Source organism: Ramlibacter sp. (assembly GCF_036383835.1).
GTDB lineage: Bacteria > Pseudomonadota > Gammaproteobacteria > Burkholderiales > Burkholderiaceae_C > Ramlibacter.
Genome location: NZ_DASVNN010000084.1, coordinates 1 through 45,986 on the forward strand (window position 1 = coordinate 1; position 45,986 = coordinate 45,986).

The 45,986-nt window shown below is 70.0% G+C and carries 38 protein-coding genes; 13 read left to right on the forward strand and 25 right to left on the reverse strand.

Annotation, left to right across the window (positions count from 1 at the left end; all coding sequences use genetic code 11):
- Positions 1 to 323 precede the first annotated feature (323 nt).
- From VF522_RS13745 to VF522_RS13760, 4 genes are all read right to left on the reverse strand, one after another.
- Positions 324 to 1,301: a nitronate monooxygenase family protein gene (locus tag VF522_RS13745; protein ID WP_330908843.1), complete on the reverse strand. Its 978-nt coding sequence runs from the start codon at positions 1,299 to 1,301 to the stop codon at positions 324 to 326.
- A gap of 105 nt (positions 1,302 to 1,406) precedes the next feature.
- Positions 1,407 to 3,197 carry an acyl-CoA dehydrogenase gene (locus VF522_RS13750; RefSeq protein WP_330908844.1) on the reverse strand — a complete coding sequence of 597 codons (1,791 nt, stop codon included), beginning with the start codon at positions 3,195 to 3,197 and terminating at the stop codon, positions 1,407 to 1,409.
- A gap of 89 nt (positions 3,198 to 3,286) precedes the next feature.
- Complete coding sequence (locus VF522_RS13755; RefSeq protein WP_330908845.1) at positions 3,287 to 4,222, reverse strand: electron transfer flavoprotein subunit alpha/FixB family protein; 936 nt, start codon at positions 4,220 to 4,222, stop codon at positions 3,287 to 3,289.
- Complete coding sequence (locus VF522_RS13760; protein WP_330908846.1) at positions 4,222 to 4,971, reverse strand: electron transfer flavoprotein subunit beta/FixA family protein; 750 nt, start codon at positions 4,969 to 4,971, stop codon at positions 4,222 to 4,224. The genes VF522_RS13755 and VF522_RS13760 overlap by 1 nt, the downstream gene beginning before the upstream one ends.
- 280 nt (positions 4,972 to 5,251) lie before the next feature.
- Here VF522_RS13760 and VF522_RS13765 point away from each other — a divergent pair, with 280 nt between their 5' ends.
- From VF522_RS13765 to VF522_RS13775, 3 genes are all read left to right on the forward strand, one after another.
- Positions 5,252 to 6,262 carry a TRAP transporter substrate-binding protein gene (locus VF522_RS13765; protein ID WP_330908847.1) on the forward strand — a complete coding sequence of 337 codons (1,011 nt, stop codon included), beginning with the start codon at positions 5,252 to 5,254 and terminating at the stop codon, positions 6,260 to 6,262.
- An 86-nt stretch (positions 6,263 to 6,348) separates the two neighbouring features.
- Positions 6,349 to 6,834 (forward strand): TRAP transporter small permease, encoded by a 486-nt coding sequence (locus VF522_RS13770; protein ID WP_330908848.1) that lies wholly within the window; start codon positions 6,349 to 6,351, stop codon positions 6,832 to 6,834.
- Complete coding sequence (locus tag VF522_RS13775) at positions 6,831 to 8,123, forward strand: TRAP transporter large permease (RefSeq protein ID WP_330908849.1); 1,293 nt, start codon at positions 6,831 to 6,833, stop codon at positions 8,121 to 8,123. The genes VF522_RS13770 and VF522_RS13775 overlap by 4 nt, the downstream gene beginning before the upstream one ends.
- Here VF522_RS13775 and VF522_RS13780 read toward each other — a convergent pair.
- Genes VF522_RS13780 through VF522_RS13790 form a run of 3 tightly spaced genes read right to left on the reverse strand, consistent with a single transcriptional unit; the run spans position 8,092 to position 11,140 of the window.
- The gene (locus tag VF522_RS13780; protein ID WP_330908850.1) at positions 8,092 to 9,405 is read right to left on the reverse strand and encodes a mechanosensitive ion channel family protein; all 1,314 of its coding nucleotides are present in this window, start codon (positions 9,403 to 9,405) and stop codon (positions 8,092 to 8,094) included. The two genes, VF522_RS13775 and VF522_RS13780, sit on opposite strands and share 32 nt — an antisense overlap.
- Positions 9,402 to 10,193 (reverse strand): enoyl-CoA hydratase, encoded by a 792-nt coding sequence (locus VF522_RS13785; protein ID WP_330908851.1) that lies wholly within the window; start codon positions 10,191 to 10,193, stop codon positions 9,402 to 9,404. Before VF522_RS13785 ends, VF522_RS13780 begins: the two co-directional genes overlap by 4 nt.
- A gap of 2 nt (positions 10,194 to 10,195) precedes the next feature.
- The gene (locus VF522_RS13790) at positions 10,196 to 11,140 is read right to left on the reverse strand and encodes a histone deacetylase family protein (protein ID WP_330908852.1); all 945 of its coding nucleotides are present in this window, start codon (positions 11,138 to 11,140) and stop codon (positions 10,196 to 10,198) included.
- 43 nt (positions 11,141 to 11,183) lie between these two features.
- Here VF522_RS13790 and VF522_RS13795 point away from each other — a divergent pair, with 43 nt between their 5' ends.
- The 6 genes from VF522_RS13795 (at position 11,184) to VF522_RS13820 (ending at position 17,342) form a co-directional block, all read left to right on the forward strand.
- Entirely contained in the window at positions 11,184 to 12,104 is a 921-nt protein-coding gene (locus VF522_RS13795; RefSeq protein ID WP_330908853.1) for a MoxR family ATPase, read from the forward strand.
- Positions 12,101 to 13,138, forward strand: coding sequence for a DUF58 domain-containing protein (locus VF522_RS13800; RefSeq protein WP_414709527.1), 1,038 nt, complete (start codon positions 12,101 to 12,103; stop codon positions 13,136 to 13,138). The genes VF522_RS13795 and VF522_RS13800 overlap by 4 nt, the downstream gene beginning before the upstream one ends.
- The gene (locus tag VF522_RS13805) at positions 13,135 to 15,141 is read left to right on the forward strand and encodes a DUF3488 and transglutaminase-like domain-containing protein (RefSeq protein WP_330908879.1); all 2,007 of its coding nucleotides are present in this window, start codon (positions 13,135 to 13,137) and stop codon (positions 15,139 to 15,141) included. Before VF522_RS13800 ends, VF522_RS13805 begins: the two co-directional genes overlap by 4 nt.
- Positions 15,141 to 16,277 carry a lytic murein transglycosylase B gene (mltB, locus tag VF522_RS13810; protein ID WP_414709528.1) on the forward strand — a complete coding sequence of 379 codons (1,137 nt, stop codon included), beginning with the start codon at positions 15,141 to 15,143 and terminating at the stop codon, positions 16,275 to 16,277. Before VF522_RS13805 ends, mltB begins: the two co-directional genes overlap by 1 nt.
- Positions 16,274 to 16,906, forward strand: a complete 633-nt coding sequence (locus VF522_RS13815; protein ID WP_330908855.1) for an N-methyl-D-aspartate receptor NMDAR2C subunit — start codon at positions 16,274 to 16,276, stop codon at positions 16,904 to 16,906. The genes mltB and VF522_RS13815 overlap by 4 nt, the downstream gene beginning before the upstream one ends.
- Positions 16,907 to 16,982: 76 nt before the next feature.
- Positions 16,983 to 17,342 carry an STAS/SEC14 domain-containing protein gene (locus VF522_RS13820; RefSeq protein WP_330908856.1) on the forward strand — a complete coding sequence of 120 codons (360 nt, stop codon included), beginning with the start codon at positions 16,983 to 16,985 and terminating at the stop codon, positions 17,340 to 17,342.
- Between the two features lie 6 nt (positions 17,343 to 17,348).
- Here VF522_RS13820 and VF522_RS13825 read toward each other — a convergent pair whose 3' ends face one another.
- The 16 genes from VF522_RS13825 to VF522_RS13900 all read right to left on the reverse strand — a co-directional run bounded on the left by VF522_RS13825 (position 17,349) and on the right by VF522_RS13900 (position 36,696).
- On the reverse strand, positions 17,349 to 18,302 hold the full coding sequence (locus VF522_RS13825; protein WP_330908857.1) for an alpha-E domain-containing protein: 954 nt from the start codon (positions 18,300 to 18,302) through the stop codon (positions 17,349 to 17,351).
- 6 nt (positions 18,303 to 18,308) lie between these two features.
- Positions 18,309 to 19,805 carry a circularly permuted type 2 ATP-grasp protein gene (locus VF522_RS13830; RefSeq protein WP_330908858.1) on the reverse strand — a complete coding sequence of 499 codons (1,497 nt, stop codon included), beginning with the start codon at positions 19,803 to 19,805 and terminating at the stop codon, positions 18,309 to 18,311.
- Positions 19,806 to 19,870: 65 nt separating this feature from the next.
- Positions 19,871 to 22,318: a DNA internalization-related competence protein ComEC/Rec2 gene (locus VF522_RS13835; RefSeq protein WP_330908859.1), complete on the reverse strand. Its 2,448-nt coding sequence runs from the start codon at positions 22,316 to 22,318 to the stop codon at positions 19,871 to 19,873.
- 46 nt (positions 22,319 to 22,364) lie between these two features.
- A complete protein-coding gene (locus VF522_RS13840; RefSeq protein ID WP_330908860.1) occupies positions 22,365 to 23,423 on the reverse strand; it encodes a chemotaxis response regulator protein-glutamate methylesterase in 1,059 nt (352 codons plus the stop codon).
- On the reverse strand, positions 23,420 to 24,025 hold the full coding sequence (gene cheD, locus VF522_RS13845; RefSeq protein WP_330908861.1) for a chemoreceptor glutamine deamidase CheD: 606 nt from the start codon (positions 24,023 to 24,025) through the stop codon (positions 23,420 to 23,422). The genes VF522_RS13840 and cheD overlap by 4 nt, the downstream gene beginning before the upstream one ends.
- A gap of 10 nt (positions 24,026 to 24,035) precedes the next feature.
- Positions 24,036 to 24,872 carry a protein-glutamate O-methyltransferase CheR gene (locus VF522_RS13850; protein ID WP_330908862.1) on the reverse strand — a complete coding sequence of 279 codons (837 nt, stop codon included), beginning with the start codon at positions 24,870 to 24,872 and terminating at the stop codon, positions 24,036 to 24,038.
- A complete protein-coding gene (locus VF522_RS13855; protein WP_330908863.1) occupies positions 24,869 to 26,191 on the reverse strand; it encodes a methyl-accepting chemotaxis protein in 1,323 nt (440 codons plus the stop codon). The genes VF522_RS13850 and VF522_RS13855 overlap by 4 nt, the downstream gene beginning before the upstream one ends.
- Positions 26,192 to 26,207: 16 nt before the next feature.
- Positions 26,208 to 27,920: a methyl-accepting chemotaxis protein gene (locus VF522_RS13860; protein ID WP_330908864.1), complete on the reverse strand. Its 1,713-nt coding sequence runs from the start codon at positions 27,918 to 27,920 to the stop codon at positions 26,208 to 26,210.
- A gap of 67 nt (positions 27,921 to 27,987) precedes the next feature.
- Positions 27,988 to 28,455, reverse strand: coding sequence for a cache domain-containing protein (locus VF522_RS13865; RefSeq protein WP_330908865.1), 468 nt, complete (start codon positions 28,453 to 28,455; stop codon positions 27,988 to 27,990).
- A 270-nt stretch (positions 28,456 to 28,725) separates the two neighbouring features.
- Positions 28,726 to 30,033: a methyl-accepting chemotaxis protein gene (locus tag VF522_RS13870; protein ID WP_330908866.1), complete on the reverse strand. Its 1,308-nt coding sequence runs from the start codon at positions 30,031 to 30,033 to the stop codon at positions 28,726 to 28,728.
- 16 nt (positions 30,034 to 30,049) lie between these two features.
- Positions 30,050 to 30,559 carry a chemotaxis protein CheW gene (locus VF522_RS13875; RefSeq protein WP_330908867.1) on the reverse strand — a complete coding sequence of 170 codons (510 nt, stop codon included), beginning with the start codon at positions 30,557 to 30,559 and terminating at the stop codon, positions 30,050 to 30,052.
- A 183-nt stretch (positions 30,560 to 30,742) separates the two neighbouring features.
- Positions 30,743 to 32,971, reverse strand: coding sequence for a chemotaxis protein CheA (locus VF522_RS13880; RefSeq protein WP_330908868.1), 2,229 nt, complete (start codon positions 32,969 to 32,971; stop codon positions 30,743 to 30,745).
- A gap of 19 nt (positions 32,972 to 32,990) precedes the next feature.
- Complete coding sequence (locus VF522_RS13885; protein ID WP_330908869.1) at positions 32,991 to 33,353, reverse strand: response regulator; 363 nt, start codon at positions 33,351 to 33,353, stop codon at positions 32,991 to 32,993.
- The gene (locus VF522_RS13890; RefSeq protein WP_330908870.1) at positions 33,354 to 34,229 is read right to left on the reverse strand and encodes a response regulator; all 876 of its coding nucleotides are present in this window, start codon (positions 34,227 to 34,229) and stop codon (positions 33,354 to 33,356) included. It lies immediately after the preceding gene.
- Positions 34,226 to 35,065: a serine/threonine-protein kinase gene (locus VF522_RS13895; RefSeq protein ID WP_330908871.1), complete on the reverse strand. Its 840-nt coding sequence runs from the start codon at positions 35,063 to 35,065 to the stop codon at positions 34,226 to 34,228. The genes VF522_RS13890 and VF522_RS13895 overlap by 4 nt, the downstream gene beginning before the upstream one ends.
- Before the next feature lie 17 nt (positions 35,066 to 35,082).
- On the reverse strand, positions 35,083 to 36,696 hold the full coding sequence (locus tag VF522_RS13900; protein ID WP_330908872.1) for a protein kinase domain-containing protein: 1,614 nt from the start codon (positions 36,694 to 36,696) through the stop codon (positions 35,083 to 35,085).
- Between the two features lie 209 nt (positions 36,697 to 36,905).
- Between VF522_RS13900 and VF522_RS13905 the strand changes: the two genes are divergently transcribed.
- From VF522_RS13905 to VF522_RS13920, 4 genes are all read left to right on the forward strand, one after another.
- Positions 36,906 to 40,310: a transglutaminase family protein gene (locus VF522_RS13905; RefSeq protein WP_330908873.1), complete on the forward strand. Its 3,405-nt coding sequence runs from the start codon at positions 36,906 to 36,908 to the stop codon at positions 40,308 to 40,310.
- 71 nt (positions 40,311 to 40,381) lie between these two features.
- Entirely contained in the window at positions 40,382 to 43,000 is a 2,619-nt protein-coding gene (locus VF522_RS13910; protein WP_330908874.1) for a circularly permuted type 2 ATP-grasp protein, read from the forward strand.
- A 7-nt stretch (positions 43,001 to 43,007) separates the two neighbouring features.
- A complete protein-coding gene (locus VF522_RS13915; protein WP_330908875.1) occupies positions 43,008 to 43,907 on the forward strand; it encodes a transglutaminase family protein in 900 nt (299 codons plus the stop codon).
- A 35-nt stretch (positions 43,908 to 43,942) separates the two neighbouring features.
- Entirely contained in the window at positions 43,943 to 44,395 is a 453-nt protein-coding gene (locus VF522_RS13920; RefSeq protein WP_330908876.1) for a RidA family protein, read from the forward strand.
- Here the strand turns inward: VF522_RS13920 and VF522_RS13925 are convergent.
- Positions 44,344 to 45,249, reverse strand: a complete 906-nt coding sequence (locus VF522_RS13925; RefSeq protein WP_330908877.1) for a universal stress protein — start codon at positions 45,247 to 45,249, stop codon at positions 44,344 to 44,346. The genes VF522_RS13920 and VF522_RS13925 overlap by 52 nt on opposite strands.
- Positions 45,246 to 45,653, reverse strand: coding sequence for a GreA/GreB family elongation factor (locus VF522_RS13930; RefSeq protein ID WP_330908878.1), 408 nt, complete (start codon positions 45,651 to 45,653; stop codon positions 45,246 to 45,248). The genes VF522_RS13925 and VF522_RS13930 overlap by 4 nt, the downstream gene beginning before the upstream one ends.
- Positions 45,654 to 45,986: the final 333 nt, after the last annotated feature.

Genomic DNA, 45,986 nt, shown 5'->3' on the forward strand with positions numbered 1-45,986 from the left:
GAGAGCGAAGCGTATCGAGCCGCGCGTACGTTTCTGGCTCGCGACACCGGTGTCTGAGCGGAGTGTTTGACCGCGCGCGGGCAAACACGCAGCGAGTTCGGTCGCGGGGGCCGCCTGCCCGGTCCTCGCAGGTTTGCCGAAGCGCCGAAAGGCGCGAAGGACGCCATGCCAGCGCGACCCCGGCCCCGCCCGCGCGGGGGCTGGCAGCCGGCGCGATGCAAAAAAGCGGAAAAAAAGCGGCGCAGCCGCTTCAATACAGGAAGCCCTGGATCCCCGCCTGCGCGGGGATGACGAAGAGGCCGCCTGCGCGGGGATGACGGAAGTCAGGCGGCTGCCAGCACCGGCATCCCCAGCCGGGCGCGCGCCTGCGCGTACTCCTGCTGCAGCCGCGCGACGAAGTCGGCGACGTGCGTCACCTCCTTCACCGCGGAGATGCCCTGGCCCGAGCCCCAGATGTCCTTCCAGGCTTTCTTGCTGCCTTCGCCGCCGCCGAAGCTCATCTTGCTGGGATCGCTCTCCGGCAGGTTGTCCGGATCGAGGCCGGAGTTGCGGATGCTGGCCTTGAGGTAGTTGCCGTGCACGCCGGTGAAGAGGCTCGAATAGACGATGTCGTCGGACGAGCCCTCCACGATCGCCCGCTTGTAATCCTCGCTGGCGCGCGCTTCGTGGGTGGCGATGAAGGCGGAGCCGATGTACGCGAAGTCCGCGCCCAGCGCCTGCGCGGCGAGGATCGCGCCGCCGTTGGCGATCGCGCCGGACAGCGCGATGGGGCCGTCGAACCACTCGCGGATCTCCTGCACCAGCGCGAACGGGCTCTTGACGCCCGCGTGGCCGCCGGCGCCGGCCGCCACCGCAATCAGGCCGTCGGCGCCCTTCTCGATCGCCTTGCGCGCGAAGGTGTTGTTGATGATGTCGTGCAGCACGACGCCGCCGTACGAGTGGATCGCCTCGTTGACGTCCTGCCGCGCGCCGAGCGAGGTGATCACGATCGGCACCTTGCGCTTCACGACCACTTCCATGTCGTGCTCCAGCCGGTCGTTGCTCTTGTGCACGATCTGGTTGATCGCGTACGGCGCCGCCGGCCGCTCGGGCTGCGCGCGGTTCCAGGCCGCCAGCGTTTCCTCGATCTCGTGCAGCCATTCGTCCAGCTGCGAGGCGGGCCGCGCATTGAGCGCCGGCATGGAACCGACGACGCCCGCCTTGCACTGCTCGATCACCATCTTCGGGTTGCTGACGATGAACATCGGCGAGGCGATCACCGGCAGCGGGAGGTTGCGCAGGACGGGCGGCAGTTTGGACATCGGATCTCCTGTCGGCGGGGTTCGCCTGCGGGCTCACCCCGCCCTACGAAATGCTAAGGCCTGGTAGGTCGGGGTGAGCGGCGAAGCCCGAACCCCGACGCAAATTCAAAACGCTTCGAGAGGCAGCGCCGTGACGCTGTCCGCGCCCTCGACGATGCTGTCGCGCAGCCCCGGCGCCTTGGCCAGGAGGTGGTCGGCGTAGAACCGCGCGGTGGCGATCTTCGCGCGCATGAACGCCGCGTCCTGTCCCTTGCGCAACAGGTCCTCGGCGACCAGCAGCGCACGCGCCATCTGCCAGCCCGCCATCAGGTTGCCGGCCAGCATCAGGTAAGGCACCGAGCCGGCGAACACCGCGTTGGGCGAAGCCTTGCCCTGCTGCACCACGAAGCCGACCACGTCGAGAAAAGCCTGCCGCGCCGCCGCGAGGCGCCTGGCCACCGCGCGCGCGTCGGCGCTGTCGCGCCTGGCCAGCTCGCCCTCGGTCTTCTCGATCTGCGCGGCGATCGCCTGCGCCGTGCGGCCGCCGTCGCGGGCCGTCTTGCGGCCCACGAGGTCGTTGGCCTGGATCGCCGTCGTGCCTTCGTAGATGGTGAGGATCCTGGCGTCGCGGTAGTACTGCGCGGCGCCGGTCTCCTCGATGAAGCCCATGCCGCCGTGCACCTGCACGCCCAGCGACGTGACCTCCAGGCTCATTTCGGTGCTGTAGCCCTTCACCAGCGGCACCAGGAACTCGTAGAAAGCCTGGTTCTGCCGGCGCACTTCCGCATCCGGATGGTGGTGCGCGGCGTCGTAGGCGGCGGCGGCCACGGTCGCCATCGCGCGGCAACCTTCGGTGTACGCGCGCATCGTCATCAGCATGCGGCGCACGTCCGGGTGGTGGACGATGGTCGCGGGCCCGCTCACCGAGCCGTCGACCGGACGCGACTGCACCCGCTCCTTGGCGTACGCCACCGCCTGCTGGTAGGCACGCTCCGCCACCGCGATGCCCTGCACGCCCACCGCATAGCGGGCGGCGTTCATCATGATGAACATGTACTCGAGGCCGCGGTTCTCCTCGCCGACGATGAAGCCGGCGGCGCCGCCGCCGTCTCCGTCCTGCAGCACGGCGGTCGGCGAGGCCTTGATCCCGAGCTTGTGCTCGATGCTCACGCAATGCACGTCGTTGCGCTGGCCCTGCGAGCCGTCGGCATTCACCAGGAACTTGGGCACGACGAACAGGCTGATGCCCTTGACGCCTTCCGGCGCGCCGGGGATGCGGGCCAGCACCAGGTGGACGATGTTGTCCGCCATGTCGTGCTCGCCGTAGGTGATGAAGATCTTGGTACCGAAGACCTTGTAGCTGCCGTCGGGCTGCGGCTCGGCGCGCGAGCGCACCAGCGCGAGGTCGCTGCCCGCCTGCGGCTCGGTGAGGTTCATGGTGCCGGTCCACTCGCCGGTCACCAGTTTTTCCAGGTACACGGCCTTGAGCTGGTCCGAGCCCGCGGTGAGCAGCGCCTCGATCGCGCCGTCGGTGAGCAGCGGGCAGAGCGCGAAACTCAGGTTCGCGGAATTGAGCATCTCGCCGCAGGCGGCGCCGATGGTCTTGGGCAGGCCCTGGCCGCCGAAGTCGGCGGGATGCTGCAGGCCCTGCCAGCCGCCTTCCGCGTACTGCCGGTAGGCGTCCTTGAAGCCGGGCGTGGTGGCGACCTGGCCGTCCTTCCAGCTGGAAGGGTTGCGGTCGCCGTCGGCGTTCAGCGGGGCGACCACGCCCTCGTTGAACTTCGCGCATTCCCCGAGCACCGCCTGCGCGGTTTCCAGGCCGGCCTCCCCGAAGCCGGGCATCTTCGCGATCTCCTCGATGCGAGCGAGATGCTCGATGTCGAAGAGCATGTCCTTGACGGGGGCGGTGTAGCTCATGGTGGGTTCACCGTTGAGGGTTGAGCGTTGAGCGTGGAATGCCGCGCCGGACGTTCACGCTCAACGCTGAACGCCCGACGCCAAACGCCTTACAGCGCCTTGATCAGCTCCGGCACCGCCTGGAACAGATCCGCTTCCAGGCCGTAGTCCGCCACGCTGAAGATCGGCGCTTCCGGATCCTTGTTGATCGCCACGATCACCTTGGAGTCCTTCATGCCGGCCAGGTGCTGGATCGCGCCGGAGATGCCGCAGGCGATGTACAGCTGCGGGGCGACGATCTTGCCGGTCTGGCCGACCTGCAGGTCGTTGGGCGCGTAGCCCGCGTCCACCGCGGCGCGCGAAGCGCCGATGGCGGCGCCGAGCTTGTCGGCGAGCGGCTCCAGCACTTCGTGGAACTTCTCGCTGGAGCCCATCGCGCGGCCGCCCGAGACGATGATCTTGGCGGCGGTGAGCTCGGGACGGTCGCTCTGCGCGATCTCCTGGCCGACGAAGCTGCTCTTGCCGCTGTCGCCGACGGAAGTAGCGCTCTCCACCGCGGCGGAACCACCGGAGTTCGCTGCCGGATCGAAAGCCGTCGTGCGCACCGTGATCACCTTGACCTTGTCGACGCTCTGCACGATGGCGATCGCGTTGCCGGCGTAGATCGGGCGCTCGAAGGTGTCGGGGCTGTCGACCTTGGTGATGTCGGAGATCTGCGCGACGTCCAGCTTGGCCGCGACGCGCGGGGCGACGTTCTTGCCGCTGGCGGTGGCGGGGAACAGGATGTGCGAGTAGCTGCCGGCGATGGCCAGCACCTGCGCGGCCATGTTCTCGGCGAGGCCGTGTTCGAACTGCGCGCCGTCGGCGTGGATCACCTTGGCCACGCCGGCGACCTGGGACGCGGCCTTGGCGGCGTCGCCAGCGTTGGCGCCGGCGACCAGCACGTGCACGTCGCCCGCGCCGCAGGCGGCAGCGGCCGTGACGGTGTTCAGCGTGGCGGGCTTGATGGACTTGTTGTCGTGTTCTGCGATGACGAGAGCGGGCATCAGATCACCTTGGCTTCAGTCTTGAGTTTCTGCACGAGCGTCGCGACGTCGGGCACCTTCACGCCGGCGCCGCGCTTGGGCGGCTCGGTGACCTTCAGCGTCTTCAGGCGCGGCTTGACGTCCACGCCCAGGTCCTCCGGCTTCACCGTGTCGAGCTGCTTCTTCTTCGCCTTCATGATGTTGGGCAGCGTCACGTAGCGCGGCTCGTTCAGGCGCAGGTCGGTGGTGACCACCGCCGGCAGCGAAATGGAGATCGTCTCCAGGCCGCCGTCGACTTCACGCGTCACCTTCGCCTTGCCGTCGGCCACTTCCACCTTGGAAGCGAAGGTGGCCTGCGGCAGGTCGGCCAGGGCCGCCAGCATCTGGCCGGTCTGGTTGCAGTCGTCGTCGATCGCCTGCTTGCCCAGGATCACCAGGCCCGGCTGCTCCTTGTCGACCAGCGCCTTGAGCAGCTTGGCCACGGCCAGCGGCTGCAGTTCCTCGTCGGTCTGGACCAGGATGGCGCGGTCGGCGCCGATCGCCATCGCCGTGCGCAGCGTCTCCTGGCATTGCTGGACGCCGCAGGACACGGCGATCACTTCCGTGACGATGCCTTTTTCCTTCAGGCGCACGGCCTCTTCCACCGCGATCTCGTCGAAGGGGTTCATGCTCATCTTGACGTTCGCGATGTCCACACCCGTGTTGTCCGACTTGACGCGGACCTTCACGTTGTAGTCCACCACCCGCTTCACCGGGACAAGGACCTTCATTTCAGGGCACTCCTGGAGTTGTCGAATTGACGTGTACGTAAACCGGAAATTCTATGCGGCGCGGCGGGCCCGCTTCCCCGGAAACGGCGATTCGAAACAAAAAAGAACGACCGTTCGTTTTTGGATTATAGGGGGCAACGCGGCGTCGTTGGTGGAGAAGCCCTGCTCGAATGTCCCGCCCCGGACATTCGCCTGCACAGCCATGCGGGTAAGTCAGGACCGGTGCGCTCGCACCCGCGTCTTACATTCGTCCGCACTTGAAAAAAGGAGTTCGTTGGTCATGAAACGCTTCCTGCTTTCCCTCGCCGCCGCGGCCGCGTTCGCCGCTCCCGCCGGCGCGCAGACGGTCCTCACCACCTCCAGCTGGGTTCCGCCCACGCATGCGCTGACGCTCGCGCAGAAGGAGTGGTGCGAACTGGTGGAGAAGAACGCCAAGGGCAAGATCAAGTGCAACCAGCTGCCGCGTGCCGTGGCGGCGCCGCAGGGCACCTTCGACGCGGTGAAGAACGGCCTGGCCGACGTGTCGTTCACCGTGCACGGCTACACGCCGGGCCGCTTCGTGTTCACGCAGATGGCCGAGTTCCCCTTCCTGGGCGATTCCGCCGAAAGCATCTCGGCGGCCTTCAACAAGGTCGCGATGAAGCACCCCGAGTTCCTCAAGGAGCACGAGGGCGTGAAGGTGCTGGCCTTCTTCACCCACGGCCCCGGCATCGTGTTCAACACCAAGAAGCCGGTGACGAAGCTGGAGGACCTGCAGGGCCTCAAGTGGCGCGTGGGCGGCGGCATGGTCAACGAGATCTCCAAGGTGCTCGGCATGAACGTCACGCTCAAGCCGGCCCCGGAGTCCTACGAGCTGCTCTCGGGCGGCGTCATGGACGGCACGCTGTTCCCGGCCGAATCGATCGAGTCCTTCAAGATCGACAAGATCATCAAGCACGCCACCACCTTCCCGGGCGGCCTGTACAACACCAGCTTCGTCCTCCTGATGAACCAGGCGAAGTACGACAAGCTGAGCGCCGACGAGAAGAAGGCGGTCGACGCCGCCTCCGGCGAAGTGGCGGCGCGCATCGTCGGCCGCCACTGGGACAAGGTGGACCGCCGCGCCTACGGCCTCATGCAGGCCAACAACGTGCAGGTCGTGAAGGCGGATGCCAGGTTCGTCGGCGACGTCAAGGCCAAGGCGGCGCCGCTCGAGCAGAAGTGGGCGAAGGACGCCGAGGCCAAGGGCCTGAAGGACGCCGCCAAGGTGCTCGCCGAGTTCCGCTCCGAGATCGCCAGGCAGTCGAAATAGGCGCTGCTCGCCGGACCAGGGCGGCAACCGGGGAGGTCTCCGGGTGCCGCTTTTTCGCGCGCCCCCAAACAAGACGGATCGAGACCTTGAACAAACTGCTGGAACTCCTGTGCGGGCTGCTGTCCGGGATCGCGCTGTTCGCGATCATGGCCCTCACCTTCTTCGACGTGATCGGCCGCAAGGCCCTTGCCAATTCCATCCCCGGCTCGCTGGAGCTCACCGAACTGCTGATGGTGGTGGTGATCTTCGCGGCCTTGCCGCTGGTGTCGCGCCGCGGCGAGCACGTGGAATTCGATTCGCTGGATCCCTTCCTGCCGCTGTGGGTGCGGCGCCTGCAGACGGTGCTGGTGCACCTGCTGTGCGCGGTGGTGCTGCTCGGGCTGGCCTGGCTGATGTGGCGCACCGGCGGCCAGTTCGCCGAGGCGCACGAGACCACGGCGCAACTGCAGATCCCCAAGTACCCGTTCATCTACGGGATGGCGGTGCTGTGCGGGTTGACCGGCCTCGTGCACCTGGCGCTGCTGCGGGAGAAGCCGCACGACCGCTTCGAGGGTGAGGGGGCCGCGCTGTGACCGCCGCACTCCTCGGCTTCGGCGCCATCTTCCTGCTGGCGCTGCTGCGCGTGCCGCTCGCCTTCGCCATGGGCCTCGTGGGCTTCGCCGGCATCGGCCTCACGCGCGGCTGGCAACCGGCGCTCGCGAGCACGGCGCAGGTGGTCTACGAGACCGGCTTCGCCTACACGCTGTCGGTGATCCCGCTGTTCATCCTGATGGGCAACTTCGTGGCGCGCGCCGGCCTCGCGCACGAGCTGTTCCAGGCCGCCTACGCCTTCATCGGGCACGTGCGCGGCGGCCTCGCCCATGCGACCGTCGCGGCCTGCGCCGGCTTCGGCGCGATCTGCGGATCGTCGATCGCCACCGCCGCCACCATGAGCAAGGTGGCCTATCCCTCGATGCGCAAGCTGGGCTACAGCGATTCGCTGTCCACCGGCACCATGGCGGCCGGCGGCACGCTGGGGATCATGATCCCTCCGTCCACCATCATGGTGATCTACGGCATCATCACCGAGACCAACATCGGCAAGCTGTTCGCCGCCGGCGTGATCCCGGGCCTGCTGACCGCCGCGATGCTGATGCTGGCGATCGTCGTCGTCACCTCGCGCGACCCCGAACATGCGCCGGCGGGCGCGAAGACTCCCTGGCCGGAGCGCTGGCGCGCGCTGCGCGGGATCTGGGGCGTGCTGCTGCTCGTGCTGGTGGTGCTGGGCGGGATCTACGGCGGCTTCTTCACCGCCACCGAGGGCGCGGGCTTCGGCGCCGCCGGCGCCTTCCTCTTCGCATGGCTGCGCGGGCGGCTCACCTGGCAAAGCCTGTTCGAGGTGCTGGTGGAATCGGCGCGCACCACGGCGATGCTGTTCACGCTGCTGATCGCCGCCACCCTGTTCGCCAACTTCGTGAACTTCACGACGCTGCCGGGCGACCTGAAGGACTGGATCACCCACCTGGGCCTGTCGCCGACCATGGTCGTCGTGGCGATGATGGGGATCTACGTGGTCCTGGGCACGGTGATGGAGGAGCTCACGATGGTGCTGCTCACCATCCCGCTGTTCTTCCCGATCGTCACGGGCCTGGGCTTCGACCCGGTGTGGTTCGGCGTGCTGATCGTGATGATCGTGCAGATCGGCCTGATCTCGCCGCCGGTGGGCATGAACCTGTTCGTGCTCAACGCCCTGCTGCCGGGCGTCGGGCTGGGCCAGATCTTCCGCGGCTGCTGGCCCTTCGTGGCGGTGATGGTGGTGATGCTCGGCGTGCTGATCGCCTTCCCGCAGCTCAGCCTCTGGCTTCCTTCGCTGATGCGTTGAGCGTCGGGGACGAGAGCACCGTGGCGTCGAAGGCGCCCGGTGCCGCAGGGCGCACGTGCAGCACCCGCTGCGGATAAGGGATGTCGATGCCGGCCTGGCGCAGCGAGCGCAGGATGCGCAGGTTGACGTCCGAGCGCACGTTCAGCTGGCCGTTCTGCGGATCGTCGATCCAGAACAGCACGCGGAACTCCAGGCCGTCGGCGCCGAAGGCGACCAGGCGGCACGACGGCGGCGGGTCCGTCAGCACGCGCTGGGTGGCGACCGCGGCTTCCACCAGCAGGTCCTGCACCTTCTGCACGTCGCTGTCGTAGCCCACGGCAACGTCGCACGTCAGCAGCATCCGGGGATCGGCCAGCGACAGGTTCTCCACCCGCTCGGTGATCAGCTTCTCGTTGGGCACCACCGAGGCGCGGCCGTCGGCGGCACGGATCAGCGTGTAGCGGGTCTTGATGTCCGCCACGATGCCTTCGAAGCCCTCGACCCGCACCGTGTCGCCGATGCGCACGCTGCGTTCGGCCAGGATCACGAAGCCGCTCACGTAGTTGGCGGCCAGCTTCTGCAGGCCGAAGCCGATGCCGACGCCCAGCGCGCCGCCCAGCACCGACAGCGCGGTGAGGTCCACGCCCGCCGCGGACAGCGCGAACAGGAATCCCAGCGTCAGCAGGATCGCGCGCATGGCATTGACCGTCACCTTGCGCAGCGACAGGTCCGCCACCGCGTCGCGCAGCACCTTGCGTTCGAGGGTGGCCGACAGCCACAGGGCCAGCACCAGCACCAGGCCGGCGGACAGCACCCCCTGCACGATGCCCAGCAGCGTCACCTTCGTCTTGCCGAGCGCGAAGCGGATGCCCTCCATCTCCGCCATCACGGCGGGCAGCAGCCCCAGGATCCACAGCACCGCGACCAGCCACACCAGCCACGAGACCCAGCGTTCCACCTGGCGCGCATAGGGCGAACGCGGGAACACCAGCGGGAACACGCGCGCCAGCAGCCGGATCGCCACCAGCGAGAGCAGCACCGGCACGGCGAGCCGCAGCAGCGGCACTTTCTGCAGGCCGGCGAAACCCACCCGGGCCGAATAGGCCAGGCCCAGCGCGATCAGCGGGAACAGCAGGCCGTCGAACAGGTGCTTGCCGAACCACACCGAGTCCTCGGCGCGCCGGTGGCGACCGGTCAGCCAGGCCAGGCCGTAGGCGACACCCAGGCAGGCCAGGAGGACGAAGGTTTCCCAGAGAAGACGCGGGTGGTTGAGTTCGTCGAGCGTGAGTTCGAGAGGGGTCATTCCGTCGGTGGCGCCCAGGCGGGCTTTCTTTTTTCGGTGAACGCGGTCACGCCCTCCAGCGCGCACGCGTCCATCATGTTGGCGGCCATGGTCTGCGCGGCCAGCTGGTAGGCCGCCTCGATGCCCAGGCCCTGCTGGCGGTGGAACAGTTCCTTGCCCATGGCGAGCGCCACGCGCGGCTTGGCGAGGATGCTCGCCAGCAGCCGCTCGATCTCGTGGTCGATGCGGTCCGGCGGCACGGCGTGGTTCACCAGTCCGCGGGCCTGCGCTTCCGCGGCGGTGATGAACTCGCCGGTGACCAGCATCTCCATCGCCTGCTTGGGCGGCACGTTGCGCAGCAGCGGCACGCTGGGCGTGGAGCAGAACAGCCCGTAGTTGATGCCGCTGACGGCGAACCTCGCCTCGCTGGAGGCGACGGCCAGGTCGCACTGCGCCACCAGCTGGCAGCCGGCGGCAGTGGCGATGCCCTGCACCCGCGCGATCACCGGCACCGGCAGCTTCTGGATCGCCAGCATCATCCGGCTGCACTGCGCGAACAGCCGCTGGTAATAGGCGAGCCCCGGACTGGCGATCATCTCCTTGAGGTGATGGCCGGCGCAGAAGGCCTTGCCTTCGGCGGCGAGCACCACGGCGCGCACGCCTTCGTCGGGCGCCAGGCGGTCCAGCGCGGACTGCAGCGCGGCGATCATCTCTTCCGACAGGGCGTTGAAGCTCGCGGGCCGGTTCAGCGTGAGCGTGACCACGCCGCGCGCGTCGCGCTGTTCCTTCAGCGCCGGGCCCGTGTCCATGCTCAGACCTGCGCCAGCGCGCGCACGTGCGCCTCGACGCTGCGGCCCAGCGCATCGAGGTTGTAGCCGCCTTCCAGGCACGACACGATGCGGCCCTTCGCGTGGCGCTTCGCCACGTCCATGATCTGCTCGGTCATCCAGGTGTAGTCCGCCTCCACCAGCCCGAGCTGGCCGAGGTCGTCCTCGCGGTGGGCGTCGAAACCGGCGCTGACGAAGATCATCTCGGGCCTGAATTCCTCGAGCTTCGGCAGCCAGTGCTTCGCGATCGCCTCGCGGATCGCCGGGCCCTTGGTGTACGCCGGGATCGGCAGGTTCACCATGTTGTCCGCATGCGCGCCGAAACCGCTGTAGGGATAGAAGGGATGCTGGAAGATCCCCACCATCAGCACGCGCGGGTCGTTCGACAGGATGTCCTCGGTGCCGTTGCCGGGGTGCACGTCGAAGTCGACGATCGCCACGCGCTGCAGGCCGTGATGCTCCAGCGCATGGCGCGCGGCCACCGCGACGTTGTTGAAGACGCAGAAACCCATCGCGCGCGAGCGGCAGGCATGGTGTCCGGGCGGACGCGTGGCGCAGAAGGCGTTTTCCAGCTCGCCGGCGATCACCGCATCGGTGGCGGCGACCGCCGCACCCGCGGCACGCAGCACGGCGTTCCAGGTGTAGGGATTCATGGCGGTGTCGGGATCGATGAACACCAGGCCGTCGCCGCCCTCCTCGCTCGCCTCCTGCGCGATGCCGGTCATCGCCGCCACGTGCGCGGGGTCGTGCGCGAGCTCGAGGACCTCCGGGCTGGCGAGCGGCGCTTCACGCTGTTCGACGGCGTCGAGCAGGCGCGAGGCCAGCATGCGGTCCTGGATGGCGTCGATTCGCTCCGGACATTCCGGGTGGCCCCGGCCCATGTCGTGTCTCCTGCAATCCGGATGCGTGAAATAGCCGGTCTTGTGCATTGCTCGCCTCGGCTCTGCGATAAATTGGGATAAGGTCGTGTTCATGGAAGCACGACAAAAACTCAAAACGCTCCTGGACCAGCTTAACACGGTGATCGTCGGCAAGCCCAGCCAGGTGCGCGATTGCGTGGCCTGCCTGCTGGCGGGGGGGCACCTGCTGATCGAGGACGTCCCGGGGGTCGGCAAGACCACCCTGGCCCACGCGCTGGCGCGGGCCTTCGGCCTGCACTTCTCGCGCGTGCAGTTCACCGCGGACCTGATGCCCAGCGACCTCTCCGGCGTGTCGGTATACGACCGCGGCAAGGAAGGCTTCATCTTCCATCCGGGCCCGGTGTTCGCGCAGGTGCTGCTGGCCGACGAGATCAACCGCGCCAGTCCCAAGACGCAGAGCGCGCTGCTGGAGGCGATGGAGGAAAGGCAGGTCACGGTGGAAGGCGAGACGCGCGCCCTGCCCGCGCCCTTCTTCGTGATCGCCACCCAGAACCCGCACGACCAGCTGGGCACCTTCGCGCTGCCCGAGTCGCAGCTGGACCGCTTCCTGATGCGCATCTCGCTCGGCTACCCGGACCGCGCCGCCGAACGCGCGCTGTACTCGGGCGCCGACCGCCGCGACATGGTGGAGCGGCTGGACCACACGCTGTCGCCCAACGAGCTGCAGGCGCTGCAGCAGCAGGTCATGGCCATCCACGCGGCCGATCCGCTGCTGGACTACGTGCAGGACCTCGTGGCGGCCACCCGCTCCGGCCGCTGGTTCCTCCAGGGCCTGAGCCCGCGTGCCGGCATCGCGCTGATCCGCGCGGCCAAGGCGCAGGCGCTGTTGTCCGGGCGCGACTACGTGGCGCCCGACGACGTGCAGGCGATCTTCCCGCAGACGGTGGCGCACCGGCTGGTGCCGGTGGGCGACGCGGGACGCGGCCCGGTGGAGCAGGTTCGGGCGATGATCGAGGCGGTGCCGTTGCCATGAGTGCAGTTGAGCGTTCAGCGTTCGGCGTTGAGCGTCAGCGGGATCCCTCGCCCAACGCTCAACGCTCGACGCTCAACCCAGTGCCGCACATCCGCCAGCGCTTCCGCCAATGGTGGCAGGCCCGCCTGCCCCTCGCGGACACGCTCGCCCTCACCCAGCACAACGTCTACATCCTGCCCACGCGGGCCGGCTTCATGCTGGGCGCGACGCTGCTGGTGCTGCTGGTGGGCTCGATCAACTACCAGCTCAATCTCGGCTACCTGCTCACCTTCCTGCTCGCGGGCAGCGCCGCGGTGGGCATGTACGTTTGCCACGCCACGCTGCGTGGCCTCACCCTGAACCTCATGCCGCCGCCGCCGCAGTTCGCCGGCGCCAGCGCCACGCTGTCGGTGGTGCTCGGGAACACGCGCAAGACGGTGCGGCACGGCATCGGCCTCGCCGTGCTCGACGCCACCCAGGCGGACCGCTGGTCCTGGACCGACGTGCCGGCGCAGGGCAGCTGCACGGTGCAGGTGGCCTTCCAGCCGGGACACCGCGGCCTGCACCGCGTGCCGCCGCTGACGGCCGAGACCCGCTTCCCGCTCGGCACCTTCCGCGTGTGGACGGTGTGGCGGCCGGCGGCGCAGGTGCTGGTCTACCCGCAACCGGAAGCGCATCCGCCGCCGCTGCCGCCGGGCGAACCGCGCTCGGGCGGCTCCGCCATGGCGCGCGTGCAGAGCAGCGGCGAATTCGAGGGCGTGCGCGGCTACCGCCGTGGGGACCCGCTGAAGCTGGTGGTCTGGAAGAAGGCCGCCAAGAGCGACGAACTGGTCAGCCGCGACACCATGCAGGCCCAGCGCATGGAGCTGTGGCTGGATTTCGCGCAGGCGGGCGCGGCTGATCGCGAAGCGCGGCTGGCGCGCCTGGCCGCCTGGGTGCTGCAGGCCGACAGGCTGGGGCAGGACTACGGCCTGCGCCTGCCCGGCACGCAGGTCCGCCCCGGCGCGGGCGAGGCGCACAAGCACCGCTGCCTGGAGGCCCTGGCGCTGTGCTGAATCCGGCCGTCCGCCTCGCCACGCTGCCGCGCGACGGCCGCGACACGCTGTTCCTGCTGCTGGTGATCGGCTGGGTGGTGCTGCCCCACCTGGCCAACCTGCCGCTGTGGTGCTCGCTGCTGGTGGGCGTGGTGCTGGTGTGGCGCGGCACGCTCGCCGTGCAGGCCAAGCCGCTGCCCGGACGCTGGTGGCTGGTGGCGCTGCTGGTCGTGATGCTGGCGGGCACCTGGGCCAGCCACCGCACCCTGCTCGGGCGCGATGCGGGCGTCACCATGATCGTGGCGCTGCTGGCGCTGAAGACGCTGGAGCTGCGGGCGAGGCGCGATGCGTTCGTCGTGTTCTTCCTCGGCTTCTTCACCATGCTGACGAACTTCTTCTTCTCGCAGTCGCTGGCGGTGGCGGCGGCGATGCTCGTCGCGCTGCTGGGACTGCTGACCGCGCTGGTCAACGCGCACATGCCCGTGGGCCGGCCGCCGCTGAAGGAGGCCGCGAAGACGGCCGGCCGGATGGCGCTGCTGGGCGCGCCGATCATGGCGGTGCTGTTCGTGCTGTTCCCGCGCTTCGCGCCGCTGTGGGGCATCCCCTCGGACGCGATGACCGGCCGCAGCGGGCTGTCTTCGGAGATGCGCGTGGGCACGATCGCCAGCCTGGCGCTGGACGACAGCATCGCCTTCCGCGTGCGCTTCCAGGGCCCCACGCCGCAGCAGCTCGATCTCTATTTCCGCGGCCCGGTGCTGAGCGCCTTCGACGGCCGCGACTGGCGGCCGCTGCTGGCCCGGTCGATGACGCGGTTCCCGCCGCCGTCGCTGGGCGACCCGCAGCTCACCGGCTTCGGCGACCCGGTGCGCTACCAGGTGACGATGGCGCCGAACAACCGGCCGTGGCTGCTCACGCTCGACGCCGTCACGCGCGCACCGGACGTCCCGGGGATGCAGGTGGCCATGACGAGCGACCTGCAGTGGGTGGTTTCGCGGCCGATCGTCGACCTGCTGCGCTACGACGCGACGAGCTACGTGAAGTTCCGCCACGGTCCCCAGCGTCGAGTGGGCGTGCTGCCGGAATACACGCAGTTGCCGCCCGGCTTCAATCCGCGCACGATGGAGCTCGCCGGCACCCTGCTGCGCGACAACGCGAACGGGGACGCCCTGGCCCTGGTGCAGGCGGCGCTGCGCCTGCTGCGCACCGGCGGCTACACCTACACGCTGGAGCCCGGGGTGTACGGCGAGCACACCGCCGACGAATTCTGGTTCGACCGCAAGGCGGGCTTCTGCGAGCACATCGCCTCGGCTTTCGTCGTGCTGATGCGCGCCATGAGCATCCCCGCCCGCGTGGTCACCGGCTACCAGGGTGGCACGCCGAACGCGATCGACGGCTACCTGGTCGTGCGGCAAAGCGATGCGCACGCCTGGGCCGAAGTGTGGCTGGCCGACCGCGGCTGGGTCCGCGTCGATCCGACGGCCGTGGTGTCCCCCGCGCGCACCGGCTCCTTCCAGCGCCTCGTCGCGCCGCCGGGCGTGATCGCGTCCACCATCGACTCGGTCAGTCCCAACCTCGCCGCCAACCTGAAGGCCGCCTGGGAGGCGATGAACAACGGCTGGAACCAGTGGATCCTGAACTACACCCAGAGCCGCCAGCTGAACTTGCTGCGCGACCTCGGCTTCGATTCGCCGAGCTGGGCGGACCTGGCGCGCATGCTGCTCGCGGTCGTCGTGCTGGTGGCCCTGGCCGCCGCGGCGTGGAGCTGGTGGGACCGGCTGCAGCACGATCCCTGGCTGCGCCTGCTCGCGCGCGTGCGCAAACGGCTGGGGCAGGCGGGCCTGCAGGTGGGCGCCGCCACGCCGCCGCGCGAAATCGCGAACCTTGTCACGACACGTTTCGGCGCGGATGCGCGAGGATTGGCGCAGTGGCTCCTGAAGCTCGAAGCCCAGCGGTACGCGCGCGTGCCGGCGGCGAGCCTCGCCCAGCTGCGCCGCGAGCTGCAGCAGCTATCCTTCCCGCACTGATGCCGATGCCCTCGTTCACCTTTCTCCTTCCCCTGCTGCTGGCGCTGCCGCTGGCCGCCCCGGCGCAAGCCCCGGAAGCGGCGCCCGGCGAGGAATCGCAGCTGCTCGCCCAGCGGCCGCGGCCGTCGGCGCGCGCGGCCGCCATGCCCCAGCGCACCGGCCCCCTGTACGCCGAGCGGCAGGAGGCGATGGAGTTCGCCGATGCGGTCGCGGCGAAACGCAACCTGGATGCGGAGTGGGTACGGCGCACGATAGGCCAGGCGCAGAACCTGGCGGTGGTGTCGCGCCTGATGCAGCCGCCGCCCGCCAGCCAGCCGAAGAACTGGCGGCTGTACCGCAGCCGCTTCATCGATCCGGTGCGCATCGCCGCCGGCGTGCGCTTCTGGAACGACAACCGCGCCACGCTCGAGCGCGCCGAGAAGGAATTCGGCGTGCCGGCGGAGATCGTCGTCGGCATCGTCGGCGTCGAGACCATCTACGGCCAGCAGATGGGGGACTTCCGCATCCTCGACGCGCTGGCGACGCTGGCTTTCGATTTCCCTTCCAGCCACCCGCGTGCCGAAGAGCGCGCGAAATACTTCCGCGGCGAGCTGGAGCAGTTCCTCGCGTGGCACCAGGCGAACGGCAGCGATCCCCTGCGTCCGCGCGGCAGCTATGCCGGCGCCTGGGGCATGCCGCAGTTCATGCCCACCAGCCTGGCGCGCTGGGGCGTCGACTACGACGGCGACAAGGCCGTCGACCTCGCCCGCAGCACCGAGGACGTGATCGGCTCGGTGGCGAACTACTTCAAGGGCTTCGGCTGGCAGACCGGGATGCCGACGCACTACCCGGTGCGCTTCGACCCGGCCACGCTGGACCTCGACGCCCTGCTCGCACCGGACATCCTGCCGACCTTCAGCGCGACGAGCTTCCAGGCCAAAGGCGCGGTGCTGGAGGGTACGGCCCAGGAGCACAAGGGACCGCTCGCGCTGATCGAACTCCAGAACGCCGGCGAGCCGCCCACCTACGTGGCCGGCACCGAGAACTTCTACGTGATCACCCGCTACAACTGGTCCAGCTACTACGCGATGGCCGTCATCGAACTGGGCCGCGAAGTGCGCGAGGCGCTGGGCCGCCAGTCCGCGAGCAGCCGATGAACGTCGGCGGCGATTCCTGGCGGCGCCTGTGGGGCGAGCTGGGCGCGGGCGAGATCCCGGGCGGCGTCTACAACCAGCTGGTCGCGGCCTGCAGCGAGCGGCACCGGCACTACCACACGCTGCAGCACCTGCGCGAATGCCTCGCGCACTTCGAGGCGGCCGCCCCGCTGGCCAGGCACCCGGCGGAGGTGGAGCTGGCCCTGTGGTTCCACGACGCGGTGTACGACCCGCGGCGGCACGACAACGAGGAACTCAGCGCCGGCTGGGCGCAGCGCACCGTGGTCGGCGCGGGCTGCGACGCCGCGATCGCCGGGCGCGTCCACGCCCTGGTCATGGCAACGAAAGGCCACTCGGCCAGCGACGATCCCGACACGGCGCTGCTGCTCGACGTCGACCTCGCGATCCTCGGCGCCGCCGGGGCCCGATTCCAGGAATACGAACGGCAGGTCCGCGCGGAATATGCGCACGTGCCCGACGCCGAGTTCCATCGCGGACGCGCCGCCGTGCTGGCAGGCTTCGAGGCCCGCCCCCGCATCTATCTCACCGCGCCCTTCCACGACGCGCTCGAGGCGCGCGCCCGCGCCAACCTGCGGCAAAGCCAGGAACGGCTGAAGACGTTACTTCCGTAACAGCCTTTCGCGCGCCGCGGGTTCGTGACATCCGCCTCACCCGCCGGTGGCCGCTTTTGGCACATTCGGGCCTGCCATGGAATTCGATCTCGCGATCGACAGGGAAGCGCAGTACGTCCGCGTGACGATCAGCGGCGAGCCCCAGTTCGCCGAGCTGCTTTCCATGATCCACCTGCTCGGGGTGGAGAGCGAGACCTGGGAGGGGCGCCGCGTGCTGGTGGACCTGCGCGGCGTGCACACCCCGTTCGACCACGGGCAGCAGTTCCGCATCGGCGAGGAAGCCGCGGCCAGCCTGCACCACATGGACCGCATCGCCTCGCTGGTCCCGCCCGAACGCATCACCCGCGTGAGCGAGAAGGCGGCGCGCCGCATGGGCACCAACGTGCGCGTGTTCGACGACGAGGGCCGGGCGATCCGCTGGCTGACCGAGGACTGAACCCGTTCAGGCGGGTATGAGGAAGTCTCGGCTGATGCGCGCGCCGAGGTCGTTCACGCGGTCGAGGAACTGCGTGAGGAAGGCGTGCAGGCCGTTGGCCAGGATCTCCTCGATGTTGCCGTACTGCAGTTCGGCGCGCAGGCGCCCGGCGCGCCGCAGCGTTTCCGAGGACTGGTCGTTGGCGACCATCGCGAGGTTGGCCACCACCTCGTTGAGGCTGGCGTGCAGCGAGCGCGGCATGTCCGGCCGCAGGATCAGCAGCTCCGCCACGCGCTCCGGCTTGATCACGTCGCGGTACACCTTGCGGTAGATCTCGAAGCCGGAGACGCTGCGCAGGATGGCGCTCCAGTGGTAGAAGTCGTACTCCTGGTCCTTCTCGCTGGCCGCGCCGAAGAAGTCGCTCTGCACGGCGTGGAACTTCACGTCGACCAGCCGCGCGGTGTTGTCGGCGCGTTCCAGGAAGGTGCCCAGCCGCATGAAGTGCAGCGCCTCGTCCATCAGCATGGTGCCGACGGTCACGCCGCGCGACAGGTGCGAGCGGAACTTCACCCATTCGAAGAACTGGCCCGGGTCGCGCTCGAATTCGCCGTAGCGCAGCATGCGATTGAGCTCCAGCCAGGTCTGGTTCTGCGTCTCCCACACCTCGGTGGTGAGCGACCCGCGCACCGCCCGCGCGTTCTCGCGCGCGGCCCGCAGGCAGGACAGGATCGAGGACGGGTTGCTTTCGTCCTTGACCATGAAGTGCATGACGCGCTGCGGCTCGATGTCGCCGTGCTTGGCCTGGTAGGCCGGCATCAGCTCGCTGATGGTGAGCATGCCCTGCCAGCCGACCTTGGAGACCGCGGCCGACTGCGGCAGCAGGGACGTCTGGTAGTTCACATCGAGCATGCGCGCGGTGTTCTCGGCGCGCTCGGTGTAGCGCGCCATCCAGAACAGGTGATCTGCGGTACGTGAAAGCATGCGGCGTCAGACCTCCAGGATCCACGTGTCCTTGGTGCCTCCGCCCTGCGAGGAGTTCACCACCAGCGAGCCCTCCTTCAGCGCCACCCGCGTGAGGCCGCCCGGCACCATCTGCACCTCCTTGCCCGAGAGCACGAAGGGCCGCAGGTCGATGTGGCGCGGCGCCACCCCCTGGTCGACGAAGGTGGGGCAGCTGGAAAGCGACAGCGTCGGCTGCGCGATGTAGCCCTCGGGCCGGGCCTGCAGTGCGCGGCGGAAGTCCTCGATCTCCTGCTGCGAGGCGCAGGGGCCCACCAGCATGCCGTAGCCGCCGGCCCCGTGCACTTCCTTCACCACCAGGTCCTTCAGGTTGGCGAGGACGTATTTCAGGTCCTCCGGGTTGCGGCACATGTGGGTGGGCACGTTGGAGAGGATCGGCTTTTCGCCCAGGTAGAACTCGATCATCTTCGGCACGTAGGGGTAGATCGACTTGTCGTCGGCGACCCCGGTGCCGATCGCGTTGCACAGCGCGACGTTGCCCGCGCGGTAGGCGTTCAGCAGGCCGGCGCAACCCAGCGTGGAATTGGGGCGGAAGGCCTGCGGGTCCAGGAAGTCGTCGTCCACCCGCCGGTAGATCACGTCGACGCGGCGCGGCCCGCGCGTGGTGCGCATGTAGACGAAGCCTTCGCGCACGAAGAGGTCCTGGCCTTCCACGAGCTCCACGCCCATCTGCTGCGCGAGGAAGGCGTGCTCGAAGTAGGCGCTGTTGTACATGCCGGGCGTGAGCACCACCACCGTGGGATCGTCGGTGGTGGACGGCGCCGAGGCGCGCAGCGTCTCCAGCAGCAGGTCCGGGTAGTGCATCACCGGCGCGACCTGATAGGCGCTGAACAGGTCCGGGAAGAGCCGCATCATCATCTTGCGGTCTTCCAGCATGTAGCTCACGCCGCTGGGCACGCGCAGGTTGTCCTCCAGCACGTAGTACTCGCCCTCGCCCTTCGCGTTGGGCGCCCGCACGATGTCGATGCCGGCGATGTGCGAATAGATGTTGTTGGGGACGTTGACGCCCGCCATCTCCGGCCGGAACTGCGCGTTGCCGGTGACCTGCGCCAGCGGCACGATGCCGGCCTTGACGATCTCCTGGCCGTGGTAGACGTCGTGGACGAAGCGGTTCAGCGCCGTGACGCGCTGCACCAGGCCCTTTTCCATCAGGCGCCACTCGGACGCCGGGATGATGCGCGGGATCAGGTCGAAGGGGATCAGGCGTTCGGTGCCGGAGCCGTCCTCGTCCTTGGCGCCGTAGACCGCGAAGGTGATGCCCACGCGGCGGAAGATCACCTCCGCTTCCTCGCGCCGCGACTTCATCGTCTCCTGCGGTTGCCGCTGCAGCCAGTCGGCGTAGGTGCGGTAATGGTCACGCACCCCCTGCAACTGCACCTGCGACATGCCTCCCATCGACTGGCCCTGGAACTGGACCGGTCCGTTGCCGGGCAGCTGGGCGAACATCTCGTCGAATTTCTGCATGGAGTCGTTCCTCGGCAGACAGGATAGCAACTTCCCGGCCATGCAAGGGGCGACTCAGCGGCAGTTCATGCACCAGATCTGTCAGCGGGCGCCGCATGATGGTGCCAATACCGCGTTGCGGAACGCCGTTCGCAGCGCACCTGGTGCGGGGTGCGGGACGACCAGGAGGCGGCGCCGCACGTGGCGGAGGCCACCACCGCGATCCCGCGGCCGGCGTAGCGCTCCATCACCTCGGTCGCCGGGTGGCCGAAGCGGTTGCGGTAGCCCGCCTGCACCAGGGCGAGCGCCGGCCGCACGGCGTCGAGGAAGGCCTCGCTGGAGGACGTCTTGCTGCCATGGTGCGGGACCAGCAGGAGGTCGGCGCGCAGGGCGGGCGCCGCGTCCTCCACCAGCGCCAGTTCCTGCGGCCGCTCGATGTCGCCCGCCAGCAGCACGCGGGCGCGGCCGTTGCCGATCGCCAGCACGCAGCTCACCGCGTTCGGCTTGACCTTTGCGCCGGCACTCCCCGGCGACGGATGCAGCAGCTCGAAGCGCACGCCGTCCCATTCCCAGGACTGGCCGGCGGCGCAGCGGCTGGCCGGCGCGAGGGCCTGCAGCGGGTGCCCTTCCTCCAGCGAACTCAGGAGCCGCGCCTGCGGCTGCATGCGCAGCACGGCCGCCGCGCCGCCGGTGTGGTCGCTGTCGCGGTGGCTCAGGACGAGCAGCTCCAGGCGCTCGCCGCCGGCGCGCAGCAGCGGGACGAGGACGCGCTGGCCGGCATCGGTCTCGCGGCTGTAGCCCGGGCCGGTGTCGTACAGGAGGGTGTGGGCGGCGGTGCGCACCAGCACCGCGTTGCCCTGCCCCACGTCGGCCGCCAGCAGCTCGAACTCGCCGGCCGGCGGCCGCGCGGCCTGCCACAGGAGCACCGGCAGCAGCAGCGGCACGCCGAGCAGGCGCATGGCGGGAGGCAGCCGCATCGCCAGCAACAGGCCGCCGGCCACGCCGAGGACGGCCGCCCACAGGGGCGGCGCCGGTGTCGACCAGGTCGCGTAGGGGACTGCCGCGAGGCCGGCGAGCACGGCGCCGAGCCCTTCGACCGCCAGCGCGGCCGCGTTCCAGAGGGGTGGCAGCAGCACCCCGGCGAGTCCGAGCGGCGTGACCACCAGCGTGACCCAGGGGATGGCGAGCAGGTTGGCCAGCAGCCCCACCACCGACACCTGCCCGAACAGCAGCAGCGACAGCGGCGTGAGCGCCACCGTCACCACCCATTGCTCGCGCAGCAGCCGGCGCAAGGCGTCGGCCCCGCGCCGCCAGGCGCCGACCGGCTGCTGTCTCGCGCGATCGTGCACCGGGCCGCTGGCGAACAGCACGCCGACCGCCACGAAACTGAGCCAGAAGCCGGGCTGCGTCAGCGCCCAGGGATCGGCGAGGACGACCGCCGCGCAGGCGAGCAGCCAGACGTGCGGCCAGGGCCACTCCCGCGCGCCGAGTTTGAGCAGGCCGACCACGGCGAGCATCAGCACCGTGCGCTGCGCCGGCACGCCCCAGCCGCTGAACAGCGCATAGGCCGCCGCCAGGACGACGCCGCCCAGCACGCCCGCATGCTGCGCCGGCCAGGCCAGGCACAGGCGCGCGCTGCGCCGCCACAGCGCGCCGGCCAGGGCCGACGCCGCCCAGGCGAACATGGTGACGTGCAGGCCCGAGATGCTCATGAGGTGGGCGACGCCGGTGGCGCGGAAGATGTCCCAGTCGGCGCGCTCGATCGCGCCCTGGTCGCCCACCACCAGCGCCGCGATCACGCCGGCCAGCCGCGCATCGGACACCCGTTCGAAGATCGCGTCGCGCACGCGCTGGCGCGCCTGTTCCACCGGATGCCGCCAGCTGCCGGCGAGGCGCAGCGGCGGCGGGTCGCGCGGGCCGGCGCGCACGTAGCCAGTGGCCTGCAGGCCCTGCTCCCACAGCCACAGCTCGTAGTCGAAGCCGTGCGGATTGACGTGGCCGTGCGGCGCCTTCAGGCGCACGTTCCATTGCCAGCGTTCGCCGGGGCGCAGGTCGGCGGGGGTGCGCTGCAGCGCGGGTCCTTCGGAGCCCGCGTCGACGCCGCCGTACCAGCCCAGGAGGATGTCCGTCGGCAATGCGACCGCGCGCTCGCCGAGCCGCGCCGCTTCCACTTCGAAGCGGAAGCGCAGGCCGGCCTCGTTGCGGTGCGGCATGGAAGCGACGACGCCGGTGACGGACAGCTCGCGGCCTTCCAGCGCCGGATCGAGCGTGCCGGCCGCGTAGGCGCAGGCGCGCCAGCCGGCCAGCGAGAAGGAGAACGCGAGCGCGGCGAGCAGCACGCACGCCAGCCGAAACGGCAGGCGTGATCGCGCCAAGGCCACCAGCAGGAGCAGGACCGCGAGGACCGCACCCGCTGCGTAGCGGCCGGCCGGCCAGAGCGCGGATTGCTGCAGCTGCAGTGCCGCGCCCAGCACGAAGCCGAGGAGCGAGGGGGCCAGGGCGGAGCCGGAACGGGTGGCCGGAGGAAAGGTCACGCGCGTTCAACGCGCGTGCGGGCCGGCGCGGAAGGCGCCGTCTCGTTCAGTTGGAGGAGGCGCGGGTGAGCGACTCGAGCCGTCCCGCGATCTCTCCGAGCGGCAGGACCTCGCGGACACCGCCCGCCGCGATCGCCTGCCGCGGCATGCCGAACACCACGCAGGTCGCCTCGTCCTGCGCGATCGTGTAGGCGCCGTTCTGGCTCATCTCCAGCATGGCCTCGGCGCCGTCGCCGCCCATGCCCGTGAGCATCACGCCGACGGCCTGCGAGCCGGCCGCGCGCGCGATCGAGCGGAACAGCGTGTCCACGGAAGGCCGATGGCGGTTCACCGGCGGGTCGTCGGTGACCCGCAGGAACCAGCCCGCCCCGCGCCGCGCGAGTTCCAGGTGGCGGCCGCCCGGTGCGATGTAGGCGACGCCGGTGCGCACCACCTCGTTGTCCTCGGCCTGCTTGACGCGCAGCTTGCACAGCGAATCCAGGCGCTTGGCGAAGGTCTCGGTGAAGCCGGGCGGCATGTGCTGCGCGATCAGGATCGGCGGCATGTTCGCCGGCAGGTTCGTCAGCAGGTCGCGCAGCGCCTCGACGCCGCCGGTGGACGCGCCGATGCCGATCACGCGGTTGCCGCCCACCGGCGCGGGCGGCTGCGACAGCGGAACGAAGCCCGACACGGCCTCGCGCGAGAGCTGCGGCGCCACGGCGCGGCGCCGCACCACCCGCGCGCCCGCCGCCGCGCGGATCTTCTCGGCGATCTCCTGCGCGTAGCCTTCCAGCTGGTCGAAGCTGGAGGGCTTGGGGAAGAAGTCCACCGCGCCGAGTTCCAGCGCGCGCACCGTCGTCTCCGCACCCTGGCGCGTGAGCGAGGAGATCATGATCACCGGCAGCGGCCGCACCGCCATCAGGTTGCGCAGGAAATCGAGGCCGTTCATGCGCGGCATCTCGACGTCCAGCGTGATCACGTCGGGCGGCGTGCGGCGGATGCGGTCGATCGCCAGCAGCGGGTCGGGCGAGGCGCCCAGCAGCTCCATGTCCGGCTGCGAGGCCACGACGCGCCCGAGGAAGGCGCGCATCACGGCGGAATCGTCGACGACGAGGACGCGGATCATTTCGGCTTCGCGAAGATCTCGACGTCGCCGCCGCCGTCCTTGACGGCCAGCCGCCGCAGGTACTCGCGCTCGCGCTTCTGCACCGGGTCGCTGGGCGCCAGGCCCAGGCGCTTGACCTGCACCTTGCCGGTGTCGACGAAGAAGTGCACCTTGCGCGGGCAGACGTCCAGCAGGTCCTGCGCCAGCACGCGGATGCCTTCGACGCGCAGGAACTCCAGCACGAACTCCGAGTTCTTGGCGCCCACGTCCAGCTTGTCGAAGCCGGAGAGCAGCTGCGCGCCGCCGAACACCTTGGCGACCATGCGGCGGCGGTCCGCGCCGAGGTGGATCATCTCGTTGATCACCACTTCCATCGCATAGACGCCGAAGCGCGCCGACGCCGCCCAGGGCGAACCGGGGCTGGCGGTGTCGCCGGGGAGCATGAAGTGGTTCATGCCGCCGATGCGGGTGAGGGGGTCCCACAGGCAGGTGGAGACGCAGGAGCCGAGCACCGTGGTGATCGCGCCGCCGCGCGCCGCGCGGTACTGGCCCGGCAGGATCTTCACCGCCTCGACCTGGAATTCCCGGTCGAAGTACTGCAGGGGGACCGAGGATTCGATCAAGCCGGCCTCCCTAGATGCGCTGGTAGGCCGTGCGGCCGCAGGAGCGGAAGCCCGGATGCGCGGCGGGGAAGCTCTCCGAGTGCCCCACCATGAGCAGGCCGCCGGGCACCAGCAGGTCCGCCATCCGCGTCAGCAGCTTCTTCTGGAACTCGCGGTCGAAATAGATCACCACGTTGCGGCAGAAGATCACGTCGAAGCGCTCCATCGCCGGCCACACCGGCGACTGCAGGTTCAGCTGGCCGAAGCGCGCCATCGCCCGCAGCTCGGGGCGCACGCTCACCAGGCCGTCGTTGGCGCCGGTGCCGCGCAGGAAGTGCTTGCGCAGGCGCTCCACCGGGATGCCGGCGATGCGCTCGCTGCGGTACACGCCCGACTGCGCGGTGTTCAGGACGTCGGTGTCGATGTCGGTGCCCAGCACTTCGCCGGCGCCGCCGGACTCGCGCAGCGCCATGGCGATCGACCAGACCTCCTCGCCGGTGGAGCAGGCATTGCTCCAGCAGCGCAGCGGCGCGCCGCGCCTGGCCGCGTGCTGCTGGGCGTGCGAGATGAGCAGCTCGAAGTGGTGCGGCTCGCGGAAGAAGGCCGTGAGGTTGGTGGTGAGCGCGTTGACGAAGGCCTCGCGCTCGTCGGAGCCCTCGCGCTGCACCACTTCCAGGTACTCCGCGAAGCTGCCCACGCCGCGCGCGCGCAGTCGGCGCAGCAGGCGGTTGTAGACCATGTTGCGCTTCTGCGTGCTCAGCTTGATCCCCGCGTACTCCGCGATCAGCGCGCGCACGGTCGTGAATTCGCGCTCGCTCAGCAGCGCGGCGGCCGGCAGGAACTCCAGCGATTCCGGCTGCGCGCTCACGACGCTCCTCCCAACGCGATGGCCCGCGGCGGCATCCAATCCATTTCTTCCTCTTGCTCCCCGGCGCGGACGCCCTCCGCGCCCGCCAGCTTGAACTGTGCCACGGCGCGCAGCAGCGCGCCCGACTGCCCGCGCAGGGACTCGGTGGCGTAGCCGGTCTGCTCCACCAGGGCGGCATTGCGCTGCACGACCTGGTCCATCTGGCCGATCGCCGAATTCACCTGCTCGATGCCCGAGCGCTGCTGGTCGGACGCCGCGGCGATTTCCGCGATCAGCTGGCTGACGGTGCCGGCCGCATCGACGATCTCGTGCATCTTGCGGGCCGCGCCCTCCACGACGCGCGTGCCCTCGCCGGCCTGGCCCACCGATTCGAAGCTCAGCGCCTTGATCTCGCGGGCGGCTTCGGCGCTGCGGCGCGCGAGTTCGCGCACTTCGGCCGCCACCACCGCGAAGCCGCGGCCCTGCTCGCCGGCACGGGCGGCTTCCACCGCCGCATTCAGCGCCAGGATGTTGGTCTGGAAGGCGATGCCGTCGATGACGCCGCTGATCTCCTCGATGCGGCGCGCCGACCGCGACAGGCCGTCCATGGCGCGTTCGACCTGCCGCACCATGTCGCCGCCCTCGCGCGCCACGCCCGCGGCGCCGTCGGCCAGTTCGCTCGCCCGGCGCGCGTGCTCGGCGCTCTGCGCGACGGTCGCGGTCAGCTCCTCCATGGAACTGGCGGTCTGCTGCAGGGTGCTCGCCTGCATCTCGGTGCGCTCCGACAGGTCCTGGTGGCTGCGGTGCACCTGCGCGCCGGTGGCGGCCACCGCGTCGGCGCCGCGCACCACCTCGCGCACGATGCGCCGCAGGCTGACGGTCATGTCGTCGAGCGCCAGCATCAGCCGCGCCATCTCGTCGCGGCCGCCGGTGCGCACCTTCACGGTGAGGTCGCCGTCGGCCACCTTGCGCGCGATGCGCAGAGCGATGTGCATGGGGCGCAGGATGTGCGTGAACATCCTCCACAGCAGCGGTACCACCATGGACGCGAGCAGGAAGAAGACCGCCAGCACCAGGGTGCGCGCGTCGGCGGCGCGCTTCTGGAGGTCCGCCGCATCGGCCGCGGCGGCCTGCGCGGCCTCCGCCAGGGCGCCGATCTGCCCGATCGCCAGTCCGGTGATCAGCAGGCTCAGGAGGCCCAGCATGACGAAGGCGAACGTCAGTCGCCCGCGCACCGTGAAGGCGCGGAACGGGCTGATGGCCTTCGGGTCCTGCACGCGGGCCGTTTCGGCGCCGGCGGGCTCGGTGGTGCGGACGACGCTCGCGGACGGGTCGGTCAAGGCTGGCGCGGAAAGATCAGAACTCTTTCCAGTCGCCGTTGGCGGCCCTCTTGGCCTCGGGCGCGGCCAGCGCGGCGGCGAAGCCGGAAGGCAGCTGCTTGGCGCTGGGCTTCACCTGGATGGGCGCGGGCGTGTCGGCCGCCGCCGGCTCGCCCTTGGCCACCGGCTGCAGCGGCGAGTAGGCGGCCTGGCCTTCGACCAGCTGGAAGCGCGACACCATCTGCAGCAGCGAGGCGGCCTGCACCTTCATCGATTCGGTCGCGGCAGCGGCTTCCTCCACCAGCGAGGCGTTCTGCTGCACCACCTGGTCCATCTGGGTGACGGCGGTGTTGACCTGCTGGATGCCGGCGTCCTGTTCCTCGCTCGCGGCGGCGATCTCGGCGATCAGGTCGCTCACCTTCTTCACGGAGCCGACGATCTCTTCCATCGTCTTGCCGGCGGCGTCCACCAGCTTGGCGCCGTTGTCCACCTTGTTCACGGACTCGCCGATCAGCGTCTTGATCTCCTTGGCCGCGCCGGCGCTGCGCTGCGCCAGGTTGCGCACTTCGGCCGCCACCACCGCGAAGCCGCGGCCCTGCTCGCCGGCACGGGCGGCTTCCACCGCGGCGTTCAGCGCCAGGATGTTGGTCTGGAAGGCGATGCCGTCGATCACGCCGATGATCTCGGAGATCTTGCGCGAGGACTCGGAGATGCCGTTCATGGTGGTCACGACCTGGCCGACCACCTGGCCGCCCTTGCGCGCGACGTCCGAAGCGCCGATGGCCAGCTGGCTGGCCTGGCGCGCGTTCTGCGCGTTGAGCGACACGGTGGAGGTCAGTTCCTCCATGGAGCTGGCCGTTTCCTCCAGCGTGCTCGCCTGTTCCTCGGTGCGCTGCGACAGGTCCTGGTTGCCCTGGGCGATCTGCGCGCTGGTGTCGGCCACCATGTGGGCGCCACCGGCGACCTCGCCGACCAGGGAGCGCAGGTTCTGCGTCATCTCGGACAGGGCATGCAGCAGGTCGCCCGTCTCGTCCTTGCCGCGCACCTTCACGTCGTTCGTGAGGTCGCCCTTGGCGATGCGCTGGGCGGACCGGATCGCCACGTGCAGCGGCCGCACGATGGCGCGGCTCATGAGCAGCGCGGCGGCGATCGAGGCGGCCACCGCGGCCACCAGGATGGAGACCAGCAGCACGACGGCGGCACGCGAGGCCGAGGAGGCGGCGTCGTAGTCGTCCTGCGCGAGCTTCTTCTGCAGGAGGATCAGGTCCTCCATGCTCTTGACGACGGACTGGTACTGGCGGTCGGCCGACTGCATCAGCATGGCGCCGGTCGACACGTCGCCGGTGCTCAGGTCGATCGCGTCCTCCGCCAGCTTGCGGTACTTGGCGACCATCGGCAGCACGCCGTCGATGGTCTGGCGCTCGTTGTCCGTGAGGTGCGGCAGCGCGCGGAACCGGGTGAGCTCGGCGGCGATGGCATCGACCTTGATGCGCTGTTCGGCGACGGCCTTCTTGACCTGGTCTTCCTGCAGGTTCGCGATCCAGGTGAAGAGGCGGTAGACACCCGCGTGCACCTCGGACAGGTCGTGCTGCACGTCCATCGCGGTGGACACGCCTTCCAGGCGCTTCTTGGCGAGATCGTCGAGCGCCCGGTTCTGCTGCATGACGACGCCGTAGGCGATCGCACCGAATCCCAGGAGGAAGACGATGGCGAGGGCCGGGGCGATCAGGATCTTGTGCCAGATTCTCATGAAATTGCCTTGAGTGCGGTGCGTGGCGGAAAAATGAAACGGGGCGGCCACGCCGCCCCTCGGTGCGTCAGGCGGGCTTGTAGATGCCGCCGCACACCACGAGCAGGTCGTCGGTGCGCTCGCAGTACATCTGCTTGGGCTCCATCTTCTTGTTCACGGGGTTCACGAAGCTGAAGTCCTGCCAGAACGAGGTCTTGGTCCTGGCCATTTCCATCCGCTCGCGGATGTGCTCCTTGCCGTTGCCGTCGCGCAGTTCCATCATGTTCTTGCCGACGAACTTGGCGTTGGCGCCGTGGGCCATCGCGGTGCCGTCCATCTTGTAGACGGTCAGGTACAGCTCGCGGTCGACGAACTGGCCCTTGTTGTCGGTGATGTCGGCCATCGCCTTGTCGCGCGGATTGGCCTTGATGTACAGCACGCCCTTGCGCACCATCGCCTCGGCCTCCTTGGGCGTCACGCGCTTCTCTTCAGCCATCGCCGCGCCCATCGCCACCGTCAGTCCCAGGAGGGCGGCAGCCATTGCTTGCTTCTTCATCCCAACGCTCCTTGCAAACCTCACCGGAACGGCCGGTGCCCGACTTGGATTCGAGGATGCCATCGTCGGCATTCTGTTGCAATCGTGAGTTTATGTAACAGCTCCGCCGGGTGTGCAGTTTTGCGGCTCACGCCGGAGAACGTGCGAACAGGATGCCGCTCATCGGCAGGCACGGCCCGTTGGGCGGCGGCGCCTCTGTCGCACACCGGCGACAGTGGACGACACACGACGTTTCCAGATGTGTGCCGCTTTGGAGGCCGCCAGGAATGCCTATCCCCGCCCGTCCGCGATCAGCGCCGGCCGCAACGCTTCGAGCGGGGGACTCGCCGGGTCGGCGGGCGCCGGATCGCGCGCGGAATCCTCCACGCGGAAACGCGAAGCCATGTCCAGCAAGGCCGCCGCCTGCGCGTTCATCGACCCGGTGGCGCGCGTCGCGTGTTCGACCAGCGCCGCGTTCTGCTGCAGCACGCGCTCCATCTGCCCGATGGCGGTGTTCACCTGCCCGATGCCCGAGCTCTGCTCCTGGCTGGCCTGCGCGATCTCGGCGATCAGCGCGCTGACCTTCCCGAAGGACAGCACGACTTCCACCATCGTATGGCCCGCGGCATCGACCAGCGTGGAGCCCACGTTCACCTTCTCCACCGAGGCGCCGATCAGCTCCTTGATCTCGCGGGCGGCGGCGGCGCTGCGCTGGGCGAGGCTGCGCACCTCCGCGGCCACGACCGCGAAGCCGCGCCCCTGCTCGCCCGCGCGCGCGGCTTCCACCGCGGCGTTGAGCGCCAGGATGTTGGTCTGGAAGGCAATGCCGTCGATCACGGCGATGATCTCGGTGATGCGCTTGGACGCATCGGAGATCTCGTCCATCGTCTCGACCACCTGGTCGACCGCCTGGCCGCCGCGTTTCGCGACGGCGGTGGCATCGGCCGCGAGCTGGCTCGCCTGGCGCGCGTGCTCCGCGTTCTGCGCCACGGTGGCCGTCAGCTGCTCCAGCGAGCTCGCGGTCTCCTCCAGCGTGCTCGCCTGTTCCTCGGTGCGCCGCGAGAGGTCCAGGTTGCCCTGCACGATCTGCGCGCTGGTGGCGTTCACCGAGTGCGCGCCCTGCACCACGTTGCCCAGGACGCTGCGCAGGCCATGGGTCATGTCGGCCAGCGCGCGCATCAGCTGCGCGGCTTCGTCGGTGCCGCCGGTGCGCACGCGCACGGTCAGGTCGCCCGAAGCCACCTTCGTGGCGATGCGCGCGGCGATGCGGATCGGCTTGACCACGCCCACCACCAGCGGATAGCAGACGAGGAACAGGACGACGACGATGCCCATCGCGATGCCGAGCACCAGCGTCTGCGCCGAACGCGTGGCCTGGCGCAGCGCCTCTGCCGAAGGCTGCGTCGCGGCGAAATCCGAAAGCTGCTGCAGCTGCCAGGCGCCGTACAGCCCCAGCAGCGCCATCACGGCGGCGGCGGACAGGAAGCCCGCCGTCAGGCGGACGCGGATCGTGGTCCTGCGGAACAGTCCCAGCGCGGCGCGATCGAGCGCCCGCGCGTCGCTGCCGCGCGCTTCGCGATCGGTGCGGTCCGCTCCCATCGCGCCTGCCGCGTCCTCAGTGGACGGCGTTGTCCACCAGCGCCATGTCGGCGCCCGTCATGAGCTTCTCGATGTCGAGCAGGATGATCATCTGCTCGTCGAGCGTGCCCAGGCCGGTGATGTACTTGGTGTCGAAGGTCGCGGAGGCGAACTCCGGGGTCGGGCGGATGTTCTCGGCCGACAGCGTCAGCACGTCGGACACCGAGTCCACCACCACGCCGACCACGCGGCCGGCGATGTTCAGGATGATGACGACGGTGAAGTCGTCGTACTTGGCCTGCGTCAGCTTGAACTTGATGCGCAGGTCCAGGATCGGGACGATCACGCCGCGCAGGTTGATCACGCCCTTGATGAAGGCCGGCGCATTGGCGATGGCGGTGGGCTGTTCGTAGCCGCGGATCTCCTGCACCTTCAGGATCTCGATGCCGTAGCTCTCGGCGCCCAGGCGGAACGTGAGGAACTCGCTGCTCGGTCCCTGGGCCGCCTTGGTCGCGCCGGAAGTCGTGGCGGATAGGGGTGCTTGCATCTGCGGTTCTCCTCGGTTCTCTATTCCGGGCGAGCATGCCAGCTCACCCCGTTCGTTGCAATCGCAAAGTCTGGTTACAGCCTGACGCCCGCCGCGCGTTGCGCAAAACTGGACGCCGCCTCTCCGTTCGTCTCCCGCACGCGGCCTTTCACCGGAGCGGCATGTGGTGCGTCACCGACAGGCTCACAGCAGCATCGCGCCTTCGCGCCCCGAGAGGCGCACCAGGTGCGCCACGTCGAGGATCAGCGCGACGGAGCCGTCGCCCATCACGGTGGCGCCCGACAGGCCCGGCACCCTGCGGAAGTTCGTCTCGAGGCTCTTCACCACGACCTGCTGCTGCCCCACCAGTTCGTCCACCAGCACGGCGGCCTTGGTGCCGTCGGTCTCGACGATCACGGCGATGCCGGCGGCCTGCTCGCGCGGCTTCTGCGGCGGGAACAGCTTCGCCAGGTGCAGCACCGGCAGGTACTCGTCGCGCACGCGCAGCGCGTCGCCGTGGCCCGGCAGCGTGTGGATCTCCGCGCCGGTGACGCTCAGCGACTCCACCACGGAGGCGAGCGGCAGCACGTAGGTTTCGCCGCCGATCGCGATCGTCATGGCTTCCATGATCGCCAGCGTGAGCGGCACGCTCACCGTCACGCGCATGCCCTGCCCGGCCACCGAGGACAGGTCCACGGTGCCGCTCAGGGCCTGGATGTTGCGCTTGACGACGTCCATGCCGACGCCGCGGCCGGACACGTCGGTGACCTGTTCGGCGGTGGAGAAGCCGGCTTCGAAGATCAGCTGCCAGACGTCGGCGTCCGGCGCGTCGTCCGCGATGGCGATGCCGCGCTCGCGCGCGCGCTTGAGGATGCGCTCGCGGTCGAGGCCGCGGCCGTCGTCGCTCACCTCGATCACGATGTTGCCGCCACGCTGGCTGGCGCGCAGCGTCACCGTGCCGACGGCGGACTTGCCGGCGGCCAGGCGCACTTCGGGCTTCTCCAGGCCATGGTCGATCGCGTTGCGCACCAGGTGCGTGAGCGGATCGGAGATCTTCTCGATCAGGCCGCGATCGAGCTCGGTGCCCTCGCCGATCATCTTGAGCTCCACCTTCTTGCCCAGGCGCGCGGACAGCTCGTGCACCACGCGCGGGAAGCGCTGGAACACGTTGGAGATCGGCAGCATGCGGATCGCCAGCACCGCTTCCTGCAGGTTGCGGGTGTGGCGCGAGAGATCCGCCAGGCCGGAATTGCTGCCGTAGCGGCCGTCGTTGGCGCCGTCGGCGATCGCGCCGGTGCGCGCCAGCATCGCCTCGGTGATCACCAGTTCGCCCACCAGGTTCACCAGCAGGTCGATCTTCTCGGTGCTCACGCGGATGAAGGTGGCGTCGTGGGCGACCGGCAACGCCGGGTCGTGCGCCTCGGCGGCCGGCGCCGCGGGGGCGGCAGCCTTGGCGCGCCTGGCCTTCTTCAGCTGCTCCGGCGACACGAACACGTCGACGAGCTCGGCCGGCTCCGCCTGCGCTTCCGGCTGCGGCTTCTTCTTCAACTGGTCCGGCGAGACGAACATGTCGACCGAACCGCCGGCGTCCTGAGTTGCGGGCACGGGTTGCGCCTCCGGCTGCGCGCGGCGCTTCCTGAACTCCGCCGGATCGACGAAGAATTCGTCCTTGTCGTTGGCCGCCGGGGCCGCGGGCGCGACCGCCTTCAGCTGCGGCGCCGGTTCCACCGCGGGCACGGCCGGCGCGGCATTCGCGACGCCCAGCGTCTCGATCGCGATCAGTTCGGGCGCGACCACCAGCGACAGCACGCTTTGCAGGTCCGCCGCCGCGCCCTGCAGCGCGACGTCGAAGTCCACGCCGCCGCCGGCGGTGTTGTCCAGGACGGTGCCGGTCACGGTGCCCATGTCGGACAGGCCCGTGAGCATCATGTCGAGTTCGAGCTCGTCGATCGGCGCGGCCAGCGGACCGAGCTTCACGCGGAAGTTGCGGGTCACCGGCCCGCTCTGGCCGTGCACGGCGTCGGAAGCGGGTTGCGCGACGCGCTCCCGCAGCAGCGCCTCGACGGCCGAGGCATCGGGCATGTCGGGCACCGAGCCGCGCCGGTGCAGCACCTGCAGGCGCAGCACGTCGCCGGCCTGGAGCATCGCGTTCACGTCGTCGGCGTCGATGGGCCGCTCGCCCTTGCGCAGCAGGTCGAGCAGGTTCTCCTCCAGGTGCGTGAGCGCCGCGATCTCGGGGCAGCCCAGCATCGCGGCGCTGCCCTTGATCGAATGCACCGCGCGGAAGATCGCGTTCAGGTCGTCGGGGTGCGGCGCATCGACGTCCATGCGCAGCAGGATGGCCTCGACGTTCGCCAGGTGCTCCTGCGCCTCCTCGAAGAAGATGGTGCGGAAGGCGACCGGGTCGCCGAAGCTGTTGGATGGCTGGAACATGGCGCTTTCCGTCCTTGCCTCAGATGAACTGGCCCACGATGTCCAGCATGCGCTGGGGATCGAAGGGCTTGGCCATCCAGCCGGTCGCGCCGGCCTCGCGGCCCTTCTGCTTCAGTTCCGGTCCGGCCTCGGTGGACAGCACGATCAGCGCCACCGGGTCGTAATCGGGCAGCGCCCGCAGTTCCTTCACCAGCGTGACGCCGTCCATGCCGGGCATGTTGTGGTCGGTCACCACCAGGTCGAACACGCGCTTGCGCGCCAGCGCCAGCGCTTCGAGGCCGTCGCCGGCCTCGGCCACTTCATAGCCGGCGCCCTGCAGGACGGCGGCCACCATCGCGCGCATGGAGCGGGTGTCGTCCACGACCAGAATCGATTTGCTCATTTATTGCTTGCTCCCGGACTTGTCGCGCTTCTTGCGGCTGGAGGGTAGGAATTGGGCGATCACTTCGAGGAGTCGGTCCTCGTCGAGGGGCTTGGTGAGGTATTCGTCGCAGCCGGCGAGCGAGCCGCGCAGCTTGTCGAACGGCGAGCTGCGGCTGGTGAGCATCACCACCGCGGTCTTCTTGATGGCCTGCTTGTTGGCCTTGATCAGCTTGCAGACCTGGTAGCCGTCGATGCCGGGCAGCACCACGTCGAGGAACACGCAGGTGTATTCGCGCGAGCCGGTCAGGCCCACGGCCTCCTCGCCGGTCTCGGCGAAGTCGACCTCGAAGTTGAAGGGCGCGAGCTTGGCCTTCATGAACATGCGCACCGAAGCGTTGTCGTCCACGACCAGCACGGTGTCGCCGCGCGCGCGCTTCATCGCCGCGGCGCTGTCGATGACGGGCGCGGCGGTGCCGGGACTGGAGCGGCCGGCGGCGCTGGCCGACAGCGTGGCGCCCAGCGGCAGCGTGCCGTCGTCGTCCTTCGCGGACTTGCCGCCGTTGCTGGTCACCACCGTCGCTTCCAGCGCCTGCAGCAGCCGGGCCCACTGCAGCGGCCGCGGCAGCATCGGGAAGCCCAGGCTGTCGCCGCCGGAGCCGATCATCACGGCCGGCAGGTTCGCGCGCTTCGAGAGCGTCTTGAACTCGCTGAGCGCTTCGGCATTCTCGGCGTCCACCAGGTAGATGTCGGCGGTGCCGGCGACGGTGGAATTGGGGTCGTACTGCACGAAGGCAGGATCGCGCCGCGCCGCCAGGGCGAAGATGCTCGCAAGCATCGAACGCTCCACCGGGTTGAAGCCGATCACGTCGACCAGGTATTGTTCATTCAGGGTCAAGACAAACACCTCTGGGCAAGTTGCCCGAGCACGGCATCCGCATCCGGAAGCCGGTATTTCACCTCTTTGGCCAGCATGCGGTCCGCCAGCGGCTGCAGGCCCGCCGAGGCGGGCGGCAGCGGCGCGGGCGCGGCGAGCAGGTGCTGGGCGAGCACCTCCATCAGGGTCTCGCCGCCGAAGGGGGAACGGCCCGCGAGCATCTCGTGCAGCAGCACGCCCAGCCCGTACACATCGGCGGCGGGCGTAGCCGGCGCGCCCTGCAACTGTTCGGGCGCCACGTAGCGCGGGGTGCCGGTCACCCTGCCTTGCTGCAGGCCCGCGGCCTGTTCGCCGCTGCGCGCGGCAACGCCGAAATCGGCCAGCACCAGGTCGCCATCGGCGCGCAGCAGGAAGTTCGCGGGTTTCACGTCCCTGTGAACGTAGCCGCGGCGATGCAGTTGCGCAAGACCGAGGGCCGCTTGTTGCAGCCATGCGAGCGCTTGTGTGGGCTCGATCTGACAACGCAGCCGCTGCGCGAGATCGCCGCCCGCGGCATGTTCGGTAACGAGGTACGCCCATTCGCCGCAGCGGCCGTGATCGTGCACGCGCAGCACGTGCGCGCCCTGCGCCTCGTGCGCGATCTCCCATTCGCGATGCAGCGTCGAGGCGAGCGCCGGCTGCAGCTTGAGCACGACTTCCCCGCCGCTGCCTTCGTCCTGCGCCAGCCAGGCGCTGCTGCGCCGGCCCGTGCCGAGTTCGCGCAGCACGCGGAAGCCCGGCACGCGCGGCGCGAGCTGCAGTCGCTGCACGCCGCGGCGCGGCGCCCCGAGGGTGCGCCAGGCGAGCGAGGCAGGCATGGACAGCGCGTGCACCATCACAACCCCATCTGCCCGAGATCGGCCAGCAGCACCTTCGCCGACGGATAGCGCTGGTCCTTGTCCTTGGCCATCATGCTTTCCATCACGGGCTGCAGCTGCGCGTGTTCCAGCGGCAGCATCGGCACGGCGCCGTGCACGTGCATGTGCAGCAGCTCCTGCGCGGAGTTCGCGTGGTAGGGCTTGCGGCCGGTGAGCAGCTCGAAGGCCAGCACGCCCAGGCTGTAGATGTCGCAGCGCGCATCGACGGTCTGGCCCAGGGCCTGCTCGGGACTGAGGTAGTAAGGCGTGCCGACGATGTCGCCGTCGCCGGTGTCGGTGATCTTCATGGACACCTGCTTGGCGACGCCGAAGTCGGCCAGCGCCAGCGTGCCGTCCTGGCGCAGCATCAGGTTGTCCGGTTTCAGGTCGCGGTGCACGATGCCGACGTCGTGGATCGCGGACAGGCCCGCCGCGGTGGCCTTGATGTAAGCCAGCGCCGTCGCCGGATCGACCGGGCCGGCCTTCATGCGCTGGCGCAGGTCGCCGTTCGGGAAGTACTCCATCGCGATGTAGGCGTGCCCCACCGAGAAGTCCTGGCGGAAGATGCGCGCCACGTTGGGATGCTGGATCTGCGCGAGCAGCGCGTATTCCTGGATGAAGCGCTGCAGGCCGTCGGCCTCCACCGCCTTGTCCAGCTGCATCACCTTGAGCACCTGCGGCGCGCCGCCCTCGGCCGCCTGCGCCAGGAAGATCGAGGCCATGCCGCCCTCGCCGATCTTGCGCAGCACCCGGTAGCCCTCGATCAGGAAATGCGAGCCCGGCGCGGGCGCGAGGTGGGGCGCGGCCGGCGCGGCGGCGGTGCGCTTGCGTCCCTGCTGGTTCACCTGCAGCGACTCGCGCAGCATCTCGAACACGCGCGCGGGCGTCTTGGAGCCGGGGCGCTGCACCAGGCCCGTGACTTCCACCACGTCGATGAAACTGTTGTCCGGCAGGCCCACCGAGCCGATGCGGCCGGACTCGGCGCGCCCGGCGGCAGCCAGGCGCGTCCCCGACGACGTCGCGACGCTCCAGCCCAGGTCCATGGCCGTCACTTCGAGCAGGCGGGCCACTTCCACGGCGTCGCCCATGGCGTGGCATTTGCCGTTGGCGCGCCGGGACAGTTCGGCCATGCCGAGGTGCACGCCGACGGCCAGCGTGATCGGCGGCAGGTTGGCCAGCTCGGGCCGGCTGGACACCGCCTGCTGCAGCTGCACCGTGTCGTGCACCGCCAGGATCGCGGCATGCAGCCCGCGCTGCGCGTGATTCGGTTTCTTCTCGTCGGGCGGATTGCTGAACACCGCCAGGATCGAATCGGGACGGCGCTGGGCGATCTCGCCGCCGAGCTTGGCGACAGCTTCGGTCAGCATCCGCCGCACCTCGTTCACGAACGAGCCCGCCTGCTCCGGGCCGAGCGCGTTGCAGATCGCCTGGAAATGGTGCACGCGCGCGTACATGAAGGTCGCGACGCTGGCATTCTGGGCCGTCAGCGACGGATCGGTCGCATTCAGCAACTGCGACGACGGGCCGAAGCCGGCCATCCGCTGCACCGGAGGTGCTTCGGCGGGAGCCAGGGCTTCGAAGGGTTGTCGCATTTAGTTACATGGTATCCATCAGTCGAGCAAATCCGTGACTACTTTGTCACGCAAGGTGGCGCTGTAACGCTTCAGCGCGACAGCACGGCAACAGCACTGTTACAGACGGCAGGCCCCCTTCCGACGGCCAACCGCCGCACGGCACGCAGCGCCGACGGGCGGACTTGCGCCCGCCCTCGCAGGCCCGGCTGTTGCTAGGATCGACGGCCATGGCCATCCACGCTGCACTGAATCACGTCACCCACTACCGATACGACCGTGCCGTGACCCTCGGGCCGCAGGTGGTGCGACTGCGTCCCGCGCCGCATTGCCGCAGCAAGGTGGTGTCGTATTCGCTGCGGGTCGAGCCGGCGAAGCACTTCATCAACTGGCAGCAGGATCCCTTCGCCAACTACCAGGCGCGCCTGGTCTTCCCCGAGGGCACCACCGAATTCAAGGTGACGGTGGACCTCGTGGTGGAGATGGCGGTCTACAACCCGTTCGACTTCTTCCTCGAGCCCGGGGCCGAGAAATTCCCCTTCCAGTACGAGCCGCAGGTCGCGGAGGAACTGGTGCCCTACCTGGCGTGCGAGCCGCTCACGCCGCTGGTGCAGGCCTACCTGGAGAAGATCGACCGGCGCCCGCGCGCCACGATCGACTTCCTCGTCGCCCTGAACCAGCAGCTGCAGGGCGACGTGAAATACCTGATCCGCATGGAGCCCGGCGTGCAGACGCCGGAGCAGACGCTGCAACTGGCGAGCGGCTCCTGCCGCGATTCCGGCTGGCTGCTGGTGCAGTTGATGCGCCGCCTGGGCCTGGCCGCGCGCTTCGTCTCGGGCTACCTGATCCAGCTGAAGCCGGACGTGAAGGCGCTCGACGGCCCGAGCGGCACCGAGGTGGACTTCACCGACCTGCACGCCTGGTGCGAGGTCTACCTGCCGGGCGCGGGCTGGGTCGGCCTCGATCCGACTTCCGGCCTGCTCGCCGGCGAAGGCCACATCCCGCTCGCCTGCACGCCGCAGCCCTCGGGCGCGGCGCCGATCGAAGGCCTGGTGGACGAGGCCGAGGTGGAGTTCAGCCACCACATGCAGGTGACGCGCATCCACGAATCGCCGCGCGTGACCCAGCCCTACACCGAGGAGCAGTGGCAGGAAGTGCTGGCCCTCGGGGACGCGGTGGACCGCGAGCTGAAGGCCGGCGACGTGCGCCTCACCATGGGCGGCGAGCCCACCTTCGTGGCGGTGGAGGACCGCGACGCGGCGGAATGGAACACCGACGCGCTCGGCCCGACCAAGCGCGGCTACGCCACCGGGCTGGTGGACAAGCTGCGCACCGAATACGGCCAAGGCGGCTTCCTGCATTTCGGCCAGGGCAAGTGGTACCCCGGCGAACAGCTCCCGCGCTGGGCGCTGTCGATCTGCTGGCGCGCCGACGGCCAGCCCTGCTGGCGCAACCCCGCCCTCTTCGCCGACGAGCGCGAGCCCTCGCGCTACGGCACCGACGACGCGCAGCGCTTCATCCGCCGCCTCACCGCCAGGCTGGGGCTGACCGAAAAGCACGTCCAGCCGGCCTACGAGGACGTCTTCTATTACCTGTGGCGCGAGCGCCGGCTGCCGGTGAACGTGGACCCGCTCGACTCGCGGCTGGACGACGAACTGGAACGCGTGCGCCTGCGCCGCGTGTTCGAGCAGAAACTCGGAAGCCCGGTCGGCTTCGCCCTGCCCCTGAAGGTGCGCGAAGAGGACGAAGAGGACGAGGCTCCGGCGCTCGCCGGCCCGAAGTGGCAGACCGGTCCCTGGTTCGTGCGCGACGAGCGCATGTACCTGACGCCGGGCGATTCGCCCATGGGCTATCGCCTGCCGCTCGATTCGCTGCCCTGGGTGAGCGGCGCCGACTACCCGCGCCTGATCGCGCGCGATCCCTTCGCGCCGCAGGTGCCGCTGGCGATGCCGGCGCAGCTGCGCTTGCCCGCCGGCGATCCACGCTTTGCCGAAACGGATCGCGCGGCGCGCAAGCCGGCCCGCCACGAATCGGCCCACTGGCTCAGCCGCACCGCGCTGTGCGTGGAAGTGCGCGACCCGCAGCGCGCCAACGGCCCGAAGGCCGAACGCGACTTCGGCGGCAAGAGCGGCATCCTCTACGTCTTCATGCCGCCGCTGGCGCGCCTGGAGGACTATCTCGAACTGCTCGCGCACGTCGAGGACACGGCGCAGGAGCTGGGCGTGAAGATCGTGCTGGAAGGCTATCCGCCGCCGCGCGATGCGCGCCTGAAGCTGCTGCAGGTCACGCCGGACCCGGGCGTGATCGAGGTCAACATCCACCCGGCGCACGACTGGAAGGAACTGGTGCAGCACACCGAGTTCCTGTACCAGGCCGCGTTCGAGTGCCGGCTCTCCGCCGAGAAGTTCATGACCGACGGCCGCCACACCGGCACCGGCGGCGGCAACCATTTCGTGCTCGGGGGCGCCACGCCGGCCGACTCGCCCTTCCTGCGCAAGCCGGAGCTGCTGGCGAGCCTGCTGCTGTACTGGCACAACCACCCCAGCCTCAGCTACCTCTTCAGCGGCCTCTTCATCGGGCCGACCAGCCAGGCACCGCGGGTCGACGAGGCGCGCAACGACCAGCTCTACGAACTGGAGATCGCGTTCCAGGAGATCGCGCGCAGCCGGCAGCTGCATGGCGAGCACATGCCGCCCTGGATGGTCGACCGCACGCTGCGCAACGTGCTGGTCGACGTCACCGGCAACACCCATCGCAGCGAGTTCTGCATCGACAAGATGTATTCGCCCGACGGGCCGACCGGCCGCCTCGGACTGCTGGAGCTGCGCGCCTTCGAGATGCCGCCGCACGCGCGCATGAGCGTGGTGCAGCAGTTGCTGATCCGCGCCCTGGTCGCGCGCTTCTGGCGCGAGCCCTACCGCGCGCCGGTCACGCGCTGGGGCACCGAACTGCACGACCGCTGGCTGCTGCCCACCTTCATCCGGATGGACCTGCAGGACGTGCTCGCGGAGATGAAGCAGGCCGGCTTCGCCTTCGACCCGGCGTGGTTCGCGCCGCACTTCGAGTTCCGCTTCCCGGTCACCGGCGATGTGCGGGCGCTGGGCATGGAGATCACGCTGCGCAGCGCGCTGGAGCCCTGGCACGTGATGGGCGAGGAAGGCGCCGCCGGCGGCACCGTGCGCTACGTCGATTCCTCGCTGGAGCGCATCGAGGTGAAGGCTACCGGCATGAACGAGAGCCGGTATGTCGTCACCGTGAACGGGAAGGCGCTGCCGCTGCAGTCCACCGGCACGGCCGGCGAGTTCGTGGCCGGCGTGCGCTATCGCGCGTGGCAGCCGTCCTCGGCCCTGCATCCCACCATCGGCGTGCACGCGCCGCTCACCTTCGACATCGTGGACACCTGGATGAACCGCTCCGTCGCGGGCTGCCAGTACCACGTGGCCCATCCGGGCGGCCGCAACTACGTGACCTTCCCCGTGAATGCCTACGAGGCCGAAAGCCGCCGGCTTTCGCGCTTCTTCCGCATGGGCCATTCGCCGGGCCCGCTGCACGTGCCGCCGGCGACGATGCACGTGCCGGCCAGCCGCGAGTTCCCGTTCACGCTGGACCTGAGGCGACCGGACTCGACCCACTGAAACGGCCCCGTCGGCAGGGGACAACGGCCCGCTTGGAACGTTTTGCGCGCGGGTGGGACAATGCCCGCGTCGTGAGCTCCTTCAACGATTCGCTGTTCGGCGCCCATGCCGAGGAAACGCCGGCCGCGCTCGCCGCGGCCCTGGCGCCCCCGGCCGCGCCCGGCCACTACGACGAACTGCGCGGCGGCGTGTCCGCGCCGGCGGCCGAAGCGCAGGGCACGGCCGCCACGGTCGTCGGCGCGCATGCGCTGCCGATCCGCCCCTGGGCGCGCTTCTTCGAGAACCTGGGCCGCGACGGCTTCGGCGACCTGAACCGCCGCACGGTCAACCTGCAGCGGCAGGTGCGCGACAACGGCATCACCTACAACGTCTATGCCGACGCCGGCGGGCCGCAGCGGCCCTGGTCGCTGGACCTGTTCCCGCTGATCGTGCCGCCCGCGAGCTGGCAGCGCATCGAAGCCGGCGTGCTGCAGCGCGTGCGCCTGCTCGAACGCATCCTCGACGACGTCTACGGCCCGCAGGAACTGCTCGCGGCCAACCTGCTGCCGCCCGCCCTGGTGCACGGCCATCCCGGCTACCTGCGGCCCATGCACGGCGTGCGGCCGGCGGGCGGCCGGCGGCTGCACATCGCGGCCTTCGACCTCGCGCGCGACAGCGCCGGCGCCTGGTGGGTGGTGGCGCAGCGCACCGAGGCGCCCTCGGGCCTGGGCTACCTGCTGGAAAACCGCCTGATCATCTCGCGGCTGTTCCCCGAGGCCTTCCGCGACCTGAAGGTGCAGCGGCTCGCGGCCACCTATCGCGCGCTGCTGGAAAGCCTCACCAGCCGCTGCCCGGCCGGCGACGGCGAGCCGCGCATCGTGCTGCTCACGCCCGGCCCGTACAACGAAACCTATTTCGAGCATGCCTACCTGGCGCGCTACCTGGGCCTCACGCTGGTCGAAGGCAGCGACCTCACGGTGCGCGACGAGCGCCTGTACCTCAAGACGCTCAAGGGCCTGGAGCCGGTGCACGGCGTGCTCAAGCGGCTGGACGACGAATTCCTGGACCCGCTGGAGCTGCGCGCCGATTCGCACCTGGGCGTGCCGGGCCTGCTGCAGGCCGCGCGCGCCGGCAACGTGCTGCTGGCCAACGCGGCCGGCACGGGCTTCCTCGAATCGACCGCCCTGCTCGGCTTCCTGCCGGCCCTGAGCCGCCACCTGCTGGGCGAGGAACTGCGGCTGCCCGCGCTGCCCACCTGGTGGTGCGGCGAACGCGCGGCGATGCAGTCGGCGCTGTCGCAGCTTCCGGGCACGGTGATCAAGTCGACCTACGCCACGGCGGGCGGCGGCACCATTCTCGGCAAGGGCCTGTCGCCGCGGCAACGGGACGAATGGAGCGGCCGCATCATGCGCGAGCCGGACACGCACACGCTGCAGTCCTACCTGCCGCTGTCGCAGATGCCCACCTGGAAGAGCGCGCCCTCGGGCGATCGCATCCTGCCGCGGTCGCTGATCCTGCGCGTGTTCGCCGTGTCCGACGGCGACGGCTGGCGCGTGCTGCCCGGCGGCCTGACGCGGCTCGCGGGCGAAGACAGCGACATCGCTTCCATGCAGCGCGGCGGCAGCAGCGCCGACAGCTGGGTCCTCACCGACGGCGAGGTCGACACCACCAGCCTGCTGCACCACGACCATCCCTCGGTCGACACGCCGCAGCGCAGCCGCACCGTGACCAGCCGCGCGGCGGAGAACCTGTTCTGGCTGGGGCGCTACACCGAACGCACGGAGAACACCGCGCGGCTCGCCCGCCTCGCGCTGGAGGGCCTCAACGGCGAGGACCAGAGCTCGCAGCCGCTGATGGCGTGGCTGAGCGAACTCGTGGTGGGCAACGGCCTCGTGCTGCCGGCGGTGCCGGCCGCGACGCAGGCGCGCCGCGTGTTCGAACGCTCGCTGATCGCGGCGCTCGGCGAAGAGGCCAAGGCCACCAGCGTCGGCTACAACCTCTGCGCGCTGCGGCAGTCGGCCGCGGCGGTGCGCGAACGCCTGTCGCAGGAGCAGTGGAACGGCATCGTGCGCGCCGAACTGGAGTTCCGCCGCGGCTGCAAGGCCTTCTCCGCGCAGGGCGACTTCTCGCCCGTGGAAGCGACGCGCGTGCTGGAGACGCTGTCGGCGCACACGGCGGCCATGACCGGCGCGCAGACCGACCGCATGACGCGCGACGACGGCTGGCGGCTGCTGTCGACGGGCCGCCACCTGGAACGCCTCGGCTTCCTCGCGCAGGCGCTGGCGAGCGCCTTCGAGACCGGCGCGGTGTTCGACGAAGGCGGCTTCGAAGCGGTGGTCGCCCTGTTCGACAGCACCATCACCTTCCACGCGCAGTACCAGCAGCGGCACGACATCCCCGCGCTGCTGGACCTGCTGGTGCTCGATCGCGACAACCCGCGTTCGCTCGGCTGGGTCGCGCAGACGATGCGCGGCCGCCTGGCGCGGCTGGTGGATGCGCCGCCGGGCGTGATGCCCGACTTCGCGCTGGCGGTGCCCGATCCCCGGCCCTGGACGCTGGACCACCTCTGCCAGCGCGACGCGGCGGGGCGGCACGCGGTGCTGCTGGACGTGCTGCAGCAGTGCGTCGACGCGTCCTACCGCCTCTCGGACGACCTGACGGCGCGCTTCTTCGCGCATTCGGGCGACGCGCGCCACAGCGTCGGCGCCTGATCCCTCCATGCTGTTGCACGTCCTGCACGAGACCGCGTACGACTATGCGCCCGTGGTGCGGACCGCGCAGCACATGACCCACCTGAAGCCCCTGCGGACGCCGCGGCAGCAGGTGCTGGCGCACGCCCTGCGGATCTCGCCCGAGCCGGCGCAGCAGGGCGAGGCGCTGGACGTCTTCGGCAACACGCGCAGCTTCTTCAGCCTGCAGCACGCGCACGAGGGACTGCGGGTGGTGGCCGACAGCCTGGTCTCGACTTCGGCGGCCGGGGACCCGGGCGGCAGCCTGCCCTGGCAGGAGGTGGCCGAACGCATGCGCTACCACCGCGATGCGCGCTACGACGCCGCCGCCGCATTCGTGTTCGCCTCGCCCTACGTGCCGCGCGACGGCGCCTTCGCCCGCTACGCGCAGCCCAGCTTCGCCGAAGGCCGGCCCCTGCTGGAGGCCGCGCGCGAGCTGATGCATCGCGTGCACGCCGATTTCGAATACGAGCCCGCGGCGACCGACGTCAACACGCCGGCGCTGGAGGCGCTGGCGCTGCGCCGCGGCGTCTGCCAGGACCTCGCGCACGTGATGCTCGGAGGCCTGCGCAGCCTCGGCCTGCCCGCGCGCTACGTCAGCGGCTATCTCCTGACCGAACCGCCGCCGGGCCAGCCGCGGCTGGTGGGCTCGGACGCTTCGCATGCCTGGGTCTCCGTCTACCTGCCGGGCGAGGAAGGCCGCGGCCGCTGGATCGACCTCGATCCCACCAACGACCGCACGCCCGGCGAGGACTACGTGACGCTGGCGATCGGCCGCGACTACTCCGACGTCTCGCCCATGCGCGGCGTGATCCACGGCGGCGCGCACCACACGCTGAAGGTGGCGGTGACGGTTTCGCCGGCGGAGCCGATGACAAATGACGGATGACAAATGACAAAATGAATCCGACATCAGGAGCGAACATGAACATCCACGACAAGCTGAAGGAACTGAACATCACCCTGCCGCCGGTGGCCACGCCCGCCGCGGCCTACGTGCCCTTCGTGCGCACGGGCAACCTCGTGTTCATCTCTGGCCACATCGCCAAGAAGGACGGCAAGGCCTGGGTCGGCCAGCTCGGCAAGACGATGCAGACCGAGGAAGGCAAGCAGGCCGCCCGCGCGATCGCGATCGACCTGATGGGCACGCTGCACGCCGCGGTCGGCGACCTCGACAACGTCAAGCGCATCGTCAAGCTCATGAGCCTGGTGAACTCGGCGCCCGATTTCACCGAGCACCACCTCGTCACCAACGGCGCCAGCGAGCTGTTCGGCCAGGTGTTCGGCGACAAAGGCGCCCATGCGCGCAGCGCCTTCGGCGTCGCTCAGATCCCCATGGGCGCCTGCGTCGAGATCGAGCTGATTGCCGAGGTGTGACCCTCCGCGCGGCCGCGCGCATCGAGCGGCAGCACCAGCACGTCGGCCCGCGCGCGGGCCAGCACGCGCTGCGTCACGCTGCCCAGGAAGAAGTCGGCGAGCAGGCCGCGCGTCCTCTTGCCCAGCACCAGCAGGTCGGCGCGCAGGCCCTGCTCGCGCGCCAGCACCACCGCCACCGCGTCGCCGAAGCCGATGGCGGGCAGCGCCTTGGACGCCGCCGGGGCGGCCTGCGCGATCAGGTCCAGCAGCGTGGAGCGCGCCCGTTGCGCGGCGCGCTGCCGGTACCGCCGCACCGCGGTTTCCGGCACGTCGCAGGCGCGCATCCCGATCTCGTCGCGCGTGTCGAGGGCGTGCAGCACCTCCACTTCGGGCCGCCGCGACAGCCGCAAGGCCGCCGCGATCACCGCCCGCGCATCCGGGTCCAGTTCCACCGGCGCCAGCACGCGCCGGTAGCTGGCGCCCGCCGGCCGCTTGACGACCAGCACCGGCGCGCGGCACAGGCGGATCAGGCGCTCGGCCTGCGTGCCGCACACCATCTCGCGCAGCGGATTGCCGCGGCGCGAACCGATCACGACGAGGCTCGCGTCGCGCGCGGCGCGCACCGCGTGCGCCAGCGGCTCGCCCGCCGCGAGATCGGCTTCCACCCCGATCCCGAGATGGCCGCCGATGTCCCGCGCGAGCTGCAGGAGGGCTTCCGGCGCATCGGCGGCACCCGGGGCGCCGCCGCGCACATGCAGCAGCCGCAAGGGCACGCCGAGGTCGCGCGCCACCAGCCCTGCGCGCCAGGACGCGTTGAGCGCCGCGGCCGAGAGGTCGTGCAGCACGAGCACCGCTCCGTGGGACGGGCCGCTCACGTCTCGTAGTCCCCGCAGGCCTCGGGCTGGAACAGCACGGCGAGGATCCGCGCCGAGGCCTCGCCGCCATCGGGCAGCACCCAGCGCACGGTCTCCCCGGCGCGGCGACCGAGCAGGCCCGTGCCCACCGGCGACAGCACCGAGATGAAGCCGAGCGCCGGCTCGGCGTCCTCGGGATAGCACAGGGTCAGGCGGGTGGGCGCCCCATTCGGCCCGTGCAGCAGCAGTTGCGTGTACATCGTGACCACCGTCGGCGCGACGGCGGGCGGGGCAACGACGTCGCTGCTTTCCAGCAGGTCCTGCAGGGTCGTTCCCGCGGACGCGGGCAGCTCGCGCAGCAGGCGCGTGAGGCGGACGTGATCGAGTTCGGTGAGCGTGCGCTCGACCGGGATGGCGATTTCCATGGACTTTCCTCGCAAGGCAAAGGCTCCGCGCCGCGAACGGGCGGACGGAGCAAGGGCGCTGTGCGGGGCCCGGCGATTCGGAGTTGCGCGAAAGGGTCTGGGGAATCGCCGGGCTCAGGAAAGTGCGTGCGATTGCGGACGCGCAGTGGCGCCCGCCGCATTCCTGCGTGGCGTTCGCGCAGCGTGCCGCGGCGCGCCGGTGGCGCGGAGGGCGGGGAACGTGCGCGGGGAGGTCATGCGGGAGAGTCTAAGCCGCGAAGATGCGTGAAGGGCGAATGCCCTCACGTTCCTTGCCAGATTGGGCGGCGTGGGGGGGGGGGGGGGGGGGGGGGG

Coding starts and splice junctions, on each gene's coding strand:
- VF522_RS13745 (WP_330908843.1), bottom strand. CDS start 1,301: ATGTCCAAACTGCCGCCCGTCCTGCGCAACCTCCCGCTGCCGGTGATC.
- VF522_RS13750 (WP_330908844.1), bottom strand. CDS start 3,197: ATGAGCTACACCGCCCCCGTCAAGGACATGCTCTTCGACATCGAGCAT.
- VF522_RS13755 (WP_330908845.1), bottom strand. CDS start 4,222: ATGCCCGCTCTCGTCATCGCAGAACACGACAACAAGTCCATCAAGCCC.
- VF522_RS13760 (WP_330908846.1), bottom strand. CDS start 4,971: ATGAAGGTCCTTGTCCCGGTGAAGCGGGTGGTGGACTACAACGTGAAG.
- VF522_RS13765 (WP_330908847.1), top strand. CDS start 5,252: ATGAAACGCTTCCTGCTTTCCCTCGCCGCCGCGGCCGCGTTCGCCGCT.
- VF522_RS13780 (WP_330908850.1), bottom strand. CDS start 9,405: ATGACCCCTCTCGAACTCACGCTCGACGAACTCAACCACCCGCGTCTT.
- VF522_RS13785 (WP_330908851.1), bottom strand. CDS start 10,193: ATGGACACGGGCCCGGCGCTGAAGGAACAGCGCGACGCGCGCGGCGTG.
- VF522_RS13790 (WP_330908852.1), bottom strand. CDS start 11,140: ATGCACAAGACCGGCTATTTCACGCATCCGGATTGCAGGAGACACGAC.
- VF522_RS13795 (WP_330908853.1), top strand. CDS start 11,184: ATGGAAGCACGACAAAAACTCAAAACGCTCCTGGACCAGCTTAACACG.
- VF522_RS13800 (WP_414709527.1), top strand. CDS start 12,101: ATGAGTGCAGTTGAGCGTTCAGCGTTCGGCGTTGAGCGTCAGCGGGAT.
- mltB (WP_414709528.1), top strand. CDS start 15,141: ATGCCGATGCCCTCGTTCACCTTTCTCCTTCCCCTGCTGCTGGCGCTG.
- VF522_RS13815 (WP_330908855.1), top strand. CDS start 16,274: ATGAACGTCGGCGGCGATTCCTGGCGGCGCCTGTGGGGCGAGCTGGGC.
- VF522_RS13820 (WP_330908856.1), top strand. CDS start 16,983: ATGGAATTCGATCTCGCGATCGACAGGGAAGCGCAGTACGTCCGCGTG.
- VF522_RS13825 (WP_330908857.1), bottom strand. CDS start 18,302: ATGCTTTCACGTACCGCAGATCACCTGTTCTGGATGGCGCGCTACACC.
- VF522_RS13830 (WP_330908858.1), bottom strand. CDS start 19,805: ATGCAGAAATTCGACGAGATGTTCGCCCAGCTGCCCGGCAACGGACCG.
- VF522_RS13840 (WP_330908860.1), bottom strand. CDS start 23,423: ATGATCCGCGTCCTCGTCGTCGACGATTCCGCCGTGATGCGCGCCTTC.
- VF522_RS13860 (WP_330908864.1), bottom strand. CDS start 27,920: ATGAGAATCTGGCACAAGATCCTGATCGCCCCGGCCCTCGCCATCGTC.
- VF522_RS13865 (WP_330908865.1), bottom strand. CDS start 28,455: ATGAAGAAGCAAGCAATGGCTGCCGCCCTCCTGGGACTGACGGTGGCG.
- VF522_RS13870 (WP_330908866.1), bottom strand. CDS start 30,033: ATGGGAGCGGACCGCACCGATCGCGAAGCGCGCGGCAGCGACGCGCGG.
- VF522_RS13875 (WP_330908867.1), bottom strand. CDS start 30,559: ATGCAAGCACCCCTATCCGCCACGACTTCCGGCGCGACCAAGGCGGCC.
- VF522_RS13880 (WP_330908868.1), bottom strand. CDS start 32,971: ATGTTCCAGCCATCCAACAGCTTCGGCGACCCGGTCGCCTTCCGCACC.
- VF522_RS13885 (WP_330908869.1), bottom strand. CDS start 33,353: ATGAGCAAATCGATTCTGGTCGTGGACGACACCCGCTCCATGCGCGCG.
- VF522_RS13895 (WP_330908871.1), bottom strand. CDS start 35,065: ATGCCTGCCTCGCTCGCCTGGCGCACCCTCGGGGCGCCGCGCCGCGGC.
- VF522_RS13900 (WP_330908872.1), bottom strand. CDS start 36,696: ATGCGACAACCCTTCGAAGCCCTGGCTCCCGCCGAAGCACCTCCGGTG.
- VF522_RS13905 (WP_330908873.1), top strand. CDS start 36,906: ATGGCCATCCACGCTGCACTGAATCACGTCACCCACTACCGATACGAC.
- VF522_RS13915 (WP_330908875.1), top strand. CDS start 43,008: ATGCTGTTGCACGTCCTGCACGAGACCGCGTACGACTATGCGCCCGTG.
- VF522_RS13920 (WP_330908876.1), top strand. CDS start 43,943: ATGAACATCCACGACAAGCTGAAGGAACTGAACATCACCCTGCCGCCG.
- VF522_RS13930 (WP_330908878.1), bottom strand. CDS start 45,653: ATGGAAATCGCCATCCCGGTCGAGCGCACGCTCACCGAACTCGATCAC.